This window comes from Nonomuraea ceibae (assembly GCF_019396325.1).
Classification (GTDB): domain Bacteria; phylum Actinomycetota; class Actinomycetes; order Streptosporangiales; family Streptosporangiaceae; genus Nonomuraea; species Nonomuraea ceibae.
Genome location: NZ_JAHKRO010000001.1, coordinates 274,252 through 329,471, shown reverse-complemented (window position 1 = coordinate 329,471; position 55,220 = coordinate 274,252). Strand labels below are relative to the sequence as shown.

The following is a 55,220-nucleotide window of genomic DNA, read 5'->3' as shown; positions in this document are numbered from 1 at the left end:
CGCCTCCTCGGCACCCTCCTCAGTTCCTGACTCGGAGTACGTATTGCGGGCGAGGCGCGTAGCGGCTTAATCGTCCCTTGAACGATAAGCTCCGCGGCCTCCCGTCATCGTGTGACTATGAGTTACCAAGAGCCCGCTCCGCCACGCTCCAACGGGCGGTGTTGGGGAGCAGTGAATAGGCCGCATGAAGCGCTGGATATAACAAACACCTGAACCGGACGACTTTTGCGATCTTCCATAATTCGAGAGATTTTGGGGCGCAGAAATAGCCAAATCGCTAGGCCGAAACACATGGCCGAAGCCCGCACGCTCTGGCAGCGCCGGATAAGGCTCTAAGGACGCGGGGGCACGTAAGCGACGGATTCATGGGGCGGGGCCTGCTCTGGCTCTGCCGGTGAGGGTGCGGGGGCCGAGGGCGGGGAGCGTGATCTGGAGTGAGGTCCAGACGTCCGCCACCTGGCCGGTGATCGTGCAGTTCGCCAGGTGGACGCCGTTCTGGGAGGCCACCGTCTCGGCGTGGGTGCAGGCGGATTCGGGGTCGATCAGGGCGAGTTTGGCCGCCGCCAGGGCGCTCAGGTCGGCGGCGGCGTTGACGCGGTGGCGGGCAACGCGGGCGGCGCCCACTATGGCGAAGGCGGTGGCCACGGCCATCAGGAGGGCCATGAGGGCCACACCCCAGAGCGTGGCTGAGCCTCGGTCGGCGCGTTGGGCGGGCATGTCGTCCTTCCTCCCTTCTGGGGCGATGGGGCGAGGGTCAGGGTTCTGTGGCGGCTGTGGCTGATGCCGTTACGGGGACCGCCGGGAGGGCGGGGCCCCACGGGGGGCGTACGTCCACCGAGATCTTCACGGAGGTCTGGTCTGCGTTGCGCGTTATGTCTACGAGGGCTGAGGGCCGGACAGCTGAGTGGACGAGGGCGCGTACCTGGTCGAGTGGCTCGCCTCGGGCGGCGGCCCTGGCTGCCGTACGGGCGGCGTCGACGCACTCCAGGTGGACGGTGACCGCGTGGATGGCCCACAGTGCGGCGGCTAGGACGATCATGAGGGCCGGCAGCATCGCGGCGGTCTCGGCGGTGACCGAGCCGCGCGATGCTGACCGGCTCCCACGGTTGGAGGCGGACCTGGTCATCCGTTGGTGTTGAGCGCCTGGTCTATGAGCTTGGAGAGCATTTCTTGCACTTCGGGGCTGCTGACCACCTTGAACAAGAGTGCGGCGAACGCGCAGGCGGCGATCGTGCCGACGGCGTACTCGGCCGTGGACATGCCCCGGTCTCGCAGAGGGCCGGTGCAGCGGGACCAGCGGCTGGCCCACCATCCGGAGTTGCTGTGGTCAGTGGTGGTGATGGGGGCGGTCTCTGGGGTCTCGTCGGGAGTGGGGACGCGCATTTTGCCTCCAGGTGCTCGGTGCCGGAGTGAGGTGGGACCGGCGTTGCCGGGTGCAAGCGTCGCTCAGGAGGGGCCTGCGATTGCGGGCCGAATGGCGTTCTGGGGATTGCCGGAGATTCGGTTGTCCCGGGCTGTGGATATCGCGCGCCCGGCGTGTAACTGGACCGACAGGGAGCTCCAGCGGGACGGTTAGGGCGATTTGAGTGGTCCGTAGTCCGTTGGCCAAGGCGTGGAGATACGCGGGAAGTTAAGCTCAAAAGGCGGCCCGGCCTTGGCGACGGAAGGAAGCGCCCGATGTCAGATGACTCGCATCTTTCGGTCAGGGCTTCTGATGCCGAGCGTGATTCGGTTATCGACCTGTTGAGCGAGCAGGCCGCGCAGGGTCGTTTGACGCTGGCGGAGCTGGAAGAACGCATCGAGCACGCCCACTCCGCCAGGACCATGGGCGAACTGCAGACGCTCACCCGCGATCTGCCGACCGGCACCGACCAGCCGCCGGCGCGCAGGAAGGCGACGCGGTGGCTCGTATCCGTGATGGGCAGCTTCGCCAAGGTGGGCCGATGGCGAGCGGGACGCCGCGTCACGGCGCTGTCCCTGATGGGCAGCGGCGACATCGACCTGCGCGGCGCGGAGATCGAAGGCGAAGAGGTCACGTTGACCGCCATCGCCGTCATGGGAGGCTTCGACATCTACGTGCCGGACAGCATCGACCTGGAGGTCACCGGGTTCTCGCTGATGGGCGGGCACGACCAGCGGGGCAGCCGCCAGCCGCCGCGCACGGGTGCGCCGCTCGTACGGGTGCGTGTCTACGCCCTCATGGGTGGTACGGACATCTGGCGGGTTCCGGCCGAGATGGAAGCGGCGTCGTTGAAGCGGTTGAGAAAGGCCGCCAAGGCGCTGGAGAAGTGATCCTTCCGTCCTGGCGTCGAAACCTCCGGCCAACAGGTCGGAATGTACGCCGACCGTGGCGGGGCCACCCGTTGCACGCCTGGCTCATGCCCGCTGCCACGGCTTCGGACCGCCCCATCGCCGGGTGGCGCAAGAGCGACGGACTGTGGGGATGCCGGTGGTTGTCGTGTGCTGGGTCATCAGGGGAGGACGATGCTGGTCGCGAGGCCGGCCACGACGGGGATGATGCCCAGCAGGACGAAGGCCGGTAGGAAGCAGAGGCCCAGGGGCGCCACTGCCTTGACGCCGACCCTGCGGGCCGCGGCCACCGAGGCGGCTCGGGATGATTCGCGGGCGTCGTCGGCGAGGCGGGTCAGTACGTCGGCCACCGGGGCGCCGCTCTGGGCGGCTCGGCTCATCGCCCTGGAGAGTTGCGCCGTGGCCGGATCGCGGGCGAGGAAGGCCCAGGTGGGTTCGGGGTCTGCGCCGAGGCGCAGCTGAACGCTCAGCCAGGTCAGGCGGTCTCCCAGTGGGCCGCCTATCGCGGTGGCGGCGATCTCCGTGGCGGCGCTGACCGGTTGACCCGCGAGCAGGCACGACGCCATGAGGTCGGCCGCGAACGGCAGGTCGATGGCTATGCGGTGGCGGTCTCGTTGGAGCTCTTGGGGTTCCTTTCGGTGGAGTACGGCGGCGGCCACCGGGGTGACGAGCGCTGCCGTCAGGATGCCTGGGATGCCGCCGACCAGCAGGGCTGTGAGCAGACCCAGGCAGGCTGCGGAGGTGAGGGTGCGGCCGGTCAGGGGGCGTTTGGGGAGGGTGGGGGTCAGCCAGGAAGGGGTTGGGGGCTCGTCCGGGGGTGGGTGGGCTTGGTGGGGGTTGGCGGGTTCGGGGAGGAGGGTGGCCAGGCGTTGAGCGGTGGTCGTTGGTGCGGTCCACAGCCAGGCGGCTGAGGCGGCGCAGCAGGCGGCGAGGAGCTCCAGCATCTACGTCCTCACTGTGTCGGGCTCAGGAGTCGGCTGCTCGGGTGGCCATGCGGTGGGTCCACCACAGGCCGCAGGCGTCCAGGGCGATGCCGGCTGCCAGGCAGAGCAGGCCGGGGATGCCGCCGAGGAGGAAATCGAGGGGGTGCATGCCCAGGGCAACGCCCATGAGGAGGCCCAGGGCGGGGAGGCCTGCCAGCATTCTGGCCGTGGCGCGGGGGCCGGCGAGTTGGGCCGCCACGTCCTGACGGTGGGCTTGGGCGGTGCGCAGGGTGGCGGCGACGCGTTCGACGAGGGCGGTCAGGCCGGCGCCCACGGTGATGCTGACGTCCCAGCAGGCGGCCAGGCGGCGCAGGCCCTCACCGCCCTGGGCGGGGGCTGCTGACAACAGGGCCGCCGATACGTCGCCGCCGTCTCTCGCGGCGGCGAGAACCGGGCGGAAGGGCTCGGGGTCGGGGAGGTCGACCGCGTTGATGGCTCGGGTCAGGGCCTCACCGGGGGTACGGCCGGCCGACAGCTCGGCGGAGAGGGCATGGCAGAGCTCTATGGAGGCGCGCCGCCAGGCGTCGGCGCGGCGGGCTTGGCTGGTGCGGCGCAGGAGTTGGCCGAGCGGTGGTCGCCCGGCGTTCGTCTGTGGGGCGGTGAGCCTGGTCAGGCGGAGGGTGGCGACGTCGGGGCCGGTCCACAGCCAGACGGCCGTGGCTATCAGGGACGCCGCCACCAGAGCGGCCGTCATCGCGATCTCCCGAGCGCGGCTTCGGCGGGTTCATAGGCGGGTTCATAGGCGGAGACGGATGCGCAGGCGGCGATGGGTTCGCTTGCGGCGATGCGCGGCGCGGTGTTGCAGCCGGGGGTGCTGTCCTCGGACGCGGGCGCACCGGCGGTGGACGGGGAGGGGGAGGTCGGCGCTTCGATCATGGGCGCGCTGCTTGCGGGGGTTGCCTTGGAGGGCGGCATGCCGGTCATCCCTGCGCCGGTCCTGGTGCCGGTTCCGGTTGAGAGGCCGGTCCTGGGGCCGGCGCCTGCTCCGCGGCCCGTCCTGGAGCCGGTGCCAGCCGTGTCGCCGGTTCTGGGGCCGGTGCCTGTTGGGAGGCCGTTTCTGGTTCTGGTTGGAGGGTGGGGGGTCATGTGGATGGTGGGGTGCTCAGGGCGGGGTAGCCGGGGCCTGGGTGAGGGCGGCCGTCGGGGGTGAAGGTCACTGCAGGGATGGCTTCGACCAGGCCGTTCGGGGACCTGGACAGCAGGCAGATTTCCGAGACGCGGCGTTTGCCGCCGCCTCGGCCGCGGGTGAGGTGGATGACGACGTCGAGGGCCGCGGCCAGTTGGCTGTGTACGGCTTCCCGGGTGAGGCCCGCCGCGCAGCCGAGCGCTTCGAGCCGGGGTGGGACGTCGGCCGCTCTGTTGGCGTGGAGGGTGCCGCAGCCGCCCTCGTGGCCGGTGTTGAGGGCGGCCAGCAGGTCGACGACTTCGGCACCCCGTACCTCTCCTACAACCAGGCGGTCGGGGCGCATGCGGAGGGCCTGGCGGACGAGGTCGCGCAGGCCGACACCGCCGGCGCCTTCGAGGTTGGCCGGTCTGGATTCGAGGCGCAGCACGTGCGGGTGAAGGGGGCGGAGCTCGGCCGAGTCTTCGACGAGGAGGAGGCGTTCGCCGGGGTCGGCCAGGGAGAGGAGGGCGGACAGGAGGGTGGTCTTGCCGGTGCCGGTGCCGCCGGTGACGAGGAAGGCGCGTCTGGTCGACACCAAGGTGGTGAGCAGGGGGACGGCCTCGGGGGTGATCGTGCCGGCCGACACCAGGTCGTCGAGGGTGAAGGTGCGGCGGGGCGGCAGCCGTAGGGAAATGCTGGTGCCGCCGGAGGCAATCGGCGGGAGGACGGCGTGCAGGCGTACGCCGCCGGTCAGGCGGGCGTCGACGTACGGTGAGGCGTCGTCCAGGCGGCGGCCCGCGGCGGCGGCGAGGCGCTGGGCGAGCCTGCGGACGGCGCCGTCGTCGGTGAACGTGACCGAGGTGAGGCGCAGGCCTTTGCCGTCGTCGACCCAGACCTCGCGGGGGCCGTTGACCAGGACGTCCGTCACGTCGGGCTCGGTCAGGAGGGGCTCCAGGGGGCCTGCGCCGATGAGGTCGGCGCACAGGGCGCGGGCGACGGCGAGGATTTCGGCGTCACCGTAGACGGACTTCTCGGCGCGTAGGGCGACGGCCACCTGGGCGGCGGTTGGTTCCACGCCGGCGCGGGCGAGGCGGACCCGGACGGCTTCGACGAGGTCGGGAGAGACGGCGCGGGGCAGGTCGCGGGCGTCTCCGGAGGAGGTGCGGGGCATGTCCCGGGAGACGGCGTGAGGCAGCTCCCGGGAGGCGGTGCGGGGTATGTCGCTGGTCACCGCGCGGGGCATTTCCCGGGAGGTGGTGCGGGGCACGTCGCTGGTCACCGCGCGGGGCAGATCGCGGGGTTTGTCGGGGGGCGTGGCCGGAGTCATGCGGCGTCCTCGTTCCTGGGGGTCGGGGGCAGGTCGTGGAGGAGGGCTGTGCAGAGGGTGCCCAGGGCGGTGCGGGGGCCGAGTTTGGGGAGTTCGCCGCGGTTGAGGGTGGTGGTCAGGCGGGGCTGGTCGGGCAGGCGGCCGGCCAGGGGGATGCCGAGGGAGGCGGTGGCCGTGGCGTCGTCGACCACGCCGGGGCGGATGACGGCGCGGATGTCGGCCGTGTGGCGACGGGTCTGGCCGAGCACCTGGGCGGCGGCCAGGATGCCGCGTACGTCGGCGGGGGTCAGCAGGAGGGTGCGATCGGATCTGCCGAGGGCTTCCACGGCGGACGGGTCGAGGTGGCGCGGGAGGTCGACGACCACGAGGTCGAAGCCGCGGCGTCCGGCTTCGAGGACCGAGCGCATGGCTTCGGCCGGGATGGGGCGGATCTCGCCCCGGTGGAACGAGAGCACGGCCAGGTCGCCGAAGGCGGGCAGCGCGGCGCGCAGGGCGCGGGGGCTGATGCGGCCCTGCCGGGCGACGAGGTCGGCCCAGCGGGCTCCCGGGGTCTCCTCCTGGCCGAGGACCGCGTCGAGGCCGCCGCCCAGCGGGTCGGCATCGACGAGCAGGGTGCGCAGGTGGTCGTGGGAGGCGCGCAGGGCCAGGCAGGCGGCCAGGACGCTGGTGCCCGCGCCGCCCCTGCCGCCGATCAGCGACACGACGGCGCCGGCGCGAGGCTCGGGCTCCATCGCGTCGGCGAACCGGTCGACCAGGTGGCGCTCGTCGGCGGGGAGGGCGACGACGGCCTGGGCTCCGGCGGCTACGCAGCGCCGCCAGGTGTCGGGGTCGTCCGGGTCGCGGGTGACGAGGAGGACCTGGTCGCGGGCCGGGGGTGAGGCGGCGGCCACGGCTTCGGCGAGGTCGGCGCCGATGACCACGAGCGGGGCCTGGCTCCAGAACGGGCGAGCGTGGGACGGGACGTGGGCGACGTCGAGCTGGGCGCCGGCTGCGGCGGCTATGCGGACCAGGTCGTCGAGCAGGTCGCGGTCTTCGGAGATGACCAGTGGGCGGGGCATCGGGCCTCCCTGTCGGTTCGGGGAGGACCCACCTTGCGCCCGGCGGGGGTGGCCGCGCGGAGGCGAACGCGGTTCTGGGGATAACGGGCGACGACGGTGCACAGCCTGGGGATAACCAGCAGCTGGGGGTAGCCGGGGGCTGGGGGTAGCCGGGGGCTGGGGATGGCTGGCTGGCCGAGGACGACCGGCGAGCCGGGCGCGACGGGCAAGCCGGGCGCTGCGGACGGGCCGAGCTGCCGGGCGGGGCCGAGCGGCCCGGACGGGCCGGGCGCGACAGGCGGGTCGAGCGAGCCGGGCGCGACGACGTGACGGGAGGCCGGGCGTGACAGCGCGGCGGGCGGACGGGGGGACCCTCGGCGGGCTGGGCGCCCAGCGGGCCGATGGCGACAGGCCGCACCGGTGCACAGGCTGGGGATGGCCACGGTCGCGGCGTGCACAGGTCGGGATGACAGCGCGCCGACCGGGCGGGGATGGGGAGGAAAAGAGGCGACCCCCGCCGGGGGGGGAGAGCGGGGGTCGCCGTACCGGTCCGGCTCCGGGGGGGTAGAGCCGGGCCCGTTTCAGAAGAAAGCTTTCATCACTTGACCAGAGCATGGCAAGGCATTGGAAACCAATCCCGTGCACAGCCGAGCAAGTTTCTGGTGATACCACCGTATGCTGCCCGATGGACTCGAGTTTCGTCGAGGAGCAATCTCGCATTTTCGCCAAGTTTTTTCGCCACGACATAACGATCACATAAAGGAGATCACTCAGAGTGATCGTCACGGCTTGGTAACCGGACGGTCGAGGCGGGATGACCGGCGCGGGGGCCCCGGGCGCCTCAGGTCCGGGTAAAGGTCTTGGACCGAGGGCTTCCCATCAGGGCGGATCCGACGTACAAAGGTGTCACGGACCACTTGTCCGGGTGCATCAGCCGGGCACCCACGCGCGACCAGCCGCGGGAGGCGTGTCGAGACGGGCTTGACCCGATCCGACGATTTCAGGTGCACGCTTGGTAACCCGGTGTGATGCACGGCAGACGGCGTCTCATGACTGGGACGCCGTCAGCTATGTCAGCCTCGCTGCATGGCCTCGCAGACGGCGGTCGTCTCGCGTACGCCCAGGGTGACCGCGGAGGCACACTGCTGTATCCACTGCGACACCCCCTCCTGCGTCCCGGTCAGGTAGGCGCGCAGGGCCTCGGCGTACGGCTGGTCCAGGTGTCCCACCTCGACGGCGACCAGGGATTTCGGGTCGAGCCCGTACTCCACGAGCGTGAGTCGTTCGGCGGCGCGGGCGACGACGCCGTCGGCCGAGCCGAACGGGCGCAGGACGGCGAGCTCGGCGTGCACGACGGCGGCGAGCACCAGCGCGGGGGCCTTGGTGGGGCCGGCGAGCAGGTCGAAGAGGCTGTCCATCCGGGCGACGGCAGCGGCGGCGCTCGGGGCGGGGCCGAGGCCGAGCGGGTCGGGGGCGTCGTCGCCGGCGCGCGGGCGGCCGAGGTCGTCGGAGGTGAGGCCGGCGGCGGCGACGGTGTGCAGCCGGGCCAGGACCTGCCGGGGCGCGGTGCGCCAGGTGGGGCCGAGGCGGCCGAGCTCTGCGGAGGCGCGCAGCGCGCCCTGGACGACGGGGTCGTGCACCTCGTCCTTGCGCAGGGCGTCGAGCGGCACGTCGACGCCTTCGAGTGCGGCGGAGGCGCGGGCGCCGCGCAGCGACGACTCGGCGGAGACCGCCGGGCTGGCCCGCCGCAGGACGCGGTGGCGGTAGAGCCGGTCGACGGCCTGGCGGGCGGCGTCGACGGCTTCGGGCACGCCGGGGAACCCCGCGATGACGGCCAATGGGTCACTCACGGAACCCGACACTACCCGTGGCCGCCGGGCGTCGTTCTAAGAGGGGGACCCATAAACCCTGGGCCGTGTCCCGTTCCATAATTTACGGATTTCGAGATGACAACGTTTCAGTTGCTATTGTCACGCGCGAAGATAAAAATCCATCCGACGGTACGGACCTGTCTAGACCTCTTGTGGTAGGTGGGCGTGAGCTGGTGAAGTGGGACACGACCTAACCAATCTGGCCATAGAAGGAGCACGAGGTGGCCCCGGAAACCCCTGGCAACGAGCCCCAGGCGCTGTCCAACCTGCTGCAGGAGAACCGCCGGTTCGCACCACCGGCCGACCTGGCAGCGGCCGCTAACGTGACCGCCGCCGCCTATGCCGAGGCGGCGGCCGACCGCCTCGGGTTCTGGGAGCGTGCTGCCGAGCGGCTGACCTGGGCCAAGCGGTGGGACACCACGCTGGAGTGGGAGCCCCCGTTCGCCAAATGGTTCGTCGGCGGTGAGCTCAACGTCGCGTACAACTGCGTCGACCGTCACGTCGAGGCGGGGCGCGGCGACAAGGTCGCCTACCACTGGGAGGGCGAGCCCGAGGGCGACTCCCGCACGCTGACCTACGCCGACCTGCAGCGGGAGGTCTCCAAGGCGGCCAACGCGCTGCAGGAGCTGGGCGTGGGCAAGGGCGACCGGGTGGCCGTCTACCTGCCGATGATCCCCGAGCTGCCGATCACGATGCTGGCGTGCGCGCGCATCGGCGCGATCCACTCGGTGGTGTTCGGCGGCTTCTCCTCGGCGGCGCTGAAGAGCCGTATCCACGACGCCGACGCCAAGCTGGTGGTCACCGCCGACGGCGGCTACCGCCGTGGCGCGCCGTCGGCGCTCAAGCCGACGGTGGACGAGGCCGTGGCCGAGTGCCCGCAGGTGGAGAACGTCCTGGTGGTGCGCCGCACCGGCGAGGAGGTCGCGTTCAACGAGCGCGACAAGTGGTGGCACGACGTCGTCGACCGTCAGAGCGACCAGCACACGCCGGTCCCGCATGATGCCGAGGACCCGCTGTACATCCTCTACACCAGCGGCACGACCGGCAAGCCGAAGGGCATCCTGCACACGACGGGCGGCTACCTGACGCAGACGGCGTGGACCCACGACGCCTGCTTCGACCTCAAGCCCGAGACCGACATCTACTGGTGCACGGCCGACATCGGCTGGGTGACCGGGCACTCCTACATCGTGTACGGCCCGCTCGCCAACGGCGCGACCAGCGTGATCTACGAGGGCACGCCCGACACCCCGCACCGCGGCCGGTTCTGGGAGATCGTCCAGAAGTACAAGGTCACGATCCTCTACACCGCGCCGACGGCGATCCGGACGTTCATGAAGTGGGGCGACGAGATCCCCGCCAAGTTCGACATGTCCAGCCTGCGCGTGCTGGGCTCGGTGGGCGAGCCGATCAACCCCGAGGCGTACGTGTGGTACCGCGAGCACATCGGCGGCGACCGCTGCCCGGTCGTCGACACGTGGTGGCAGACGGAGACGGGCGCGATCATGATCAGCCCGCTGCCGGGCGTCACCGCGGCCAAGCCCGGCGCGGCGATGCGCCCGCTGCCGGGCATCAGCGCCGACGTGGTGGACGACCAGGGCAACAGCGTGCCCGACGGCGGTGGCGGCTTCCTGGTCGTACGTGAGCCGTGGCCGGCCATGCTCCGCACGATCTGGGGCGACGACCAGCGCTACATCGACACCTACTGGAGCCGGTTCGACGGGATGTACTTCCCCGGCGACGGCGCCAAGAAGGACGAGGACGGCGACCTGTGGCTGCTGGGCCGCGTCGACGACGTCATGCTCGTCTCGGGCCACAACATCTCCACCACCGAGGTGGAGAGCGCGCTGGTCAGCCACCCGAAGGTGGCCGAGGCCGCGGTGGTGGGCGCGACCGACCCGGTGACCGGCCAGGCCATCGTGTCGTTCGTGATCCTGCGCGGCAGCGTCGAGGAGAACGACGACATCGCCGCCGAGCTGCGCAACCACGTGGCCAAGACGCTCGGCCCGATCGCCAAGCCGCGCCAGATCCTGGTGGTGCCCGAGCTGCCGAAGACCCGCTCGGGCAAGATCATGCGCCGGCTGCTGCGCGACGTGGCGGAGAACCGGAGCATCGGCGACGTCACGACGCTCGCCGACAGCACGGTGATGAACCTCATCTCGGAGAAGCTCCCGTCCGCAAAATCTGAGGACTAATCACCCGTACGGCCACATGTCCCGAAATTTCGGGACATGTGGCCGGGTAGGGTGGGTGTCTGGTGTGCCGGGAAGTCGGGTCGGCGTCATGGGGAGCCGTTCCCCCTGACCTGACCTTCGAGAGGGCTTTCACGTGCGCCGTGCCACCGATATGTGGCCTTTCACACCCACCATCCGCTACGCCCGCACCCTGACCGAGGCGCTCCGCACCGAGACGCTGGGCGGCATCGTCATGCTGGCCGCCACGGTCGCCGCACTGGTGTGGGCCAACGTCTCCCTCGACTCCTACACCGGCCTGGTCAAGACCGAGATCGCCGGGATGGAGATCTACAAGTGGGCCCAGCACGGCCTGCTGACGATCTTCTTCTTCGTCGCCGGGCTGGAGGTCAAGGAGGAGTTCGTCCACGGCGAGCTGGCCAGCCCGCGCAAGGCCGCGCTGCCCGTGCTCGCCGCCGTGGCCGGCATGGTCGTCCCCGCCGCGATCTACCTGCTGGTGAGCTGGGGTGCTCCCGGTGCAGGGCGGGGCTGGGCCATTCCCACAGCCACCGACATCGCCTTCGCGCTCGCCGTGCTCGCCGTCACGGCCAGCGCCATGCCCGCCGCGCTGCGTGCGTTCCTGCTCACCTGCGCCGTGGTGGACGACCTCGGCGCGATCACCATCATCGCGGCCTTCTACACCGACCACCTCGACCTGCCCATGCTGCTGGCCGGAGCGGCGCTGATCGGCGTGTACGGCGTCCTGCAACGGCGCGGCGTACGAACGCCCTGGATCCACCTGCCGCTGGCCGTGGCCGCCTGGTACGCCGTCGAGCAGAGCGGCGTGCACGCGACCGTCGCCGGGGTCGCGCTCGGCCTGCTGACCCGGGTGCACGCCCGCGACAGCGAGGAGCGCTCCCCCGCCGAGGCCGCCGACCACTACATCCGGCCGATCTCGGCGGGCCTGGCCGTGCCGGTGTTCGCGTTCGTGTCGGCAGGGGTGAAGCTCGACGCCGAGAGCCTCGGCGCTATGTTCTCCGATCGGGTAGTTCTGGGAGTGATTGCGGGGCTCGTGGTGGGCAAGTTCCTGGGGGTGTTCGGCGGTGCCTGGCTGGCAGTGCGGCTGGGGCTGGCGAGGCTGTCGCAGGAGCTGCGCTGGCGGGACATGGCGGCGGTGTCGTTGCTTGCCGGGATCGGGTTCACGGTGTCGCTGCTGATCGGCGATCTGGCCTATGGTGCCGATCAGGAACGGGCAACCGCCGTGACCACCGGGATCCTCGCGGCCAGCGTCATCGCCTCCGTCCTGGCAGCGGTGCTGCTGCACACCCGGGTGCGCGAGCGCCGCAGCGCACTGGATGATGATTGACACGGCCACCAGGCCTCGATAGGAGACGTTCATGCCGCAGACTCCCGAGGAAGAATCCCTGGGCTCGCTGGTCGCCCAGGCGAGCAACCACATCTCGACCCTGGTCCGATCCGAGATCGAGCTGGCCAAGGCCGAGTTCCGGTTCGACGCCAAGCGGGTGGGCATGGCGGGCGGGCTGTTCGCGGCCGCCGCGTTCATGGCACACCTGTGCCTGATCCTCGCCTCGTTCACGATCGCCTACGTGCTGGAGCAGTGGCTGCCCAAGTGGGCGGCGTTCCTCATCGTGACCGTGTTCTACCTGCTCGTGGCGGGGCTGCTGGTGTTCATCGGGGTGCGCCGGCTCAAGGGCCTGGCCGGCATGAAGCGGACCGCCAGATCGCTCAAGGGACTGAAGGAGATCGCCTCACCGGAGGAGCTGCCGGCGGGGAGCCGAGATGGCACCTGACGAGGCGGTCGTCCGGATCGAGGGGCCGTGGAAGCACCGGGCGGTCCACGCGGGCGGCACCAGGTTCCACGTCGTGGAGGCCGGTGACGGGCCGCTGGTGCTGCTTCTGCACGGGTTCCCGCAGTTCTGGTGGACGTGGCGGCACCAGCTGGCGTCGCTGCCCGCCGCGGGTTACCGCGCCGTCGCGGTCGACCTGCGCGGCTACGGCGGCAGCGACAAGCCGCCGCGCGGCTACGACCTGCCGACGCTGGCCGCCGACGCGACCGGGCTGATCCGGGCGCTGGGCGAGACCGGCGCGATCGTCGTCGGGCACGACTGGGGCGGGCTGCTGGCCTGGACGATGGCGGTGCTCGACCCGAAGTGCGTGCGCCGGCTCGTCACGGTGTCGGCGCCGCATCCGCTGCGGCTGCGCAACTCGCTGCTCACCGACCCGTTCGGCCAGCTCAGGTCGAGCCGGGTGCTCGGCTTCCAGCTTCCGCTGCTGCCCGAGCGCAGGCTGACCCGCAAGAAGGCGGCGCTGGTCGGCAGCCTCCTCGACGGCTGGTCGGGGCCGAACTGGCCCGACGCCGACGTCTCGCGGACCTACCGCGAGGCGTTCCGGATCCCGGCCGTGGCCCACTGCGCGCTGGAGTATCACCGCTGGTTCGGCCGCTCGCAGCTACGGCCCGACGGCCTGCGTTACGCGCGTGCCATGCGGACCGAGATCGAGGCCCCCACCCTGCAGTTGCACGGCGCGCTCGACCGGTGCATCCTGCCGCGGACGGCGCAGGGGTCGAGCCGTTACGTGGCGGCCCCGTACCGGTGGCGGCTGCTCGAAGGGGCGGGCCACTTCCCCCACGAGGAGATTCCCGACGTGTTCGACACGGAGTTGCTCGGCTGGCTGGCCGATCCGGAGCCCGACCGATGAGAGACCGCGACCCCGAGGGCCGGCCGCGCAACGCCAGGCCGCGCGACGAGTACGGCAGGCCGCTCCCCTACGGCTCGCCCGGCGTGGCCCGGGTGCCCGACGACTACGCGCCGAGCACGGAGCAGGCGCTGGCCGACGGCCGCCGGTTCCTGGCCGAGGGGCTGCCGTTCAACGCGCACGAGGTGTTCGAGGGGCGCTGGAAGTGCGCGCCTGAGGAGGAGCGCGAGCTGTGGCAGGGGCTGGCGCAGATCTGCGTGGGCCTGACCCATCTGCAGCGGGGCAACGGCCGGGGTGCGCTGACGCTGTTCGCCCGCGGCGCGGCGCGCGTGCAGGGCTTCGGCGAGCCGTACGACGCGGTGGGCCGGGCGGCGTCGGGCCTGGGCCACGACAGCGACCCGGCGGCGGCCGTCAGCCTGATCCTGGAGTCGTTGCCGGGCCGGTGAGCGCCGCGCGCCCGGCCAGCAGGGCGAGCGTGGCGTCGGCGGCCCGGTCGACGGCGATGCCGACGGCCTCGTCGCCGGTGCCGAACATGCCCAGCCGCAGCAGCCCGGCGTAGCCGTGGGCGACGGCGGCCACGGCGACGCCGAGCGTCTCGGCGGTGGGCCGGTCGCCGCCCGACAGGGCGAGCGCGGCGTCGTGGAACGCCTCCTTGACGGGCCGGGCGGCGTGCTCCAGCTCGGGGGCGGCGACGGCGGAGAAGGTCGGCCCGGCCAGCGCCTCGAACAGTGCGGGGTGCCCGGCGGCGAAGCGCACGTAGCCCCTGGCGACGCCGACGAGCCGCTGCTCCGGCGTGGTGCCGCGGCTCTCGGCGGTGACGGCGGCGACCAGCCGCTCGCCCGCGCGCACGCCCACGGCCAGCAGCAGCTCGTCGCGGTCGGCGAAGTGGCGGTAGGGGGCGCTGGGGGCGACCCCGAGCCGCCTGCTCGCCTCGGCCAGGGAGAAGCCCTGGACACCGTGCTCGGCGATGAGCTCGACCGCGGTGTCGATCAGCGCGGCGCGCAAATCGCCGTGGTGGTAGCGGTCGCGTTTGGTGGTCCGGGGCATCCCCTCAGGTTAGCGGCCGGGACAGTTCGTCCAGGAGGTCGCGTTCGGCCCGGTCCAGTTCGAAGGCCATCGCGCCGGCGGCCTCGGCGGCCTGGGCGGGCCTGGAGGCGCCCGGGATCGCGACCACGGTCTCGCCGTAGTGGGTGATCAGCCAGTTGAGCGCCACCTGGGCGGGTGAGACGCCGTGGGCGCGGCCGAGGTCCTTCATCGCGGCGATGAGCGGCGCGGTGCGCGCCAGGCCCTTGGCGGTGAGCCGGCTGTGGCCGAACACCCTGCGCATCGGCGGCAGGTCCCTGACCCGGGCGGGGTCGTCGTGGAAGCGGCCGGTGAGGATCCCGCCTTCCAGGGGCGAGTAGGCGATGAGCGTGACGCCGAGGCGGCGGGCCGTGTCGAGCACGCCGTCGCGCTCGACGTTGCGGTGCAGCAGGTTGATCCGCACCTGGTTTGCGGCCAGCGTGACGCCTTCCTGGGCGAGGACCCGGTGGGCGAGCTCCATCTGCCGGGCGGAGAAGTTGCTGACGCCGACGTGGCGGACCTTGCCGGCGCGTTGCAGCGCTGCCATGGCCCTGAGCTGGGCGGGGATGCTCGACAGGCTGCCGGTGGGCATGTGGATCTGGTACAGGTGGATCGGGTGGCCGCCGAGGTGGCGCAGGCGGCTGCCGATGCTGCGGCCGATGTGCCCGGCGGTGCGGCCGAGGGGCGGCCACTTGGTGGCGACGGTGACCTCGCCGGGGGCGATGCCGCACTCCTTGAGCGCGGTGGCCAGCATGCGCTCCGACTGGCCGCCGCCGTACATCTCGGCGGTGTCGAACCAGGTGACGCCGCCGTCGAGGGCGGCGCCGACGACGGCGGTGACGGTCTCCTGGCCGATGTCGCGGACGATGTACTTCGCCACGGACCGGCCGCCGGTGAACTGCATGCACCCCAGGCCGATGGGGCTGATCTCGATGCCGGTCGTGCCGAGCGTACGTGTCTTCATGCCGACCCCCATGTGATGGACATTCACAATGTGATGGACATTAACATGAGGGCATGCCGAACGAAAGCCCCGGCGGGGAGCAGGGGTCAGTCGCAGCTCTGGGTGTTGGCCGGCGAGGTGTCGGTGCGGCCCTGGTCGGCGTCGGGCTTGACCTCGGCGGCGGTCAGCGCGTAGCCGGTCTCCTCCTGGCTGATCGCGGCCGCGAAGATCACGCCGAAGACCCGGCCGTCGGCCGTGAGCAGCGGCCCGCCGGAGTTGCCCGGCAGCACCTTGCCGCGCACCGCGTAGACCGACCGGGTGACGTTGGAGGAGCGGTAGATGTCGGGCCCCTCGGCGTCGAGCTGGTTGCGGATGCGGGCCGCCTCGGCGGTGAAGCCCTTGCCCTTGGGATAGCCGGCGATGATGGCGTTGTCGCCCTTCTCGGCGGTGCCGTCGAAGGCGAGCTGCGGCAGGTTGAGCCCCGGCACGTACAGGACCGCGATGTCGCGGCTCGGGTTGTAGCGCACCACGGTCGCCTTGTGCCGCCGCGAGCGGTGGTCGATCACCTGGAGGTCGCGCGTGACGCCGGCGACCACGTGCGCGTTGGTCATGATCCGGTCGCGGGCGTAGACGAAGCCGGTGCCCTCGATGTGCTTGTTGCAGCTCTCGGCGTTGCCCTGCACCTTGACGATGGCCCGCTGGGCGCGCGCCAGCCGCTCGCCCTGCAGCACGCTCTGCGCGGGCGGCGGCACGTCCACGAACGAGCCCGCCCCGATGGCGTCGAAGACCGGCGGGAACTCCGAACGGTCGATGAGCTTCTTGAACGGCTGCTGCCAGTTGCGCGCCGACTGCGGGATGGCGTCGTCGATGGTGGTGAGCAGCAGTGACTGCCTGACCTGGTCGACCAGCGGCGTGAAGGAGGTGGAGACGACCAGCGACCCGATCAGCCAGGCGATGACCAGCACCGACAGCGCGCTGGCGAACGTGCCGCCGACCGCGTCGGCGACCCTGGCGGGCTCCCAGGTGACGTGGCTGCGCACCACGGCCCCGATGGTCGAGGAGGCGAACTGCCCGATCGTCGCGGCGAGGAAGACGATCACGATGGCGAGCAGCGCCTGCGGGGTGTCGCCGTCGACGATCGCCTTGGAGATCGGCGGCGCGATGAACACCCCGAGCAGCGCCCCGCCCACGAACCCGACGAAGCTGGTGACGCCTATGATGAAGCCCTGCCGGTAGCCCGAGACGCCGAAGGCGATCACGAGGCCAATCAATATGAGGTCAAGCAGATCGCCGCGCACCCTTCAAAGCTAACCAGGGATACGGTCAAGTGTGCACGTCTTCCGCCAGGACGGCGTCACCCTGCGGGTTACCTTGATCCCTATGCCGCCGGTCAGAGATCTCATCGACGCAGCTCTCGACGACCCCGACCCCGACGGGCAGGTGCGCTGGCAGGTGATCTCCGCCCTTCGGGAGCGGGGCGACCTGGAGTGCTTCATCGAGGCGCGGCGGCTGTGCGCGGCCGACTCCGTCACCGAGCGGCTGCTCGGCGTCGACATCCTCGGCATGCTCGCCGCGTACGTGGACCGCACGCTGCCCGTGCTGCGCTTCCTGGCGGCGGGCGAGGACGACGTCATGGTGCTCTACTCGGTGCTGATCGCGTTCGGCCACCTCGCGGACCCGCGCTCGCTGCCGTCGGTGATCGACCTGGCCGGGCACCACGACCCGCGCGTCAGGTACGGCGCGGCCTACGCGCTCCAGCACGTGCTGGGCGACCCGCCGGACCGGACCGGGCTCGACACGCTGCGCCGGCTGACCGCCGACAGCGATGCCGACGTGGCGGGCTGGGCCGCGCTCGGCTTCGCGCTAACCACGGGCCGTGAGGTTTAGCACCTCCGGCGGGATGTCCTCCACGCGCGTCGCGTCCCACGGCCGCTCCAGGCCGCCCACGCGCAGCACCGAGTCGAGCACCACCGCGGTGAACCCCCACACGAGCATCCCGCGCACCCGGAACGCCGGGCCGGCCATCTCCTGCGAGAGCCGCATCGTGAGCCGGTTGCCCGGGTCGACCAGCTCGGCGACGGGCACCCGCTCGACGGAGTCGACCTCGTCGGGCGAGGCGGCGTGCACCGCCGACGGGGTGTGCCACCAGCCGAGCACCGGGGTCACCCGGTTGTCGCTGTGGGACAGGTAGAGCTCGGGCATCGTGCACAGCACGCGCACGCCGCGCGGGTCGAGCCCGGTCTCCTCCTCGGCCTCGCGCAGGGCCGCGCCGACCGGGCCGCCGTCGCCAGGGTCGACGCCGCCGCCGGGGAAGGCCGGCTGGCCCGCGTGCCTGCGCCCGCGCATGCTGCGCTGGATGAGCAGCACGTCGGGGCCGAGCGGGCCCTCGCCGAACAGCATCAGCACCGCCGCTTCACGCCCGCCCTCGCCCGGCGGGCGCATCCGCTCGGGCACAGGGGTGCGTACGGCCTTGGCCGCGAGGTGGTCCAGCCATGCGGGGACGTGGGTCACGCAACCTCCAACACACCGAGCCTCCGGGGACTTCCCGGTCAGGAGAACGGGCCGGGCCGGACGAGCTTCTGGGCCTCCTCGGCGCTGGTGGGGCCGGTGCCGTAGGAGGGGCAGAGCGCGGCGAGCGGGCAGACGCCGCAGGCCGGCCGGCGGGCGATGCAGATGCGGCGGCCGTGCCAGATGATCCGGTGGGAGAAGACCGTCCACTCCCGCTTGGGGATCAGCTCGCCCACGACGTGCTCGATCTTGACCGGGTCGATCTCCTCGGTCCAGCCGAACCGCCTGACCAGCCGCTGGAAGTGGGTGTCGACGGTGAGCCCCGGCACCCCGAACGGCTCGCCGGTCTCGGGGTCGACGGCGTTGCCGAGCACCACGTTGGCGGTCTTGCGGCCGACGCCCGGCAGCGTGACGAGGTCATCGAGCTTCTTCGGCACCTTGCCGCCGAACCTGTCGCGCAGCCCGGCCGAGAGCCCGAGCAGCGAACGCGCCTTCGCCCGGTAGAAGCCGGTCGGCTTGATGATCGCCTCCAGGTCCTCCGGGTCGGCCGCCGCGAGGTCGTCGGCCGTCGGGTACTTGGCGAACAGCGCGGGCGTCGTCAGGTTGACCCGCACGTCGGTGGTCTGCGCCGACAGCACGGTGGCGACCAGGAGCTGGAAGGGGTTGTCGAAGTCGAGCTCGCAGTGGGCGTCGGGGTAGGTCTCGGCGAGGATCCGGTTCATCCGGCGGGCCCTGCGCACCAGGCCCAGTCGTGTCTCGGGCCTGCGCCTGCGGGCACCCGCCACATTCGTCGCCATGCCGGAAAGGGTATGTCTCCGCGACACCGCCGCGTGCCGGTACGCCCAGGACGGGCTCGGGAGAGCTGACGATGGTGATAGATCCCCTCTTTTGGAGATAAGCCCGCGTCTGTGCCTGAATGCAGCCGAAGGTCAGGCGCACGAAAGGGTACGAGTAACCTATGTGTGCCGCATGCAGTGGGGTGAGTCACAATGGCAGCAGAGGAGGACGCGTGAACACGGAAGAAGTGCTGGGCAAAGCCCCTCTGTTCGCCGCGCTCGACCGCGAGAGCGCAGCGGCGTTGCGGACGAGCATCACCGAGGTGCAGCTGTCCAAAGGGCAGACGCTCTTCCACGAGAACGAGACGGGTGACCGGCTCTATGTCGTCCTCGACGGCAAGATCAAGCTGTCCCGCACCTCCCCCGACGGGCGCGAGAACCTGCTGAGCGTGCTCGGCCCGAGCGAGATGTTCGGCGAGCTGTCGCTGTTCGACCCGCGCCCGCGCACCGCCACCGCGACCGCGCTGACCGACGTCCGGCTGGCCGGGCTCGGCCACGACGACCTGCGGCCCTGGCTGACCGGCCGCCCCGAGGTGGCGCTCCACCTGCTGCGCGCGCTCGCCCAGCGGCTGCGGCGCACCAACGACGTGCTGGCCGACCTGGTCTTCACCGACGTGCCCGGCCGGGTGGCCAAGCAGCTCCTCGACCTGGCCGAGCGGTTCGGCACCAAGACCGACGACGGCCTGCGCGTCCACCACGACCTCACGCAGGAGGAGCTGGCCCAGCTCGTCGGCGCCTCACGTGAGACGGTCAACAAGGCGCTGGCCGACTTCGCGCAGCGCGGCTGGCTGCGCATCGAGGCCAAGGCCGTGGTGATCCTCGACATGGACCGGCTCTACAACCGCTCCAGATAGTCGAGCTGGGCCCGCACCGACAGCTCGGCGGCGGGCCACAGCGACCGGTCGACGTTCGCGTACACGATCTTCACGATCTCCCTCGGCGTGCGCGCGCCCTGCTCCCGCGCCTGCCTGATCTGGTCCAGGCGTTCGCGCCGGTGCGCGATGTAGCCGTCGAGCGCGCCGATCGGGTCCGGCAGCACCGGCCCGTGGCCCGGCAGCAGCGCCCGCGCCTCCAGGCTCTCCGCCACCGCCCTGAGCCTGTCGAGGCTGCGCAGGTAGTCGGCCAGCCCGCCGTCGCCAGCGATGATCGTGGTGCCCCGGCCCAGCACGGTGTCGCCGGTCAGCATCGCCCGGTCGGCCGGCAGCCAGAAGCACAGCGAGTCGAACGAGTGCCCCGGCGTCCCGTACACGTGGATCTCCAGCCCGGCCACGGTCACCACGTCGCCGTCGGCCAGGCCCTCCTCGCCCAGCCTGTGGCGGGGGTCGAGGGCGCGTACGGGAGCCTCGACGAGCTCGGCGAAGCGCCGGGCGCCGCCGCTGTGGTCGAAATGGCCGTGGGTGAGCAGGATCTCCCGTACCCGGCGCCCGCCCAGGTGGTCGCGGACGCGCAACAGGTGACCCTCGTCGCCGGGGCCCGGGTCGACGACCACGACCTCGTCCTGGCCGCCGATGACCCACGTGTTGGTGCCGTCGAGCGTCATCGCCGACGGGTTGGGCGCGAGCAGGTTCTCGGCGTGGTCCGTACGGGACCCGTCGGGGCCGCCGATCGGGATGTGCAGGCCGCTCATCCGGTCACCAGCCGCCACTCACCGTCGACCTCCACGACCTTCGGCATGATCGTGACGATCTCCCGCTTCTCGGCCAGCACCGACTCCACGCCGTCGTGCCCGGCCAGCTCGGCGAGCGTCTGGCGGGTGGGCGGCATCAGGAAGATCTCTCCCCGGTCGGCCAGCGCGACCGCGTCGGCGGGGCGCTGCCAGACCACCTGGTCCGCCTCGCCGCCTACGTCGCGGGTGCGCTGGCCCTCCGGGAGCACGGCGACGAAGAAGCGGGTGTCGAAGCGCCGGGTCTCGACCTCCGGCGTGATCCAGTGCGCCCACGGCTTGAGCAGGTCGGAGCGCAGCACCAGGCCGCGCCGGTCGAGGAAGTCGGCGAAGGACAGGCTGCGGTCGATGAGCGCCAGCCGGTCGGCCTCCCACCCGTCACCGGTCGTGTCGGCGACCACCGAATCGGGCCCGGCGCCCGCGAGCAGCACGCCCGACTCCTCGAACGTCTCCCGCACGGCGGCGCACACCAGCCCTCTGGCCACCGCCTCGCCAGCTCCGAAGATCCGCCCCCACTCGGCGGGCGACGGCCCGGCCCAGGCCACGGCCTGGTCGGTGTCGCGCGGATCGACGGAGCCGCCGGGGAAGACGTACGCCCCGGCGGCGAAGGCCATCGTGGCCTTGCGGCGCAGCAGGTAGGCCTGGACGCCGTCGGGCCGGCCCGGGCGCAGGATCGCCACCGTGGCGGCGTCCCGCGCCGGGGCCGGGTCGACCTGCCCGGCGATGATGCCCCGTGCCCGCTCGGCGAGCTCGTCGGGGAGCCGAAGTCCAGCCACATGACCTCCTTCTAGAACATCACTCGGTCATGGTGACATATCGGACCTTCAGGACACCTCCGCGATCAGCTCCACTTCCACCGGAGCGTCGAGGGGCAGCGCGGCCACGCCGACGGCGCTGCGCGCGTGCTTGCCGGCCTCGCCGAAGATCTCGGCCAGCAGCTCGCTCGCGCCGTTGGCCACCTGCGGCTGCTGGGTGAAGTCGGGCGCGCTGGCCACGAAGACCACGGCCTTGACGATCCGCTTCACCCGCGACAGCTCGCCGACCTCGGCCTTGAGCGCGGCGACGGCGTTGAGCGCGCAGATGCGGGCCTGCTCGCGGCCCTCGTCGACGCCCAGGTCGGCGCCCAGCTTGCCGGTCTGGTGCAGCTTGCCCTCGACCATCGGGACCTGGCCCGAGGTGTAGACGAGCTGACCGGTGCGCACGGTCGGCACGTAGGCCGCCAGCGGGGCCACGACCTCGGGGAGCGTCAGGCCCAGCTCCTCGATCTTCTGCTCGGGACTCATGCCTTCTCCCTCTTGAAGTACGCGACCAGCTGCTCGGGCGTCGCGCCCTGCACGATCTGGACCAGCTCCCAGCCGTCGGCGCCGAAGTTGTCGAGGATCATCTTGGTGTTGTGTATCAGCACCGGGGCGGTGAGGTACTCCCATTTCTTCATGGGGCTCAGCGTAGTGTGAGCAATCTCAAACGGTGGTCGCGGGCTTTCGACAAGTGACCGTTCGGTAGCCTCGAAGTCGTGGACTCTCCGGACACGGACTGGGACGGCGTGCGACTGCACGTCGTCACCGGCAAGGGCGGCACGGGCAAGACGACGGTCGCCGCGGCCCTCGCCCTCGCCCTCGCCGCAGGCGGCCGCAAGGTGCTGCTCGTGGAGGTGGAGGGCCGCCAGGGCATCGCGCAGATCTTCGACCTGCCGCCGCTGCCGTACGAGGAGCGCCGGATCGCCGTGGCGCCCTCGGGCGGTGACGTGTTCGCGCTGGCCATCGACCCCGAAGACGCCATGCTCGAATACATGGAGATGTTCTACGGGATGCGCCGGGCGGGTCGCGCGCTGACCAAGATGGGTCTCGTCGACTTCGCCACCACCGTGGCCCCCGGCTTCCGGGACGTGCTGGTCACCGGCAAGACCACCGAGGCCGTGCGCCGGCGCGGGCGTGACGGCAAGCGGGTCTACGACGCCGTGGTGCTCGACGCGCCGCCCACGGGCCGCATCACGCGGTTCCTGAACGTCACCCAGGAGGTCGCCGGGCTGGCCAAGGTGGGCCCGATCAAGAGCCACTCCGACCTCGTCCACGGCGTCGTGAAAAGTCCGGAAACGGCTGTGCATTTCGTGACGCTGCTGGAAGAGATGCCCGTCCAGGAAACACTCGACGGAATCGCCGAACTCGCCGGCGCGGGACTGCCCACCGGTGGCATCTTCATCAACATGGTGCGCGAATCCCTCCTCCCGCAGGCCGCCCTTGACAGGGCTGTCAAGGGCGGATTCGACGCCGGAGAGCTCACGCTCGGCCTCAAGGCCGCCGGGCTCGCCGACGGGTCCGACGTCGGCGCCCTGGCCGAGGCGCTCGCCGAAGAGGTCGTCGAGCACGCCCGCCGCACCGACCTCGAACGCGCCGAACGCGAATCGCTGGCCGCCTCCACGCTGCCGCGCTACGAGCTGCCGCTGCTCACCGACGGGGTGGACCTGGCAGGGCTGTACGAGCTGGCCGAGAGCATCCGCAAGCAGGGAGCAGCGTGAAGAAGCCCGCCACCCTCGACATCGACGCCATCCTCGACGACCGGGGCACCCGGATCATCGTCTGCTGCGGCTCGGGCGGCGTCGGCAAGACCACCACGGCCGCCGCGCTGGGCCTGCGCGCCGCCGAACGTGGCAGGTGCGCCGTCGTGCTCACCGTCGACCCGGCCCGCCGCCTGGCCCAGTCGATGGGCCTCACCGAGCTCGACAACACCCCGCGCCTGGTCACCGAGAGCGAGGACGGCGGCCAGCTCTACGCGATGATGCTCGACATGAAGCGCACGTTCGACGAGATCATCGAGGCGCACGCCGATCCCGAACGGGCCCGCCAGATCCTGTCGAACCCCTTCTACCAGTCGCTGTCGTCCAGCTTCTCCGGCACCCAGGAGTACATGGCGATGGAGAAGCTGGGCCAGCTCCGCCGCTCCGACGAGTGGGACCTGATCATCGTCGACACGCCGCCGTCACGCTCGGCGCTCGACTTCCTCGACGCGCCGGAACGGCTCGGCCGCTTCCTCGACGGCAGGTTCATCAAGCTGCTCACCGCACCCGCCAAGGCCGGCGGGCGCAGCGCGTTCAAGCTGCTCAACGCCGGGTTCGGGATCGTCGCCGGAGCCATGACCAAGCTGCTGGGCGCGCAGGTGATCAAGGACCTGCAGACGTTCGTGTCGGCCCTGGACGCGGTGTTCGGCGGTTTCAGGCAGCGCGCCGACCAGACGTACAAGCTGCTCCAGGCACCCGGCACCGCCTTCATCGTGGTCGCCGCGCCGGAGCGCGACGCGATGCGCGAGGCTTCCTACTTCGTCGAGCGGCTGGCCGAGGAGCGGATGCCGCTCGCCGGCCTGGTCGTCAACCGGGTCCACGAGTCGCCGGCGGCGACGCTCTCGGGCGTGAGAAGCGCCGCCGCGGCCGAAGACCTGGAATCGCGGGGCGAGCACGAGCTGACCGCGGCCGTGTTGCGGCTACACACGGGCCGGATGCAGCTCGCCGCTCGCGGGCACCGGGAGCAGGACCACTTCGTCAGCGCCCATCCCACGGTGCCCATCGCCAAGGTGGCAGCCATGACCGAGGACGTGCACGACCTGGATGGCCTGCGACGCGTCGGAGAGCTCCTGGCGAACGGCTGAGAGCACGGCCGGGGTCGGCCGCGCTCTCGGGCCGGCTCAGCCGGCGATCAGCTCGTTGGTCCGCTCGTACTCTTCTTTGGCCGACTCGAGCAGCTCGCGCCACGAGTCGACGTCCGGTCGCCGCCGAAGCAGCGCTCGCCGCTCCCGCTCGGTCATACCGCCCCACACCCCGAACTCGATGCGGTTGTCGAGCGCATCGGCGAGGCATTCGGTACGGACAGGGCATCCTCGGCAGATGAGCTTCGCCCTGTTCTGGGCGGCTCCCTGGACGAACAGAGCGTCAGGATCCGCACCTTTACAGGCGGCACGGGAGGTCCAATCCGTGATCCACATTTTCGACCCCACTCCCCTTAGGTGGTCAGTCGTCAGTTGGGGCCGACGGGCGCGGGCGCCGAGCCTCCGTATTCAGTTGCCGCAGGGAGAACGTACGCAAGAAGACCTTCGGGCCGACAGACCCCAGAGGACCAAATTCTCGCTGGAGTCTTGACCGGGAATGACTAGTCACCCCCGTCAGTCAAGGCGAAATGCAGGCGTGTTACCGATAAGGTCACCCTTTCGACGTACCCTTGGTACTGTGCAAGCTCAGGGCAAAGATCGTTCCTCGCCGATCCTGAACGTCATCAAGCTGATCGCAGCTGGGTCGGCCGCAGGCGTGCTGGCGGCAGCCGTGGCGCTGCCCGCGGTCGGCGGCGCGGGCGTCTCCGCCAAGAGCGGCATGGAGATGCTCGACCTCAAGCCCGAGGACCTGGCCGAACCGCCGCTGTCCGAGCGCACAGTGCTGCTCGACGCCAACGGCGACCAGATCGCGCAGTTCTACTTCGAGAACCGCCAGTCGGTGACCCTCGACAAGGTCGCGCCCATCATGCAGAAGGCCCTGATCGCGATCGAGGACTTCCGCTTCTACCAGCACGGACCGATCGACATCGAGGGCACCACCCGGGCGCTGATCAAGAACCTTACCACCGGCGGCGTGACGCAGGGCGGTTCTTCGATCACACAGCAGTACGTGAAGCAGGTGCTGGTCAACTCGGCCGAGACGCCCGAGGAGCAGGCGGCGGCCATCGCCCCCACGATCTCCCGCAAACTGGCCGAACTGCGCTACGCGATGGCGATCGAGAAGAAGTACACCAAGGACCAGATCCTCGAGCGCTACCTGAACATCGCCTACTTCGGCGCCGGAGCCCACGGCATCCAGGCAGCCGCCAAGCGCTTCTTCGACAAGCCCGCCTCCAAGCTCACCCTGGCCCAGGCCGCCACCCTCGCCGGCGCCGTCCAGAACCCAGCCAGGACCGACCCCAACGTCGGCCCCAAGTCGCGCGCGCTGCTGCTGGAGCGGCGCAACGTGGTGCTCGACCGGATGGCCGAGATCGGCACCATCACCAAGGCCGAGGCCGCCGACGCCAAGGCCAAGAAGCTCGGCTGGAAGGACGTCCCGTTCCCCGGCGGGTGCGAGGAGAGCGAATACCCGTACTTCTGCCTCTACGTGCAGAACGAGATCCTGCTCAACGCCGACTTCGGCAAGACCGCCAAGGACCGGCTCAAGCTCCTCCAGCGCGGCGGCCTGACCATCAAGACCACGATCGACCCGAAGATGCAGAAGGCGTCCGAAAAGGCGATCAAGAAGTACGTGAGCCCCAAGGACAAGCCCGTCGCCGCCCAGGCGATGATCGTCCCGGGCACCGGCGAGATCAAGGCCATGGCCGCCTCCCGCAAGTACGGCAACAACAAGAAGAAGAACGAGATCAGCTACAACCTCGTCGCCGACATGGCACACGGCGGCGGCCCCGGCTTCCAGCAGGGCTCAACCGCCAAGGCCTACACGCTGGCCACGGCGCTCGAAGAGGGGCTGAAGTTCAACGACGGCTTCCCCTCCCCCGCCGGCTACACCGCCTCCGGCTACAGCGCGTTCAAGAACTGCAAGGGCAAGAACGTCGGCGACCCCAGCCACGAGGTGCGCAACTCCAGCGAGGGCGGCGGCGGCTTCAAGACCCTGCAGACCGGCACCTGGGGCTCGGTCAACACGTTCTTCATGCGGCTGGAGCAGGAAGTCGGCCTCTGCAAGGTGGTCAAGCTGTCCAAGCGCCTCGGGCTCAAGCGGGCCGACGGCGACGACCTGCGCGAGTTCGAGACCTTCACGCTCGGCATCAACGAGGTCGACCCGGTCACCGTGGCCAACTCCTACGCCGTCTTCGGCGCGCGCGGCAAGTACTGCCAGCCGCTCGCCGTCACCGAGGTCAAGGACCGCTACGGCGAGGTCATGCGGTTCAAGCCCAAGTGCTCGCAGGTCATGGACGAGGAGGTGGCCGACGCCGTCAGCGCCGTGCTGGAAGGCGTCTTCACCAAGGGCACCATGACCGGCGTCGGCGGCATCGGCCGTGACGCCGCCGGCAAGACCGGCACCACCGACGGCTACACCGCCGCCTGGTTCGCCGGCTACACCCCGAACCTCGCCTCCGCCGTCAGCCTCGGCGACCCGCGCGGCGCCTTCGCCCACGACCTCGTCGGCGTCACCATCGGCGGGCAGTACTACGGGTACGTCTACGGCGCGTCGATCTCCGGGCCGATCTGGAAGGACTCGATGATGGCCGCGCTCAAGGGCGTCGAGGCGGCCAAGTTCCATCCCGTCGACCAGTCACGCTTCGGCGGCTGCACCGACGAGTGCGCGCCCAAGCCCAAGAAGAAGAAGGACAAGGGCGACGACGGCGACGAAGGCGGTCCCGACGTCGGCGACCCGTCCGACCTGGCCGACTGGTTCGACGACCGGCGCGGCGACGGCAACGGCGACGACCGGGGCCAGAACGGCGACTGGGGCGACAACCCGCTCCTGCCCGCCCGCAACTAGCCCGCGGGCCTCCGGCCCCGCCAGAGGCCCGCCACAGCCCTCAGGACGCCAGCCGCGCCCGCACGGCCGCGGCCACCCGGCCGCCCTCGGCCCGCCCGGCCACCTTCGGGTTGACGACCTTCATGACCTGGCCCATGGCCTGCGGCCCCGACGCGCCGGTCTCGGCCACCGCCTCGTCGACCAGCCTGGCCAGCTCCTCGTCGGAGAGCTGCGCCGGCAGATACTCCTCCAGCACCGCCTGCTCGTCCAGCTCCGCCTGCGCCTGCTCGGCGCGCCCGGCGTTGCCGAAAGCCTCCGCCGCCTCCCGCCGCTTCTTCGCCTCACGGGTCAGCACCTTGACGATCTCCGCGTCGGAGAGCTCCCTGGCCTCCTTGCCGGCGACCTCCTCCACGTTCACCGCGGCCAGTGCCATCCGAATGGTCCGGAGCCGAACCTCGTCCCGGGCCTTGAGTGAGGCCGTCAGATCGGCCTTCAGCTTGTCCTTCAATGCGCTCATGCGGTCCATCTTGCCGCGTGCGCGAACGCCCCGTGCCGGATGTCGGGCATCATGAAGAGGTGAGGAAAGCAGTCGCGGTGCCCCTGTCAGTGCTCGGCCTCGGCCTGGCCGGGCTCGGATACGCCTCGGTCGTGGAGCGCAACTCGTTCCGGCTGCGGCGCTTCGACGTGCCGGTGCTCGCCCCCGGCCAGCGGCCGGTGCGCATCCTGCACCTGTCCGACCTCCACCTGACGCCCCGCCGCACCATGCTGATCAACTGGGTGCGCTCCCTCGGCTCGCTGGAGCCCGACCTCGTCGTCAACACCGGCGACTCCATCGCCCACCCCGACGCCGTCCCGTCGCTCCTGCACGCCCTCGAGCCGCTGCTCGCCCGGCCCGGCCTGTTCGTGTACGGCTCCAACGACCTCTACGCCCCCCAGCCGAAGAACCCGGCCCGCTACCTGTGGCGCACCTCCCGCAACGAACGCCGCCAGCACATCCCCAACCTCCCCTGGGAAGAGCTCGGCGCCGGCATGGCCGCCGAAGGCTGGCTCGACATGAACAACACCACCGCCCGCCTCAAGGTCGGCGACCTCGACGTCGCCGTGGCCGGCATCCACGACTCCCACATCTCCCGCGACCGCTACGACCTCGTCGCCGGCCCCGCCCCCGCGGACGCCGACCTGCGCCTCGGCGTCATGCACTCCCCCGAGCCGCGCAACATGACCGCCTTCGCCGCCGACGGCTACCAGCTCCTGCTCGCCGGCCACACCCACGGCGGCCAGCTCTGCGTCCCCTTCTACGGCGCCCTCGTCACCAACTGCGGCATCGACCGCGCCCGCGTCAAGGGCCTCAGCCGCCACGACTCCGCCTGGCTCCACGTCTCCGCCGGCCTCGGGACCAGCCCGTACGCCCCCGTCCGCTTCGCGTGTTTCCCGGAGGCGTCGCTGCTCACGCTGGTTCCCCGACGGTGACGGTCACAAGCACGCCCGAAGTCGGCTAGACTTTCCCAGGCACGAGCAAGACGGCGTGCACCGGGGTGTAGCGCAGCTTGGCAGCGCGCTTCGTTCGGGACGAAGAGGTCGTGGGTTCAAATCCCGCCACCCCGACAGTAGTAGCCGCAGGTAGAAGGCCGCTTCCGAAGATCGGAAGCGGCCTCTCTTGTCTTCTGAGCGACTACGCCCTCCTCTACCGCTGAGAGGCCCCAAGGAGTTCCGCATCCCGCCCTCTGGCTCGCGAGCCATGACCTTCACGGGCGTGCCCAACTCCTCACGGATGTTGGTACGCCTGCACATACAGGTCCTCCGCTCGGTCAGTATCAGTGAGAGCGGGCTCCCCGGCAGCATGCCCTTTATAGGCGGCCTCGGAGAAGGACCACGTTCCGCTCACCTCGGGCTGGGAATGCCTCCGCACAGGTAGGTGGACTCTTCCAGCAGTTGCGGTGTCAGCGTGATCCCGGTGAGACTCTCGGCCAAGAGGAACGCCGGCCCTTCGTGGGGGTAGGTGTGTGATGGAAAGACGGAGTCGATCCGCTGCATGGTCTCCGCGAGTTCGTCCGGCATCTCCTCTGAGTAGCGCTCCGGGTATGGAAACTCAAGCTGAATCTTTCCGTCTTTGATCCAGTGGGAGTAGCCGTCCTGGTTCATGTACTCGAACCGGATTTTTCCGTCTTCGATCCAGTAGAAGTAGTCCATGCACTTGATGTCGAGGTAGTACTGGGAGACGAGGCGGGTCCTCGCCGACAGCGGCAGGATGATCTCCTCGGTGACGCCGAGCGAGCCGAGGGGCTCGACGAGGAGTACCCAGTCTTCGATGGCGACGGCACCGAAGAACATGTTCTTCCCGTCGTAACGGGAGTAGGCGACCCCGGCCAGTTCCTCGAGCGTCATAGGCGTGAACTCCCCTAACCAGCCACCGAGCCGGGTCGCCACTTCCTCGAGCGCCAAGCCGCGGACATAGGTGAAGCAGTAGCCGTCCCCCATGGCAGAGCTCACATCGGAGAACCGGGTGTTGTCGTCAGGAGTAGCGATCATGTCGTCATGCTCGCAGCACCTACCGACACAATGAGCATCGTCAACTCTGGAGGAGCAGCGCTTTCATTGCACGATGGTGGTGGCGTGGTGCGGGCAGCGCCTATCGACTTGGTCGATCTCTGGCGGGAAAGACATGTCACACGGGCGCGGGAGGACTCCACCGAATGTGACGGCGTACAGGGTGCGGACCTGGCGCCGATCTTCCCGCGTAGGGCGCGGCAGGAGCACAAGAGTGCGCACCACCTCAACGACCTGCACGGATGAATCATCGACGTCCAGAGGATGGCATCGTCGGCAGGCGCAGTCTGGCTGGTCGGGGCCCCGCTCGATGCCGCACCGACATCACTCGTCTTCCGGCGGCCGGTGACCGTTCTGTCGGGGTAGATCGTGGTCGGATGCGGTGCTGAGCGAGACCGGGCGCCACAGGTCGAGCTCCTGAGCCACGTGCTCGAGTTTGGCTTCGACGTGAGCAACGGCGTCGGCACCGAGCTGCAGCCGCAACGGAGGATCGTCGACGGTCAGGAGGTCGAGGATCGCGACAGCCGCCTTGCGTGGATCTCCAGGCAAGAGTGAGCCGCGATCAAAGACCGGCGGGAGGGTGGCGAAACGGCCGAGTTCGACGACGGTCACGCAGACGCCGAACTCCTCCAGTTCAGCGCGGAGGGTCTCGCACAGCGCCTCGACGGCCGCCATGGAGGCGCCATACAGACCCGAACCGGCCGGGGCCGAGAAGCCGGCAGCCGAGCCTACGACGATGATCCGGCCGGCCTGCTGCGCGCTCAGTACCGGCAGCACGGCGCGGGCCATGGCGAGCATACCGACGACGTTGATGTCGAACAGGGCCCGAGCCTGCGCGTCGGTCGTCTCCCGCAGGGGGGCGCGGACGGTCCTGGCCACATCGTGGACGAGCACGTCGATCCGGCCGAAGCGGCGCATCGACTGCTCGACCGCCGCCGTCGGCGCCTGCGGCCGCATCAGATCCAGCTCCAGGGGGAGCACTTCACCACCCATCCCGGCGAAGGCTTCCGTAACCGCCGCCAGGTCACGGTCAGTGGCAACCACCCGGTGTCCTCGCCGCAGCGCTTCGCGGGCTACGCGGTGCCCGATGCCTCGTACCGCGCCCGTGATGAACCAGACAGCCATGCATATCCACCCGATGTCGGCCTCCCCCAGCAGGAGGCGGTGAAGACACCGTGCCGGTAAAAGCAACAGGGCACATCGCACGAATGTACGAGGACCGTCAGGTGCGCCGCGTCCAGCCAGTGGCCTGTCACCGATCGCTGGACGGGTCATTGATCTCGGGCGGTGAACCCACGGCCCACGCCAAGTGCGGGGGAGAGCCCTCTTGACCTGGACGATGGCGGTCCTGTCTCGATCCCGCTGTCACGGATCCGGGGGGCGCCCGGTCTACGTGGGCGAGGCAACCCGAAAAGCCCGCCTTCCCGAAGGCCTGCGCGGACAACGCGCACGGAGCCTGCAAGGTCCGAACGAAAATCACGATGAAGCGGTGACTTCCCCATGAACGACAACATCCTTGAGCCTGCGGCGCAGGAACTCGCCGAAGCGACCTCCAAGCCTCACCCGGCGCCCCCGGGGCCGGCTGGCGCGCCGACGGCGACCATCCGGCACCCTTCGCGCCTGCCACCCCGCGCGCTTCCCACCTCATTCGTCGGTGAGGCGAACCTGTCTACGCAAGCCTTTGGTGGAGGGATGAGCTGCCCCACCGATGAAAGTGATTTCCTGCACGAGCTCAAGGTCGTGGTCGCGATCGAACTGCACACGGCCGACCTGTGTCACTCGCAGCACCCCCGCGATCTGCCGGTCACCGAGTGGCTGGTCGATCCCACCGAGACCGAGCGCGAGCAGGTGGGGCTGCGCGGCATTCTGGCCGCGATCACGGAGCTGGAGAACGGCTCCCTGTTCCCGCTCGCCACCGAAGACGGGCGCATGTGACCGCCACGAACCTGTCGATCCGCCACAGAAAGCTGCAACTGTGACCGACCCACGAACACCCCTTGAACGTGAAGCGCGAAGCCGACGGACTGGACGTCGACCGGACCAGGACCCGGGGGCGGCGATGACCGACGACGACGCTGCGGCGTTCATAGCGGCCAGGACCGCGCCTCATCAGCCCTCGATCCAGCCGCGCTCCGTGGATGGGGCGGTCGACGACGTGTCCACCGACGCAACCGCGTACGTGCACCGGCATCAGAACACGCTGGTCATCGCCTCGGGATTCCTTCCGCGACTCGACGCGTCCGGCAAGCGCCGGCCGGTCGGTTCGGCGGAGCCTGCGTCTGGAACAGGATCTTCCATGCCCCCTGAGGCCGGCGTTTCCGGATCTACACCGCTCCCGGCACACCAGCGACAGGCGCCGGCACGACGGGTTCATGGTGAGCGTACGGTCTCCTCTCTGCGGCCCGACCTTTCGGCCGTAACCGAGAGAGCTGCCACCACGTCGCTGACGCTGAGGCATCGGCACCTTCCCGGGACGAGCGTGATCGCGGTTGGCGGTGAGATCGATCTCGCCAACAGCGGCCAACTGGCCTGCTACGTCAAGAGGGTCCGCCGGCCCGGCGACCACGTGGTCTTCGACCTGACCGAGGTGTCCTTCCTGGACTGCTCAGGCCTGCGGGTGCTGATATCCAGCCACCGCCAGGCCACCGCCGACAACGCGGGCGTACGGCTGGCCGGGGTTCGTGGCGTCCCCGCCCGGCTGCTCCAACTCGTCCGGCTACAAGCGCTTCTGCCGGTTCACAGCACGGTCGAGCAGGCCCTCGCCACCATCCTGACCACCTGAAACACCCCGGCCATGCCGACCCATCGTTCGAGGTAGATCATGGCTGTTCATCAGTTCCATCAGCGCCGAGAGGCCCGATCCCCTCTGCCAGACCTGTCCCGTACGAGCGTCCTTCCTCGACTGGACCCTGCGCACCCCCCGCCAACGGCTGGCTACGGGGCTGACAGCCCCATCCCCGCCGAGACCGGCTCGGGCAGAACACCTCAACTGAGGCCCGCCGTTCAACAGAGGCCCCCGACGGGCCCGGATCGACACCCCTTGTACAGTCTGCGGCGGACTGTCGAGCCACGCACGCGACGCTACCCGGAGGCCGTCGAGGAGATACCGTGCCTGGCGCTTCTGACCTTCCCGACCCCGACCCGGCCGGGTGGCAGGAGCGCAATCACTACCCCGCGGACCGGGGCTCCCCTGGCAGCCAAGCAATCGGACCATACCGGGCGTACATGCTGAAGGCGGGAACCGACCCCGGTTCCCGCCCTCTCCTTGTTCAACGTGCGGTGGTGAACAGGAACGCGCAGTCCTCTACAGCCTCCATGCGGTGGCGGCGTTCCGGCATGACCAGCAGGTCGCCGGGCAGCCCGTCCCATGAGTCAGGCCCGGCGACAAGCCGCACCCGCCCGCGCAGCACGTGCACCGTGACCTCGCCGGGATGCTCGCTCTCGTGAATGTGCTCGCCCTGCCGCAACGCCATGACGGTCTGCCGCAGCGAACGATCGTGTCCACCGTGGACAGTGGTGGCACTGCGACCCCTGTTCGCCTCGCGAGCGTGCGTGAGCAGCTGGTGGACGAGTGCGGTCAGCGACACCTTGGTCATGACTGCGGTGCGCGACGGTCTCGCCGAGCTTCCAACTCCTCGGAGCTGACCGGCGTCAGCATCGGCTGCCCAGGCGCGCAGAACATCGTCACCACGAACGCCGACTCCTCATCAGCCAGGTGGTTGCCGTCCTGGTAATGAATCACGTCCCCACCTGGCTCCCAGAACGCCTCACCGGCCCGGACAACCCGCACAGGTTCGCCTTCGAGCTCGAAATTGATGGCTCCCTTGATCACGTACCCATAGGCGGGCCCGGAGTGCCGGTGAGGCGGCGCGCCGGGGCTGTTCGGCGGCAGTGTGACCAGGATCGTCATCGCCTCGGCGCCCTCCGGCGCGGGCGGCGCTCCCGCTACGGTGGCGACCACGTCGATCTTCGGTGGCGGCCCGCTCGTGTCGGGGCTCTCAAGGTGGTGAGCGTGAGCGATGCTCATCAGGCGTCCCTTCGCGAAACCGTGGCCGGCTCGTTCCGGCCGATCAGTAGCTCAGACCAGACAGCGGCCCCGATATGTGACACCGTCGTGAACAGCGCTCCTGCTGGGGCGCCTCAGCGCCCAGCTCGCTTGACGTCGATGCCCGGCCCCAGGTCGGCGGATGGCGCGGACTGTCGTCGCGTCACAGCGCCAGCGCCGCCATGAAGGTCATGTCGGCCGCCATTCCGGCCGAGCACACGTCCTGGTCGAGCCTCTTTCGCTCCGCTCCCCGCACCGGCAGGACGCGGATGAGCCGAGCGCAGGTCCAGGTCAGGCCGATGACCAGGGCCACCGTGGCCGTCGACCCTCCTCCATGCGCGTGCCCGGACGAAGCGCCGGTGAGAGCAGGCCCGCCGGACGCCGTCAGCACCATGAGGATCGGCATGAACACGAAGTCCTGGATGTGATGACCGGTCTCCGCGCGGCGTATGGGGGAGCCGCAGAGCCAGCCGGCGGTCAGCAGCGCGAGCACCGCGGCGCAGAGGAACCAGCCACCAAGATGCCCGGCCGCCATGCCGAGCGCCATCACGATGTACGGCCACCTTCTCGCGGAACGTACGGAGGGCAGCAGGATCGGGGCGAGTGCCACGGCGCATCCGGCCAGAACGCCCACCGTGTGGAGGAGGGCATGCATTACACCGTCTCCGCTTCCGCCCGCCGGAGACGCGTGGAGGACGCGCTCCTCGCCGTTGTTGCGATCACGCCCTTTGACCGGACGACCCGGCGAGTTGTGACAGAAAGGCGGAGGAGGTTAGTTTTCGCCTGTCTGCTCAAGTTTCTTGACCACATCAGCCGCCTGCGCGTCGTCGCCGTCCTCCTCGAACAGCCGTGCCGCCTCCGCCAATGCCTGGCGGGCCTCCTCGACCCGGCCCAACTCCCGCAGCGCGATGCCCAGGCCGCGATGGGTGTAGGCCAGGGCAGGGGGAATGGAGTGGCTGTTAAGCACGGGCACCGCCTGATGGAAGGCGTCGACCGCCTCCGTCCAGCGTTCGAGCGCGACGTAGGTGAGGCCGAGATGGCTCAAGGCGGCTCCGAGACTGTAGGCGACGATGGCCGGGGAACCGCCGTACGAGGGGTCACGCAACGCGGCCACCAGCGCCAGACTGCGCCGCAGGGCCTCCTGCGTCTGGCCCGCTCGCCGCAGGTTGAGAATGTGGGTCATCCTGGCCTGGGGGTAGCCCTCCAGGTCCGCCGCCCGCAGGAGGAGGTCGGCCGCTCGCCGGCTGTAGTCCACCTCGCGCTCGAGTTTCGCCGGATCGCCGTAGTCAGGCCAGCCGGCGTAGAACAGCGCCCACCCCTGCTGGCGCAGGTCACCGACCTCGCCGGCCAGCTCGAACGCCCGCAACGCCGTCCTCTCCGACTCCTCCATCCGGCCTTCGCACACGGACAGGGCCCAGGACAGATAGTTGAGATGCACCGCCTCCTGCAGCCGGTCCCCCATCGCCCGTGCCGCACCGGAGGACAGCTCGAACACCTCGCGCCAGTGCCCCCATCTCCTCACCTGGTCCGAGAACCAGTGCATGGACTCGGCCACCTCGACCACCGTCCCGTGCGCGTGACGCCGGGCCGCCGAGCGCAGTGCCTCCAGCCAGGCCACGCCCTCCGCCTGCAGCCACTCGCCCGCCGCCTCCCGGCTGTCGAGCGTGACGGCGGAACGCCATTCGGGCGGCGGCGCCCCGTACCCGGGCTCGAACCAGCGCCCGGCGACCACCGCGACCTCCAGCAGCCAGGTCTCCATCCTCCACCGCGCCGCTTCCCGCGCCTCGACCGGATCCTCCTGCTCCAATTGGGCACGGGCGTACAAGCGGACCAGGTCGTGGTAGACGTAGCGGCCGGCGTACGGCGAGGTGAGCAGCCCCAGCTCAACCAGCTCTTCCAGCGCGTCCTCGGCCTCGAACGGGTCCGCCTGCAGCACGATCGCGGCCAACGGTATGCCGAAGTCCGATCCGGCCGCCAGCGCCAGACGCCGGAACGCGATCCTCGCCAGCCCGGACACTTGCTGATATGACAACGTGAACGCAGCGGTGACCGCCAGATCACCTACCGCCAGGGCCTCCAGCCGGCGTCCCTCGTCCTCCAGACGTCCGGCAAGCTGGCCGATCGTCCACCCCGGCCGGCTCTGCAACCGGTTCCCGGCGATCCGTACCGCCAGCGGCAGATTCCCGCACAGCCGGGCCAACTCGGCTGCGCTGTCCGGGTCCGCCTCGATCCGCTGCTTCCCCACGATGGATTCCAGCAGCCCGGCCGCCTCCTCGTTGGAAAGCTCGCTCAACGGGACCTGCCGCACTCCCGCCAGCCCGGTCAGCGAGCGCCGGCTGGTGATGATCGTCATCCCCGGTCCGGACGCCGGCAGCAACGGCTGCACCTGCACCTCATCGGCGGCGTTGTCCAGCACGATCAGACATCGGCGATCGATCAGCAGCTCCCTGTACAGCCTGGCCCGCTCCTCGTCATCACCCGGAATCCGCTGCTCGGCCACACCCAACGCCTTCAACAGCCGCGACAGCACTGCGCCGGGGGCCTGCGGAGCGCTGTCCATGCCCCGCAGGTCCACGTAGAAGCGGCCGTCCGAGAACAGCTCGGCCAGGTGCCGGGCGGCGTGCACGGCCAAGGCCGTCTTCCCGATTCCTGCGGTGCCGGAGATGGTGGCCACCACCGCGGCTTCCCGGGTCCCGGCCTGCTCGGCCAGGTGCCGCAGCAGCTCCAGCTCCCGCGCCCGGCCGGTGAAATCCCCCGCTTCACGCGGCAGCTCGCACGCGCTGGCCACCGGGCCGCTCGGTCGCGGCCGGCCCGCCCGCGCGGCCTCGATCAGCTCCACCCGCCGGGCGTCATCCAGCTGCAACGCTTCGGCCAACGCTCCCACCGTGCGCTTCTGCGGGCCGCGGCTGACACCGCGCTCCATGTCGCCGATGGCCCGCACGCTCACACCGGACGCGTGCGACAGTTCCTCGATCGTCAACTGCGCGGCTTGCCGCAGGCTCCGCAGAAGCAGGCCGAACGAGCTGCTCATCCATCCTCCTTGAAACGGCCCGAACCCCGGGCCATCGAACGGCATGATCCAAACAACTCAGCGCCGAGTGAGCCGCCGGCTGCGCCCGTGTCCTGCCGAGGGAGCCACGGACACCTTTGTCGCCCGTCCGCCATCGAGGTGGAGTCCGTCGGCACATGCGCATCCGGCCACGGACGAAGGATCGGACTCCACTTCGCCGTGCCGGCCGGACAGGCCGTGGCGGCGGGCTCGGCGGACCTGCATCGGCGCGGCTACCAGGTCTGATCGCCGGCTCGGACCAGCATCCCGTTGACGGCGACCCGCCGCGCCCGCGTGACGATATAGCTGATCGCATCCGCGACGTCATCCGGGCGCAACCCTTCGACGCCGTCGATCGGGCGCCGAGCCGCACCCCGGGCGGAGTCCCCGAGACGGTTCTCCTGTCCGTCGTCCACCGCGCCCGGCTCCACCACGCTGACCCGGACCCGTTCGCCGAGCAGCTCCTGGCGAAGCGATTCGGTGAACGCGTTCAGGCCCGACTTGGTCAGGCCATAGACACTGCTTCCCGGACGGGCGACCCGCTCGGCCGCCGAGCCGACGTTCACCAGATCCGCCACCTGCCGGGGGGACGTCGTCGCCGCGTAGATCAGGTGCGGAAGAGCGGCGTGCGTGACGTGGGCCAGACCCGCCACGTTGAGCGAGATCATCTGATCCCACTCCTCGATGGTGGCGTGCAGCGCTGAGCCGAGCAGCCTGATCTCGGCGTTGTTGACCAGAATGTCCAGGCGCCCGAACCGATCCAGCGCGTCCTGCACCATGTCGTCGGCGCGGTCAGCTTCGGTGATATCGGCCTCCAGCGCGACCGCCTCTCCTCCCTGCCGTGCGATGTCGCTCGCGACCCGCACCACACGGTCGCGCCGGTGGGCGACCAGGGTGACGGCCGCACCGTCACCTGCGAGGCGGCGCGCGGTCGCGGCGCCGATTCCGCTGCCGGCGCCCGTGACGAGCGCGACGGCTCCGGCCAACGGCCGATCGTGCATGACTGCCTCATTCCCTCGTCGAGGGCGACACGGAAGCCGCCGTTCCGCCCCGCTCCTCCCGTGCTCGGACGACACGCCGATGCTCGCGTGGCCGGGTTGCGTGTCGCACCACGGAAAGTCACTGGTCTGACGAGACCAGGGTGTCGTGGACGCGTAGCATGCGCGTGCGCACCCGGGCGGCGGGGCGGGCTACGGCGCCGGGAGGTTCCTGCCCAGCGGCTTCACCGTGTGCCGGCTTCGTACGCGCCGCTGGACAGCGCGTCGCCGACCTGCCTTCGGGAGGTGATCTCGAGTTTGGCGAAGACCTTGCGGAGGTGCCATTCGACCGTACGCGGGCTCAGGAAGAGACGGGCCGCGACCTCCGGGTTGGACAGGCCGTCCCGCACCAGCAGGGCGATCTGCCTCTCCTGCGCGGTCAGCTCCGCGCTCTCCGGATCCTCGGTCCCCCGCTTGCGGCGGATGTTCTCCCCTGTGGCTTGAAGCTCGCGACGGGCACGCTCGGCGAAGGCGTGCATGCCGATCGACACGAACATCTCGTACGCGGTCCGCAGGTGAACGCGCGCCTCGGCCCCCTGACGGTTCCGGCGCAACCACTCGCCGTACAGGAGGTGGGCGCGTGCGAATTCAGGACGCAGAGTCGTGCGGCCCAGCCGCTCGATCGCCTCCCGATAAAGATCGTCCGCGGTGTCGTCGTCGGTCAGCAGCGCCCGGCAGCGCGCCAGGATTCCCTGGGCCCAGTCGGTGTCGCACGGTTCCGCCGCGTCCGCCAGCCCTTCGAGCGCCCCGCGGGCGGCCGTGGAATCCCCGACGCGCGCCGCCGCCTCGACGAGCTCGGGCAGCGCCCACTGGGAGACGATCACGTTGGCGCTCTGGGTGGTGGCCTGGGCCGCCGGCAGCGCCAGCCCGTGGCGGGCCAGGCCGTTGTAGAGGACCGCGGCCGCCCACTGGGCCGACGCGACACCGTTCAACTGGCCGCCGGCGCCGGCCTCCTCGATCGTGGCCTCGATCAGCGGCGCGGCCTCGGTCTCCTTGCCCCGCATCGCCACCAGCAGGAGCTGGGTGTGCTGCGTCATCGGCACGCCCGTCGCTTCTGCGACGGCTTCGGATTCGGCGACGAGCGCCGCCGCGGCGGCGAAGTCGCCTCTCAGCGAGCGCGGTACCCCCAACGAGTGGAGATAGAGGGGAAGCTCGGACAGGGCCCCGGCCGCGCGCACCGCCTCGAGCGCCCTGGTGGGGACGTCGGGCATGATCCGGTCCTCCCACAGGAGAGCGCTCACGCCGCAGGCCGCCCAGCCCCATTTCAGCAGGTCCTGCACGGGGTGGTCGGCGATCGCCGTCTTCGCTCGTTGCAACGTGGGCAGCGCGGCCCTCCGGCCGTCGGTGATGAGCAGTGCGTAACCCTCGAGGACGAGGTCGAGGGCGCGCGGGCGACCTCCGGGAGAGGGCAGTTCCCTCATCGCCTGCGAGATGGCCAGGAGGCTGTCCCGGTTGGCGGCGCCGAACGACGCCGAAGCCCAGGCGATGAAGTACGTCTCCCGCGCCAGGTCCATGGCGATGGGCTCCAGCCGCCGCGCGGCCTCCAGCAACATCACCGGCGCCTCGTTGTCGAAGCCGGCCGCGAACGTGATGTGACCGCGTGTCAGCAGGGCTCGCACGCGCTGGAACTCGCTCTGCGCATCCTGGTCGGCGCGGTCGGCGAACTCGCGGGCGGTAGCGATGTCCCCGGCCGAAAGGCTGGCTGCCGCGGCCATCAGGGCCCGTTCGGCGCGCCGCGAGGTGTCGACGGTCAGTGCCATGGAGCGCTGCAGAAAGGCGGCCGCGGCGGCCGGCCCACCGCGTGCCTGTGCCCGGCCGGCGGAGCGTTCGAGCTCGCCGGCGACGTTCTCGTCGGGCTCGGTCGTCGCGGCGGCGAGGTGCCAGGCGCGGCGGTCGGGGTCTGCGTGGGCGTCCGTGACCTCTGCCAGCGCGAGGTGCACCGCCTGACGGTCCACCAGCTTCGCCGACCTGTACACGGCCGATCGCACGAGAGGATGACGGAAGGTCACCCGTACGTCGAACGACAGCAGCCCGTCCGTCCCGCTCGCCAGGGCCGTCGCCGGTTCGACGCCAAGCCGTTCGGCGGCACGCCACACCAGCGACGGATCGCCGACAGGCTCGGCGGCGGCGACCACGAGAAGCAGCCGGGTCTGTTCGGGCAGACCTGCGATCCGGTCGAGGAAGCTCTGCTCGATCCGGCTGGGCAGCGTGTCGACGTCCACGAGGCCGAATCCGCCCGCCGCCTGGGTCATGGTCAGCTCGCGCGGCAGCTCCAGGAGGGCAAGTGGATTGCCCCGGGTCTCGGCCACGAACCGATCACGGATGTGCCGATCGAGCCGGCCGGGCGCCACCGAGTTCAGCAGAGCGTGTGCGTCGGCGGTTTTCAGCCCGGTGACCTCCATCTCCGGGAGTCCGAGCAGGTCCTGAGGCCGCCGGCGCGAGCCGAAGACGAGGGCGACCGACTCCGCCAGCAGCCGCCGGCTGACGAAGCCGAGGACCTGCGCCGAGGCCCGGTCCATCCATTGGGCGTCGTCCACCACGCAGAGCAGCGGAGCGCTCTGGGAGATCTCCGACAGCAGACTCAGTACGGCCAGGCCGACCAGGAAGCGTTCGGGCGGGCTCCCCCGGCGCATGCCGAACACCGTTTCCAGCGCATGGCGCTGTGGTGTGGGAAGGCTGTCCAGCCGGTCCAGCAGCGGGGCGCACAGCTGGTGGAGAGTGGCGAAGGCCAGCTCCATCTCGGACTCGACACCGGCCGCGTGCAGCACCCGCATGCCGATCGCCGCGTGCTCCACGTACGCCAGCAGCGCCGACTTTCCCACCCCTGGCACGCCGTGCACCATGAGCACGCGGCTCTCACCTGCACGGACGGCCGTGATCAGCTCATCGAGGACGGCACATTCCGTCCCCCGCCCGAGCAGCCCCGCGCTCCACCTGCGTTGACCCACGATGCCCCTGCCTTTTGCCCTGATCGCACGGATCTGCATACACCCGGGACCCGTGCCGGGCCAAGTTTCTCGATGTCGGGCGCTGATCTTCGCGTGGGCCGTCCAGGCAGAAGATGATCAGGCGAGGGGACGCAGGCGGACGGGGAGCTCCTGGTGGCCGTTGCTGATGAGGGTGGGCATCGGCCGTAACGTGGCAGCCGGTGCCGCGAGTGACATGGCGGGGAAACGCTCGAAGAGCTGGCGCAGGGCTTCGGCTACTTCGAGGCGGGCCAGGGGCGCGCCGAGGCAGAAGTGCACGCCGTGGCCGAACGCCAGATGGTCCTTCACCTTACGGGTGACGTCGAAGGTGTCGGCGTCCGGCCCGTGCCAGTCCGGGTCGCGGTTGGCGGCCCCGTAGGCGGCGAGGATGGGGTCGCCGGCGGCGATGATCTGCCCGTCGGGCAGTTCGAGGTCGGTGACGGCGAAGCGCAGCGGCAGGTATTTGATGGCGGGCTCGGCGCGAAGGGTCTCCTCCACCACGTCCTCCCAGGCGGCCTGGCCGGTGCGGACGAGATCGAGCTGCTCCGGGGACGTCAACATCGCGAAGACGGCCTGGTCGATGACGTTGACGGTCGTTTCGTACCCGGCGTTGATCATCAGAATCATCGTGTCGCGGAGTTCGACGTCGGTGAATCCGTCGCCACCCGACTCCTCATCACGTGCCGCGATGAGCAGGGAGGTCATGTCGTCGCCGGGGTCGCCGCGCTTGATGGCGATCAGCTGGTCGGTGACCTCGAAGAGGCGTGCGGCGTTGGCCTGGGCCTGCTCGGGGGTGAGGGTGCTGTCGAAGACGTTGTCGACGATCTGGCGGAAGTCGTCCCGCTGCTCCTCCGGTACGCCCATCAGATGGCCGATCACGGCGATGGGCAGCGGGTAGGCCAGTCGCTCGCGCAGGTCCACCACGTGGCCTGGGGGCACCGTGGCCAGGTCGTCGATCAGCTCGGTCACCAGGGATCGGATGGTCGGCTTCAGTTCGGCGACACGGCGTGCGCTGAGGGCGGGGGCGACCATCCGCCGTAGCCTGCGGTGGTCGGCTCCGTACGCGGTGAGCATGCTCTGCACCTCGATCCACAGGGCGAGCGGCCACGTCCTGATCGTCCGCGCGAAGGCCGGGTAGTGAGCACGGCCGTTCTTGGAGACATCGGGGCTCATCAGCAGGCTCTTGAGAAGGGCGGGATCGCTGACCGCCCAGGCTCGCAGGCCGAGGACGTCCACAGGAGTGGCTGGGCCCAGGACGCGCAGGGCCCGATATTCGGCGTGCCGGTCAGCACCGGCGGGGTCGATGACGAACGGGAGCGGCTGGGACATTCTTCTTCTCCTTCAAGCGATAGGCGACGTCTTACGGTGTTGCCGACACAGGGTTGACCGGATAACCCGGGCGATACGTGACAAGCCAGCGAGCACCCGGCCGAGTCGAAGGGATGCGATCTGACACAACTCGCGCGGCTGTCCCTTTCGCAGGCGCTGACCACGAACGAGTCCTGCCATCCAGGGACATTGCTGTCATCCGTAGCAGGCGGATAAGCTGCTCGCCTACGCGTGATGTCTCGCTGGCTGCCTCGACCCTCGTCCCGACAACGGTGAGCAGAGATCCCGGTCACGGCCGCGTGTCCGGCAGATCGGGGGTACGGGCGATGCCGAGTCGTCACGCCGAGATCACCCAGGGCGGGAGCCTGGCGCCGGTCTACCGGGTCGAGCCTGGAGGCGTCGATGCCGAGCCGCCGGCGGGGCGGCGCTGATGGTCGGCAGGCGTCCCAGGACACAGCTGCGCGGCCGGCAGATCGAGTGCGAGGCGCTGAGCCAGGTCATGACCACCGTACGGGGCGGCCGTAGCTCGGTGCTGGTCCTGCGTGGTGAGGCAGGCATCGGCAAGACGGCGCTGCTGGAGTACGCGCGTGACAGCGCGTCCGGCTGCCGGGTGGTCAGAGCGGCGGGTGTCGAGTCCGAGATGGAGCTGGCCTTCGGCGGGCTGCACCAGGTGTGTGTCCCGCTTCTGGATCAGCTCGGCCGCCTGCCGGAGCCGCAGCGTGACGCGCTCGAGACGGCGTTCGGCCTGAGCACGGGCTCTCCACCGGACCGCTTCCTCGTCGGGCTCGCCGTGCTCGGCCTGCTCGCCGCCGCGGCCGAGAAGGAACCGCTGGTGTGCCTCGTCGACGACGTCCAATGGCTGGATCAGATCTCCGCGCAGACCCTCGCCTTCGTCGCGCGGCGGCTGCTCGCCGAGCCGATCGGGCTGGTGCTCGCGGTGCGCCCGCCTGGCCTCGACGCCGAGTTGGCGAGGCTCCCACGGCTCGACGTGGCGCGGTTGAGCGACAGCGACGCCCGCGCCCTGCTGGACTCCGTGATCCCCGGCCGGCTGGATGATCGGGTGCGGGATCGGATCCTCGCTGAGACGCAGGGCAATCCGTTGGCGCTGGTGGAGCTGCCTCGGGGGCTGACGCCGGCGGAGCTGGCCGGCGGGTTCGCCCGTCCGGACGCGCGGCCGCTGACCAGCCAGATCGAGGAAAGCTTCCTGCGGCGAGTACGGTCGCTGCCGCCCCATACACAGCGGCTGCTGGTCATCGCCGCAGCCGAGCCGGTGGGCGACCTGGGCTTGCTGAACCGGGCGGCCGAGCTGCTGGGCATCGACGCGACCGCCGCGTCACCGGCAGAAGCGGCGGGGCTGATCACCATCGGGACCCGGGTGCGGTTCCGTCATCCACTCGTGCGTTCGGCGGCCTATCGGGTGGCGATCCCGGGCGAACGACAGCGGGCGCATCGGGCACTGGCCGACGCGACCGATCCGCGGGCTGATCCCGATCGGCGGGCCTGGCATCTGGCCAACGCGTCGGCCGGCCCCGATGAGACGGTGGCCGCCGAGCTGGAGCGTTCCGCCGAGCGAGCGCGGGTACGCGGCGGGGTCGCGGCGTCGGCCGCGTTCCTGGAGCGGGCGGCCGAGCTGACCCCCGACGCCGCGCGCCGCGGCGCCAGGGCTCTGGCGGCGGCCCAGGCGAAGTATCAGGCCGGCGGATACGACGCGGCGCTCGAACTGCTCGACGCGGCCGAGCTCAGCCCCCTCGACGAACGCCTGCTCGCCCGATCCAGCCTGCTTCGCGGCCAGATCGTCTTCACCTCCAGGAGCGCCAGCGCCGCCCTGCCCCTGCTGCTCGACGCGGCCAGGCGCCTGGAGCCACTGGACGCCGGGGCGGCCCGCGAAACCTACCGTGACGCGCTGTACGCGGCTCTCACCGCCGGCCGGCTGGCGGACGGCGCGCAGATGGCGGACGTGGCCAGGGCCACCCTCGCCGCGCCGCCCGGGCCGCCGCCTGAGCGCAACGACCTGCTGCTGAACGGCCTGGCGGTGGCGACCATCGACGGGTACCCGGCGGGCATGCCGATGCTGCGTCAGGCCATGGCCGCCTTCCGCACCGCGGAACTCTCCACGCAAGAGGGCCTGGGCTGGCTCCCGCTCGCCGCCCGCATGGCGCACAACATCTGGGACTTCGACAGCTATCTGACGCTCTCGGCGAAGCTGGTCGAGATCGTCAGGGAGTCGGGGGCGCTGTCGGCGCTGCCGTCGGCTCTCCTGCTCCACCTGTCGGCCCGCGTGCTGGCCGGCGAACTCACCGCCGCCGACGCGCTGGTCGCCGAGGCGACCACGATCGGCGAGGTGTTGGGCAGCAGCTTCTTCGCCCAGTACGGAGCCCTGGTGGTCGCGCCGTGGCGGGGCGGAGAGGCCGAGACTCGTGAGGCGATCCAGGCGATCACACGGGACGTGGCACTGGCGGGCGAAGGAAAGGTGGCCACCGCCACCCAGTGGGCCACTTCGGTGCTCTGCAACGGCCTCGGCCGCTACGAGGAGGCCTTCGTCGCCGCCTCGCGCGGCGCCGAGCATCCCAAGGAACTCGGCCTGTCCACCTGGTCCATGATCGAATTGGTCGAAGCCGCCGCCCGGAGCGGGCAGCAGGCCCGCGCGGCCGAAGTCGCCGGCCGGCTCGATGAGATGGCGCGGGCCAGCGGCACCGACTGGGCCCTGGGCACCTCGGCGAGCATGCGCGCCCTGGCGGGCGTCGGATCGGAAACCGACGATCTCTACGGTGAGGCGATCGTGCGGCTCGACCGCGCCGGCGTCCGGATCGCGCTCGCCCGCACCCGGCTGCTCTACGGCGAGTGGCTGCGCCGGGAGAATCGCCGTGTCGACGCCCGCGAGCAGTTGAGCCTCGCCCACAAGATGCTCGACCAGATGGGTGCCACGGCGTTCGCCGAACGCGCCCGCCGTGAGCTGCAGGCCACCGGCGAGACGATCCGCAGGCACCCGGACAGGGCGACGACGTCCGAGGTCGCGCTCACCGCCCAGGAAACGCAGATCGCGCGGCTGGCCGGTCAGGGGCTGACGAACGCCGAGATCAGCGCCCAGTTGTTCATCAGCCCGCACACCGTCGAGTGGCACCTGCGCAAGGTCTTCGCCAAGCTCGGCATCGCCTCCCGCAAGCAACTGCGGGGGACTCCGCCTGAAGGGACGACGGCGACGGCCTGACCGGCCTTCCGGCGCGGGGCGGCTGCTTCGGCCACTTCCCCTGGTCGTCCTGGGCGGTGTCGACCGGTTCGTGAGAGCATGATCCGGCCGGCGACGGAGGTCGCCGGTCGGATCGGCGCCGTCAGCCGTTCACGTGGCCGACGGCGTCGAGGATGACAGCGCAGACGGCGTCGGGCTGGGACACCGCAAGCGCGTGCGAGGCGCCGGGCACCAGCCTGGTCCCCCGCGAGCCGGCCCGGTCCGCCATGAACCGGACCGTCTCGGCCGGGATGTTGAGATCGCGCTCGCCGTACACGAACCAGGACGGCAGGGAGCGCCATGCGGGTCGGCCGGTCAGCCCGTCGGTCAGAGCCCGCTCGGTCACCGGCCGCTGGGTCGCCCCCATGAGCGCGGCTTCGTCGGCATCGAGGTCGGCGCAGAACTGCCCGTGGAACTTCTCCTCCGCGATGCGCAACTCGTTGCCTCCGGAGGAGACCGGATATGCCTCCAGCGCGCTGCCCAGGGTGCTGCCCTCGAACTTGGCCGAAAGCAGCAACGCGCTCTCGCCGGAGTCGGGGGCGAAGGCGGCGACGTAGACCAGCGCGCGCACGGCGGGGTTGTCCGCCGCTGCCTGGCTAATCACCATGCCGCCGTAGGAGTGGCCGACCAGGACGACCGGGCTGCCGAGGCCGGCGATCACGTCACGCAGGTACGCGGCGTCGCCCTCGACGCTGCGCAGCGGGTTCGCCACGGCCACGGCCCGCCGGCCACGGCCGTTCAGGAGCTTGATCACGCCGTTCCAGCTGGCGGACTCGGCGAACGCGCCGTGGACCAGGACGACGACCGGTTCTTCCTTGCTGGTCACGACTCCGCCTTTCCGTGGTTCAGGACGGTCTTGAGGACGTCGGCGGCCTGGGCGACGGCAGCGCCGGCCGCGGCGGTCGGCCGCACGGGGTTGAGCATCATGAAGTCGTGCAGGGTGCCGTTGTAGCGGACGCTGGTGGTGGACACTCCTGCCTCGGTCAGCTTGCGTGCGTAGGCCTCGCCTTCGTCGCGCAGCACGTCGTTCTCGTCCACGATCAGGAACGCGGGCGGCAGCCCCTTGAGCTCCTCGGCGTTGGCACGCAGCGGTGAGACGGTGATCTCGGCGCGCTGGGCGGGGTCGGTGGTGTAGGCGTCCCAGAACCAGGCCATGGCCTTGGCCGTCAGGTACGGCCCGTCGGCGAACTCCCGGTAGCTGCCGGTGTCCTGGCCCGCGTCGGTCACCGGGTAGTACAGCGACTGGTGCACGAACCGCACGTCACCGCGCCGCTTGGCCAGGATGGTCAGCGCCGCCGCCATGTTCCCGCCGACCGAATCGCCGGCCACCGCGAGCCGGGAGGCGTCCAGGCCCTCCGCCGCGCCGTCCCTGATGATCCACTGCGCGGTCGCGTACGCCTGCTCGATCGCCACCGGGTATCGCGCCTCCGGTGAACGGTCGTACTCCACGAAGACCACCGCCGCGCCCGCCCCCACGGCCAGTTCTCGCACGAGCCGGTCATGGGTGCCCGCGTTGCCCAGCACCCATCCGCCGCCGTGCACGTACAGCACGACGGGCAGCACTCCGGACGACCCGGCGGGCTTGACGATCTTGACCCGCACGTCCCCCGCCTCGGCCGGCACGACGATCCACTTCTCGTCCACGTCCGGCTTGTCGATCGGGGCCGCCTGCAGGTCGTCCAGCACCTTGCGGGCACCCTCGACCCCCAGTTCGTACAGGAACGGCGGCTTCGAGGTCGCCTCCGCCAGATCCCGTGCGGCCGGTTCCAGAATGTGTTCACTCATGACGTCTCTCCTTGTTCGCGGTCGGTCTCCCGGAAGCCGATCTCCCGGTGAGTGCTGTCACACAGCGGTTTGTTGGCGGAGCGGCCGCAGCGACACAGCGTCACCCGGTTGCGGACCTCCAGCGGCCGGCCGTCCGAGCGCACGACCGGCAGTCCTCCGGTGACCCACAGCGCGCTGGCCAGGCCGTCCTCCTCTTCCAGGACCGCGATGGCCCGCGGGAGGTCGGCCTCGACCGTCTCGCCGCCGCGTTCGAGGGCATAGCTGTAGGAGCCGGAGGCGCAGTGGTCGATGCGGCCCATGACGGCGGCGCGCACGTCACTGTCGCCGGTGTCGGCGAGCATCGAGGCGATCGGCCGGGTACGGCCGAGACAGAAGCCGGTGTGGATGCACAGTTCCCCCACCCGCTGCGCCGAGATCCCCACCCCGTCGTGGACGTGCTGCAGCTCCCGGTACGGCCGCATGGGGGCGTTCTCGGTGCCGTCGAACCCGATCACGGCGTGGGTCCCGTCGCAGAACGGCTTGGCACCCGAATGACCGCAGCGGCACAGCGCGTAGGTCTCCTCGGTTTCCAGAGGCTCGCCGGTCTGCCAGGTCACCGCGTCGTTCTCCGAGGAGACGATTTTGCGTTTGCGCCGGAGCGGTACGCCGCCGTACACGACATACGGGCCGTCGCGCAGGACGACGATCCGCTGCCGACCACCGGGAACGGGCGCCGTGTACTCGAAGGTGGGGCCGTCCGCGCCCGGCATCCTCATCAGGGCCTGGGCTTGGGCCTTGAGGCTGTACATGGTGCCGGTGGCGACCTTGAGCAACTTCGGGCTGCCGTTGAAGGCCTGCTCCAGCTGGTGCAGCATGGCGCAGTAGGTGGTGTTGAACTCGTCCTGGGCGGCGCGGGCCTCGGTGCCGGGGGCGGCGGGCCGCGGGTTGGGCCTCATCGGCAGGATGCCTGCCGGGTCCACCTGGATCGGCTCGCCGGTGGGGCCCGTCCTCGGGGTGTCACCCCGCTGGTAGCGCCGGCCGAGTTTGAGCTCCTGGAAGCGGTAGTAGTGCGCCACCTCGTCCCGGTCGGGGTGGAAGACGTCCGGGTCGCCGTCCCACACCTCACTCGCCGAGGCGCCCTCGCCCTGCTCGACGATCTCCCCCAGCGCGGCCAGCGCCGACTCCAGGCCGTCGACCACGGCCAGACGCCCGGCCGTGTGCCTGAAGTGGGCGGCGCCGACCTGGCGGGCCGGGTCGCCGCAGAAGACGTCGCGCTCCCCGAGCCGGTCGCACAGGTCCCGCAGCCCCTGTTCGATCGCGCCGTAGAACTGCCCGATCGTCTCATAGCCGTCGGCCTCCACCGGCGCGCCTGGCGGCGCGGGCTGTTCGACGCGCATGAACATGTCGAGTGCCTCGTCGCCGAACGGGAGGAGCGCCAGCCTCAGCGAGGGGTCGCCGTGAGGGAGGGGCCGGGGATGCGGCGGGAGCATCCGCGGCGTGTCGAGGCGGGGGCTTCCGCCGACGGCGTTGAGCAGGTTCGCCGCCAGCGCCAGGTGCAGCATCTCTTCGGCGAAGACGCTGCCCACGACCCGAACCGCTTCGGGGTTCTTCTCCGGATCCAGGGAGTACAGCGCGCACAGGTAGGGCGGCAGCGTCGCGTGCTCCAGCTCGATCGCCCACTGGAGATGCTCACGGAGGCTTTCGAGCGTGCGGATCCGCGCCTCAGTCGGCATGGTCGCCCGGCCGGACGTCGTGTTCCAGCGCTTCGACGGCGTCATGGAGACCCCGCAGGCCGATCTGCTCGCGCTGGGCCTCCAGCGGGTCGAACAGCCAGTCGGTGACCGGCGTGGCGGCGGCTTCCTCCGGACGGCTCTCCTCAATCATGACCACTTCGGCCTCGATCACGACCTTGAGCTCATGCAGGAAGTTCGGCTCACTGCTCATGATGGCTCCCGCGTTCGTTGGGTGGATGGACCTCGCCGGACGGCGTCGGCCGACGCCGTCCGGCGAGGGAGGCTACTTCGTGCTTCCGTCAAGCCAGGCGCGGTAGCTGATCTGGCCGAACGTGGCGCCGCCGGCGGGCACCAGGGTGCGCTCGCCGGGCACGCTGCCGAAGTAGCGGGCCTGGGGGTCGGAAACGACCGGGCGGGCGTCGCCCCAGGCGGAGAGGGCTTTGCGGAAGAACTCGTCCATCCAGTACTGCTCAGGCCCGGCGATCTCGGTCCTGCCGTTCAGCGGGCTGCCGACCGCCGTACGGCCGACGGCCTGGGCGACCTCCTCGCCGGCGACGGGCTGGAAGCGCACGGGCGCGATGTGCACCTCGCCGTCGACGGTGGAGGTGTCGGCGATGCTGCGGATGAACTCGTAGAACTGCGTGGCGTGGACGAGGGAATAGGGGATGCCTGACTTCTCGATCAACTGCTCTTGAGCGATCTTCGCGGCGAAATAGGCGTTCTCCGGCAGCCGTTCGGTTCCGACCACCGAGAGCGCGACATGGTGCTCCACGCCCGCCGCGGCTTCGGCGGCCAGCAGGTTGCGGGTCGAGGTCTCGAAGAAGTCGAGTACGGCGGCGCGTTCGAAGGAGGGGGAGTTGGACACGTCCACCACCACGTCCGCGCCCGCCAGCGCCTGGGGCAGCCCTTCGCCGGTCAGCGTGTTGACGCCGGTGTTCGGGGCCGCAGCCACCGCTTCGTGGCCGTGCTCGCCCAGCTTGGTGACGACCTTCGACCCGATCAGGCCGGTTCCGCCGATGACGACCACCTTCATGGTGTTGCCCTCTCTGTCCGCCGGGCGCTGTCCGTCCCGGTCGCAGCTAAGACCGGCCAGCCCCCCGCAGTCGTGACAAACACCGCGAAAAATCCTGATCGCCGACGGAACGTCGGCCCGGAGCGCAGGGGGCGGGCGTCCACCACGGCGCTCAACGGGTCTGGTCGGTGGGGCGGATGAGGATCTCGTTGACCGCGACGTGCGCAGGCTGGGTGACCGCGTACACGACGGCCTCGGCGATGTCGCCCGGCCGCAGCGTGCGCATGGAGGAGGCCATCTCCTGGGCGGCCGCCCGCATCGCGGGGTCGGAGATGTGCCCGGACAACTCGGTGGCCACGAATCCGGGTTCGACGACCACGACGCGCACGCCCTGGGCGGTGACCTCCTGCCGCAGCGACTCGGCGAAGGCGGTGATGCCGAACTTCGTCGCGGAGTAGACGCCGTTGCCCGCGGACGCGATCCGGCCCGAGGTCGAGGAGACCTGGACGACCGTCCCCTTGCTCTCCAGCAGGTACGGCAGCGCCGCGTGGACCGTGTACATCGACCCCAGCAGGTTGGTGTCGACCATGCGCGTCCATTCCGAGACGTCGGCGCCCAGGAGAGGGCCGGCGAGCATCAGCCCGGCGTTGTTCACCAGGATGTCCAGGGCGCCGAAGCGCCCGACGGTCGCCGCCACCGCGGCTCGTACCGAGTTCTGGTCGGTCACGTCCAGGTCGAGGGTCAGCATCTCGCCGGGCGCCTTGCGGGCCAGGGACTCCAGCCGGTCGACGCGCCGGGCTCCGGCCGCTACGAGTGCCCCCTCCGTGGAGAGGGCGAGCGCGGTGGCTTCCCCGATGCCCGACGACGCTCCGGTGATGAGGGCGACCTTCCCGTCCAGCAGGTTCATGTTCTTCCTTTCGGCAGCAAACGGACCGTGCGGTCACCTTTACTCTAACGCCGAAACGGACCATGCGGTCACTTTGGCTAGACTGGCCGCATGACTGGGACGACGCCACGCAGCGACGCGGTGCGCAACCGCCGGCTACTGCTGGAGGCCGGGGCCAGGACGTTCGCCGAGCGTGGGGTCGGGGTGTCCATCGCGGAGATCGCGCAGTGCGCCGGACTGGGAAAGGGCACCGTCTTCCGGCACTTCTCCTCCAAGGAGGAACTGCTTGCGGCGATCATGCTCGGCATGCTGGACGAGCTGGTGGACACCGCCAGCACGTTGCTCACAGCTGACGATGCCGGCGGCGCGCTGCGCGCATTCATGACCGAGAGCGTGCAGATCTTCGTCAGGGACCGCGCCTTCTGTGAGGTCGTCGGGCGGCCGTCCATACAGCTCCCGCAGGTACGTGAGGCGATCGACCGCCTCTGCGAAGCCGCGGAAACGCTCACCGCCCGCGCCCGGGAGCAGGGCGCCGTGCGCCCGGACCTCACCGGCGTCGACGTCATACTCCTGCTCAGCGGCATCAAGCACACCGCGGAGCCGCTGCTCGCCGCCGAGCCGCAGGCCTGGCGCCGGTATCTCGAACTGGCCTTCGACGGCATCAGCAGCCGGGCGGGGCAGGCGCTGCCGTACCCTCCGCCCGGCCACCTGCCTCTGGACGGCCCCCGCCCCGGGTGATCGTCACATCTTCGGAGTAACCCGGTCCGGTCCTTCGAGGTCGGCGTCGTAGGCGTCCTTGCCCGGTGGAACGTCCGGAGTCACACCGGTCATTCAATGACCACAGGTCGCAGGCGTACAGACACCGCGAAGGCCACGGCGATGACCACCATGCCGATGCCGGCCCACAGATTGGCGTTCACGTCACCGGTCTTGGCCCGATCCGACGCCGAGTCCACGACGAGACCCATGATGATCAGCACGATGCCGTAGAACCCGATCAAACCCGCGATGAACACGCGCACGTCGAAGGCCCCGGCCCTGCGCGGTCCAGCATGTTCGCCGCCGGTGGCGGCCCGTTCGTCTGTCATGTGCCGGTTCCTTTCAGGACGGTCATCTGAAGATCACGTTGAGCGCGGTGACGAGCACGAGGGAGATACCCGCGAGCTTCACCGGCGCGCGGTACCAGGGCAACCGGCTCGCCGCCGGATCGGTGCGCTGTTGCCTGGGCGTCTCCGACAGGACGAGCCCTCCGAGTTCGCTCGCCGGCTTGGGCGGGGTCATCAGGCTGACCAGGACGCTGACGGTGATGTCGACGACGAAGGCCGCGCCCGCGGCCACGAACGCCGCCCCCTGACCGGGCAGGGAGAAGACGCCCACCTCGTTGAGCAACCAAACGGTCACCGCGCCCAGCGTCCCGGACACCAGCCCCACCCAGCCGGCGGTCGCGGTCATCCGCTTCCAGAAGATGCCCAGGATGAAGGTGGCGAACAGCGGAGCGTTGAAGAAGCCGAACAGCGTCTGGAGATAGGTCATCAGGTTGCCGTAGCCGGCGGCGATGAAGGCGGTGCCGATGGCCAGGCCCGTCGCACCGACCGTGGCCCACCGGCCGACTTTCAGGTAGTAACCGTCGGAGCGGCCCTTCTTCACGTACTGCTGCCACAGGTCGTAGCTGAAGACGGTGTTGAAGGCGGAGATGTTGGCCGCCATGCCGGCCATGAACGCGGCGAGCAGACCCGTCAGGGCGATGCCGAGCAGCCCTGTGGGGAGCACGTCGCGGATGAGCAGCAGGATCGAGTCGTTGTAGGTGATCCCGGCGGCCTGGTCGCCCGCCTTGAGCCGCATCACCTCGGGCACCAGGACTCCGGCGATCATCCCGGGGATCACGACGATGAACGGGATGAACATCTTCGGGAACGAGGCGATGATCGGCGTACTGCGTGCCGCGGACATCGATTTGGTGGCCATCGCGCGCTGGACCTCGACGAAGTTGGTCGTCCAGTAGCCGAAGGAGAGCACGAAGCCGAGGCCGAAGACGATGCCGACGACGGACAGGACCGAGTTGCCGAACCCGGCCAGTTCGTTGCCCGGCCACGAGTTGAGCTGTTCCGCACCGCCGCCGACGGATGTCCGCACCTTGTCGATCAGCCCGTCCACGCCTCCGACGCGGTGCAGCCCGATGAGGGTGAGCGGCAGCAGCGCGGCAACGATGACGAAGAACTGCAGGACCTCGTTGTAGATGGCCGCGGACAGGCCGCCGAGGGTGATGTAGCTGAGGACGATCGCGGCGGCGAGGAGCAGGGCTACCCACAGCGGCCAGCCGAGCAGGCCGTTCACGACGGTGGCCAGGAGGAACAGGTTGATCCCCGCGATGAGGATCTGGGCCAGGGCGAAGCTGATCGCGTTCACCAGGTGCGCGCCGGGCCCGAAGCGGCGGCGCATGAACTCGGGGACGCTGCGCACCTTGGACCCGTAGTAGAAGGGCATCATGACGACGCCCAGGAAGAGCATGGCCGGGATGGCGCCGATCCAGTAGTAGTGCATGGTCGGCATGCCGTATTCAGCCCCGTTGGCCGACATGCCGATGATTTCGACAGCGCCGAGGTTGGCTGAGATGAACGCCAGCCCGGTGATCCAGGCGGGCAGCGACCGCCCGGACAGGAGGAAGTCGAGACTGCTGGAGACCCTCCGGCGGGCCGCCACTCCGATCAGCAGGACCACGGCGAAGTAGACGAAGATCAGCAGGTAGTCGACGATCCCGGCGCCGATCCTCAGCGGGTCGTCCACCGGGACTCCTCCGGCAGATGCGCGACGCACACGGCGTCGAGGACGTGCCTGCTCATCGTGTGCCCCTGTCGTCTGTGTACTCGAAAGTGGGTCCGGCCCCGCCGGGCATCTCCATCAGTGCCTGCGCCTGCCTCTTGAGCGTGAACATGGTGCTGGTGGCGTCCGCGAGCTGCTTCGGGCTCCCGTTGAATGCCTGCTCCAGCAGTTGCAGGAGATCGCGATAGGTGCGGTTGAACTCCTCCTGCGCGGTTCGGGTCGCACTTCCCGGCGCGGCGGGTCGCGGGTTGCGGCTCATCGGGCGCACCCCCGCCAGGTCCACGGAGATCTTCTCCCCGGTGGGCCCTGACTCCGAGGTGTCGCCTCGCCGGTAGCGGCGACCGAGTTTCAGCTCCTGGAAGCGGTAGTAGTGGGCGACCTCATCGCGCTCCGGGTGGAAGACGTCGTGCTCGCCGTCCCAGATCGAGCCGCCGGCCGCACCTTCGCCCTGCTCGACGATCTCCTTCAGCGCGCCCAGGGCGGACTCGAGATCCTCGACCGCGAACAGTGATCCGCCGGTGTGCCGGAAGTGGGCGCCACTGATCTGGCGGGCCGGATCGCCGCTGAAGACGGCCTCCTCGCCGAGCCGATCGCACAGGTACCTGAGTCCCTGCTCGATCGCCGCGTAGAACTGCCCGATCGTCGCGTAGCGGTCGCCCTCCGGCGGCGCGCCCGGCGGAGCGGGTCGTTCGAGACGCAGGAACATCTCCAGCGCTTCGGCCCCGAACGCGACCAGCGACACCTCGAAGGAAGGGTCACCGTGCGGCAGCCTTCGCGGGTACGGCGTGAGCATCTCCGGCGTGTCCAGCAGCGGTCGTCCGCCGACGGCGTTGAGCAGGTTCGCGGCCAGCGCCAGGTGCAGCATCTCCTCGACGAAGACGCTGCCCACCACCTGGGCCGCCTCAGGGTTGCGCTCGGGATCCAGCGAGTAGAGCGCGGTCAGGTACGGCGGCAGCGTCGCGTGCTCCAGCTCGATCGCCCACTGAAGGTGCTCGCGCAGGCTGTCGAGCGTGCCGATCCGCGGCGTCGCTTCCTGCGGATTCTCGTGCGCCATCGGCGTCATGCCCCGGTGCTCCTGCGGCGGGCGCGGCGGCTCGCGCGCGGCCTCGGTTCGTTGCCCGTCACCACGAACCCCTTTCTGACTGCCGGGCGACCCGTTTGCCACCCGATCGCCAGCTAGGACAAAACAGCCTTCAGGGGTTGTGACAACCCCCGGAAAGTTCCCTCGCACCGTCCGCTGACGGTCAGACACTCACGCCTTCGTGCGATGTGTACGGCGCTGCGGCGAGAGGACATTCGACGACATGAACATCACGTACCTCGATGCCCCTTGCCTCCATGTGCGCGGAACGCAGCCGCCCGTCCCCGCCGGTCACGTCGACGGCTGCGAGGATTGCCAGAAGTCAGGCGGCCGCTGGGTGGAACTGCGCGAGTGCCTGACCTGCGGCTACGTCGGCTGCTGTGACACCTCTCCTGGCCGGCACGCCGCCGCGCACTGGGCCGAGACCACTCACCCTGCGACCGCCTCGCTGGAGCCGGGCGACCGGTGGGGCTGGTGCTACGCCGACCGGCGCTATCTCAGGTCGGTACGGCGGAGCCGCCGGATCATCGCGTGACGGAGTCGTGTTCGAGGACCAGCCGGGTGAGTTCGACCCGTGAGCTGATCCCGAGTTTGGCGAAGGCGTGCCACAGGTGGGTGCTGACGGTGTGCGGCGACAGGTAGAGCTGGTCGGCGACCTGCTTGTTGGTGGCGCCGCCCGCGACCAGCCTGACGATCTGCAGTTCGGAGGCGGTGAGGCTGTCCCAGCCCGCGGT

At 70.4% G+C, this 55,220-nt stretch carries 57 protein-coding genes and 1 tRNA gene (2 of these 58 only partly in view); 19 read left to right on the top strand and 39 right to left on the bottom strand.

The genetic code is table 11. The features are described 5' to 3' along the window. The coding region annotated (locus tag KME80_RS01755) for a Zn-binding domain-containing protein (RefSeq protein ID WP_246643632.1) crosses the window boundary (this coding region is incomplete at its 5' end): on the top strand, positions 1–30 show 30 of its 1,710 nt. Its footprint begins 1,680 nt before the window's first position. A 333-nt stretch (positions 31–363) separates the two neighbouring features. On the opposite strand, the gene KME80_RS01750 is transcribed toward KME80_RS01755, so the two are convergent. From KME80_RS01750 to KME80_RS52550, 3 genes are all read right to left on the bottom strand, one after another. Next, entirely contained in the window at positions 364–717 is a 354-nt protein-coding gene (locus KME80_RS01750) for an Rv3654c family TadE-like protein (protein ID WP_219499429.1), read from the bottom strand. 37 nt (positions 718–754) lie between these two features. Then, entirely contained in the window at positions 755–1,039 is a 285-nt protein-coding gene (locus KME80_RS01745) for a TadE family type IV pilus minor pilin (protein ID WP_246643742.1), read from the bottom strand. An 83-nt stretch (positions 1,040–1,122) separates the two neighbouring features. After that, complete coding sequence (locus tag KME80_RS52550) at positions 1,123–1,383, bottom strand: DUF4244 domain-containing protein (protein ID WP_308125574.1); 261 nt, start codon at positions 1,381–1,383, stop codon at positions 1,123–1,125. Between the two features lie 294 nt (positions 1,384–1,677). Here KME80_RS52550 and KME80_RS01735 point away from each other — a divergent pair, with 294 nt between their 5' ends. Then, a complete protein-coding gene (locus KME80_RS01735; RefSeq protein ID WP_219499425.1) occupies positions 1,678–2,292 on the top strand; it encodes a DUF1707 SHOCT-like domain-containing protein in 615 nt (204 codons plus the stop codon). A gap of 179 nt (positions 2,293–2,471) precedes the next feature. Here the strand turns inward: KME80_RS01735 and KME80_RS01730 are convergent, their stop codons facing one another. The 6 genes from KME80_RS01730 to KME80_RS01705 form a co-directional block, all read right to left on the bottom strand. Further along, entirely contained in the window at positions 2,472–3,254 is a 783-nt protein-coding gene (locus tag KME80_RS01730) for a type II secretion system F family protein (protein WP_219499423.1), read from the bottom strand. A 22-nt stretch (positions 3,255–3,276) separates the two neighbouring features. Beyond that, positions 3,277–3,987 (bottom strand): type II secretion system F family protein, encoded by a 711-nt coding sequence (locus KME80_RS01725; RefSeq protein ID WP_219499421.1) that lies wholly within the window; start codon positions 3,985–3,987, stop codon positions 3,277–3,279. After that, positions 3,984–4,169, bottom strand: a complete 186-nt coding sequence (locus KME80_RS01720) for a hypothetical protein (RefSeq protein ID WP_219499419.1) — start codon at positions 4,167–4,169, stop codon at positions 3,984–3,986. The genes KME80_RS01725 and KME80_RS01720 overlap by 4 nt, the downstream gene beginning before the upstream one ends. A 206-nt stretch (positions 4,170–4,375) precedes the next feature. Next, complete coding sequence (locus KME80_RS01715; protein WP_219499472.1) at positions 4,376–5,569, bottom strand: TadA family conjugal transfer-associated ATPase; 1,194 nt, start codon at positions 5,567–5,569, stop codon at positions 4,376–4,378. A gap of 152 nt (positions 5,570–5,721) precedes the next feature. Continuing rightward, on the bottom strand, positions 5,722–6,783 hold the full coding sequence (ssd, locus tag KME80_RS01710; protein ID WP_219499417.1) for a septum site-determining protein Ssd: 1,062 nt from the start codon (positions 6,781–6,783) through the stop codon (positions 5,722–5,724). 1,052 nt (positions 6,784–7,835) lie between these two features. Beyond that, a complete protein-coding gene (locus tag KME80_RS01705) occupies positions 7,836–8,612 on the bottom strand; it encodes a Fic family protein (protein ID WP_219499415.1) in 777 nt (258 codons plus the stop codon). Positions 8,613–8,854: 242 nt separating this feature from the next. Between KME80_RS01705 and acs the strand changes: the two genes are divergently transcribed. The 5 genes from acs to KME80_RS01680 all read left to right on the top strand — a co-directional run bounded on the left by acs (position 8,855) and on the right by KME80_RS01680 (position 13,965). After that, positions 8,855–10,828, top strand: a complete 1,974-nt coding sequence (gene acs / locus KME80_RS01700; RefSeq protein WP_219499412.1) for an acetate--CoA ligase — start codon at positions 8,855–8,857, stop codon at positions 10,826–10,828. Between the two features lie 151 nt (positions 10,829–10,979). Next, complete coding sequence (gene nhaA, locus KME80_RS01695) at positions 10,980–12,170, top strand: Na+/H+ antiporter NhaA (protein ID WP_246643630.1); 1,191 nt, start codon at positions 10,980–10,982, stop codon at positions 12,168–12,170. Positions 12,171–12,201: 31 nt separating this feature from the next. Next, entirely contained in the window at positions 12,202–12,615 is a 414-nt protein-coding gene (locus tag KME80_RS01690) for a phage holin family protein (protein WP_219499409.1), read from the top strand. Further along, positions 12,605–13,522: an alpha/beta fold hydrolase gene (locus KME80_RS01685; RefSeq protein WP_219499407.1), complete on the top strand. Its 918-nt coding sequence runs from the start codon at positions 12,605–12,607 to the stop codon at positions 13,520–13,522. Before KME80_RS01690 ends, KME80_RS01685 begins: the two co-directional genes overlap by 11 nt. Then, on the top strand, positions 13,519–13,965 hold the full coding sequence (locus KME80_RS01680) for a DUF309 domain-containing protein (RefSeq protein ID WP_219499406.1): 447 nt from the start codon (positions 13,519–13,521) through the stop codon (positions 13,963–13,965). Before KME80_RS01685 ends, KME80_RS01680 begins: the two co-directional genes overlap by 4 nt. On the opposite strand, the gene KME80_RS01675 is transcribed toward KME80_RS01680, so the two are convergent. The 3 genes from KME80_RS01675 to KME80_RS01665 form a co-directional block, all read right to left on the bottom strand. Beyond that, on the bottom strand, positions 13,931–14,566 hold the full coding sequence (locus KME80_RS01675; RefSeq protein WP_219499404.1) for a TetR/AcrR family transcriptional regulator: 636 nt from the start codon (positions 14,564–14,566) through the stop codon (positions 13,931–13,933). The genes KME80_RS01680 and KME80_RS01675 overlap by 35 nt on opposite strands. Before the next feature lie 4 nt (positions 14,567–14,570). Next, positions 14,571–15,545 carry an aldo/keto reductase gene (locus tag KME80_RS01670; protein ID WP_219499402.1) on the bottom strand — a complete coding sequence of 325 codons (975 nt, stop codon included), beginning with the start codon at positions 15,543–15,545 and terminating at the stop codon, positions 14,571–14,573. Positions 15,546–15,631: 86 nt separating this feature from the next. Continuing rightward, positions 15,632–16,822: a MarP family serine protease gene (locus KME80_RS01665; RefSeq protein WP_219499400.1), complete on the bottom strand. Its 1,191-nt coding sequence runs from the start codon at positions 16,820–16,822 to the stop codon at positions 15,632–15,634. A gap of 82 nt (positions 16,823–16,904) precedes the next feature. Between KME80_RS01665 and KME80_RS01660 the strand changes: the two genes are divergently transcribed. Continuing rightward, positions 16,905–17,411, top strand: coding sequence for a HEAT repeat domain-containing protein (locus KME80_RS01660; RefSeq protein WP_219499397.1), 507 nt, complete (start codon positions 16,905–16,907; stop codon positions 17,409–17,411). On the opposite strand, the gene KME80_RS01655 is transcribed toward KME80_RS01660, so the two are convergent. Continuing rightward, a complete protein-coding gene (locus tag KME80_RS01655) occupies positions 17,388–18,035 on the bottom strand; it encodes an NUDIX hydrolase (protein ID WP_308125573.1) in 648 nt (215 codons plus the stop codon). The two genes, KME80_RS01660 and KME80_RS01655, sit on opposite strands and share 24 nt — an antisense overlap. A 38-nt stretch (positions 18,036–18,073) precedes the next feature. After that, positions 18,074–18,829: an endonuclease III gene (gene nth / locus KME80_RS01650; protein WP_219499394.1), complete on the bottom strand. Its 756-nt coding sequence runs from the start codon at positions 18,827–18,829 to the stop codon at positions 18,074–18,076. Between the two features lie 212 nt (positions 18,830–19,041). Between nth and KME80_RS01645 the strand changes: the two genes are divergently transcribed. Continuing rightward, positions 19,042–19,722: a Crp/Fnr family transcriptional regulator gene (locus KME80_RS01645; RefSeq protein WP_308125572.1), complete on the top strand. Its 681-nt coding sequence runs from the start codon at positions 19,042–19,044 to the stop codon at positions 19,720–19,722. On the opposite strand, the gene KME80_RS01640 is transcribed toward KME80_RS01645, so the two are convergent. From KME80_RS01640 to sp36, 4 genes are read right to left on the bottom strand one after another with little or no spacing between them, the layout of a single operon-like run. Then, complete coding sequence (locus tag KME80_RS01640; RefSeq protein ID WP_219499389.1) at positions 19,704–20,495, bottom strand: MBL fold metallo-hydrolase; 792 nt, start codon at positions 20,493–20,495, stop codon at positions 19,704–19,706. The two genes, KME80_RS01645 and KME80_RS01640, sit on opposite strands and share 19 nt — an antisense overlap. Next, positions 20,492–21,307 (bottom strand): NUDIX hydrolase, encoded by an 816-nt coding sequence (locus KME80_RS01635; RefSeq protein ID WP_219499386.1) that lies wholly within the window; start codon positions 21,305–21,307, stop codon positions 20,492–20,494. The genes KME80_RS01640 and KME80_RS01635 overlap by 4 nt, the downstream gene beginning before the upstream one ends. A 48-nt stretch (positions 21,308–21,355) precedes the next feature. Next, on the bottom strand, positions 21,356–21,814 hold the full coding sequence (locus tag KME80_RS01630; RefSeq protein ID WP_219499383.1) for a RidA family protein: 459 nt from the start codon (positions 21,812–21,814) through the stop codon (positions 21,356–21,358). Continuing rightward, positions 21,811–21,966, bottom strand: a complete 156-nt coding sequence (gene sp36 / locus KME80_RS01625; protein ID WP_156325316.1) for a Sp36 family protein — start codon at positions 21,964–21,966, stop codon at positions 21,811–21,813. The genes KME80_RS01630 and sp36 overlap by 4 nt, the downstream gene beginning before the upstream one ends. A 78-nt stretch (positions 21,967–22,044) precedes the next feature. Between sp36 and bagA the strand changes: the two genes are divergently transcribed. Together bagA and bagB are read left to right on the top strand one after the other, a co-directional pair. Next, the gene (bagA, locus tag KME80_RS01620; protein ID WP_219499371.1) at positions 22,045–23,046 is read left to right on the top strand and encodes an ATPase BagA; all 1,002 of its coding nucleotides are present in this window, start codon (positions 22,045–22,047) and stop codon (positions 23,044–23,046) included. Continuing rightward, positions 23,043–24,170, top strand: coding sequence for an ATPase BagB (gene bagB, locus KME80_RS01615; RefSeq protein WP_219499367.1), 1,128 nt, complete (start codon positions 23,043–23,045; stop codon positions 24,168–24,170). The genes bagA and bagB overlap by 4 nt, the downstream gene beginning before the upstream one ends. 36 nt (positions 24,171–24,206) lie before the next feature. On the opposite strand, the gene KME80_RS01610 is transcribed toward bagB, so the two are convergent. Next, entirely contained in the window at positions 24,207–24,503 is a 297-nt protein-coding gene (locus KME80_RS01610) for a WhiB family transcriptional regulator (RefSeq protein ID WP_020542548.1), read from the bottom strand. Between the two features lie 241 nt (positions 24,504–24,744). Here KME80_RS01610 and KME80_RS01605 point away from each other — a divergent pair, with 241 nt between their 5' ends. Beyond that, the gene (locus KME80_RS01605; protein ID WP_308125571.1) at positions 24,745–27,012 is read left to right on the top strand and encodes a transglycosylase domain-containing protein; all 2,268 of its coding nucleotides are present in this window, start codon (positions 24,745–24,747) and stop codon (positions 27,010–27,012) included. A 40-nt stretch (positions 27,013–27,052) separates the two neighbouring features. Here the strand turns inward: KME80_RS01605 and KME80_RS01600 are convergent, their stop codons facing one another. Continuing rightward, positions 27,053–27,508, bottom strand: a complete 456-nt coding sequence (locus KME80_RS01600) for a GatB/YqeY domain-containing protein (RefSeq protein ID WP_219499362.1) — start codon at positions 27,506–27,508, stop codon at positions 27,053–27,055. Positions 27,509–27,567: 59 nt separating this feature from the next. On the opposite strand from KME80_RS01600, the gene KME80_RS01595 reads away from it, so the two are divergent. Together KME80_RS01595 and KME80_RS01590 are read left to right on the top strand one after the other, a co-directional pair. Then, positions 27,568–28,461 (top strand): metallophosphoesterase, encoded by an 894-nt coding sequence (locus KME80_RS01595; protein ID WP_219499360.1) that lies wholly within the window; start codon positions 27,568–27,570, stop codon positions 28,459–28,461. 61 nt (positions 28,462–28,522) lie between these two features. After that, positions 28,523–28,596 (top strand) — tRNA-Pro (locus tag KME80_RS01590). A gap of 276 nt (positions 28,597–28,872) precedes the next feature. On the opposite strand, the gene KME80_RS01585 is transcribed toward KME80_RS01590, so the two are convergent. After that, positions 28,873–29,520: a DUF6461 domain-containing protein gene (locus KME80_RS01585; RefSeq protein WP_219499358.1), complete on the bottom strand. Its 648-nt coding sequence runs from the start codon at positions 29,518–29,520 to the stop codon at positions 28,873–28,875. A gap of 342 nt (positions 29,521–29,862) precedes the next feature. Then, positions 29,863–30,663, bottom strand: a complete 801-nt coding sequence (locus KME80_RS01580; protein ID WP_219499356.1) for an SDR family NAD(P)-dependent oxidoreductase — start codon at positions 30,661–30,663, stop codon at positions 29,863–29,865. Between the two features lie 375 nt (positions 30,664–31,038). Between KME80_RS01580 and KME80_RS01575 the strand changes: the two genes are divergently transcribed. Together KME80_RS01575 and KME80_RS01570 are read left to right on the top strand one after the other, a co-directional pair. Next, positions 31,039–31,473 carry a hypothetical protein gene (locus KME80_RS01575; RefSeq protein ID WP_219499354.1) on the top strand — a complete coding sequence of 145 codons (435 nt, stop codon included), beginning with the start codon at positions 31,039–31,041 and terminating at the stop codon, positions 31,471–31,473. A 124-nt stretch (positions 31,474–31,597) separates the two neighbouring features. Beyond that, positions 31,598–32,320 carry an STAS domain-containing protein gene (locus KME80_RS01570; RefSeq protein ID WP_219499352.1) on the top strand — a complete coding sequence of 241 codons (723 nt, stop codon included), beginning with the start codon at positions 31,598–31,600 and terminating at the stop codon, positions 32,318–32,320. A 487-nt stretch (positions 32,321–32,807) separates the two neighbouring features. Here the strand turns inward: KME80_RS01570 and KME80_RS49895 are convergent, their stop codons facing one another. From KME80_RS49895 to KME80_RS01535, 7 genes are all read right to left on the bottom strand, one after another. Beyond that, positions 32,808–33,011, bottom strand: a complete 204-nt coding sequence (locus tag KME80_RS49895; RefSeq protein ID WP_246643628.1) for a cupin domain-containing protein — start codon at positions 33,009–33,011, stop codon at positions 32,808–32,810. Between the two features lie 119 nt (positions 33,012–33,130). Beyond that, complete coding sequence (locus KME80_RS01560) at positions 33,131–33,565, bottom strand: cupin domain-containing protein (RefSeq protein ID WP_219499348.1); 435 nt, start codon at positions 33,563–33,565, stop codon at positions 33,131–33,133. A 181-nt stretch (positions 33,566–33,746) separates the two neighbouring features. Beyond that, positions 33,747–34,238 (bottom strand): hypothetical protein, encoded by a 492-nt coding sequence (locus tag KME80_RS01555; protein WP_219499346.1) that lies wholly within the window; start codon positions 34,236–34,238, stop codon positions 33,747–33,749. A gap of 117 nt (positions 34,239–34,355) precedes the next feature. Next, positions 34,356–36,614: an XRE family transcriptional regulator gene (locus KME80_RS51595; RefSeq protein WP_219499337.1), complete on the bottom strand. Its 2,259-nt coding sequence runs from the start codon at positions 36,612–36,614 to the stop codon at positions 34,356–34,358. Between the two features lie 251 nt (positions 36,615–36,865). Next, positions 36,866–37,633: an SDR family NAD(P)-dependent oxidoreductase gene (locus tag KME80_RS01545; protein ID WP_219499334.1), complete on the bottom strand. Its 768-nt coding sequence runs from the start codon at positions 37,631–37,633 to the stop codon at positions 36,866–36,868. 221 nt (positions 37,634–37,854) lie between these two features. Next, complete coding sequence (locus tag KME80_RS01540) at positions 37,855–40,656, bottom strand: ATP-binding protein (protein ID WP_219499330.1); 2,802 nt, start codon at positions 40,654–40,656, stop codon at positions 37,855–37,857. 78 nt (positions 40,657–40,734) lie between these two features. Beyond that, positions 40,735–41,964 carry a cytochrome P450 family protein gene (locus KME80_RS01535; protein ID WP_219499327.1) on the bottom strand — a complete coding sequence of 410 codons (1,230 nt, stop codon included), beginning with the start codon at positions 41,962–41,964 and terminating at the stop codon, positions 40,735–40,737. Between the two features lie 430 nt (positions 41,965–42,394). Here KME80_RS01535 and KME80_RS01530 point away from each other — a divergent pair, with 430 nt between their 5' ends. Continuing rightward, complete coding sequence (locus KME80_RS01530) at positions 42,395–45,172, top strand: helix-turn-helix transcriptional regulator (RefSeq protein ID WP_219499324.1); 2,778 nt, start codon at positions 42,395–42,397, stop codon at positions 45,170–45,172. Between the two features lie 121 nt (positions 45,173–45,293). Here KME80_RS01530 and KME80_RS01525 read toward each other — a convergent pair whose 3' ends face one another. The 6 genes from KME80_RS01525 to KME80_RS01500 all read right to left on the bottom strand — a co-directional run bounded on the left by KME80_RS01525 (position 45,294) and on the right by KME80_RS01500 (position 50,606). Continuing rightward, the gene (locus KME80_RS01525; protein WP_219499308.1) at positions 45,294–46,016 is read right to left on the bottom strand and encodes an alpha/beta fold hydrolase; all 723 of its coding nucleotides are present in this window, start codon (positions 46,014–46,016) and stop codon (positions 45,294–45,296) included. After that, entirely contained in the window at positions 46,013–46,975 is a 963-nt protein-coding gene (locus tag KME80_RS01520; protein WP_219499305.1) for an alpha/beta hydrolase, read from the bottom strand. The genes KME80_RS01525 and KME80_RS01520 overlap by 4 nt, the downstream gene beginning before the upstream one ends. Next, on the bottom strand, positions 46,972–48,732 hold the full coding sequence (locus KME80_RS01515) for a ferritin-like domain-containing protein (protein WP_219499303.1): 1,761 nt from the start codon (positions 48,730–48,732) through the stop codon (positions 46,972–46,974). The genes KME80_RS01520 and KME80_RS01515 overlap by 4 nt, the downstream gene beginning before the upstream one ends. Next, complete coding sequence (locus tag KME80_RS01510) at positions 48,677–48,898, bottom strand: hypothetical protein (RefSeq protein WP_219499300.1); 222 nt, start codon at positions 48,896–48,898, stop codon at positions 48,677–48,679. Before KME80_RS01510 ends, KME80_RS01515 begins: the two co-directional genes overlap by 56 nt. 72 nt (positions 48,899–48,970) lie before the next feature. Next, entirely contained in the window at positions 48,971–49,720 is a 750-nt protein-coding gene (locus KME80_RS01505) for an SDR family oxidoreductase (RefSeq protein ID WP_219499296.1), read from the bottom strand. Between the two features lie 151 nt (positions 49,721–49,871). After that, the gene (locus KME80_RS01500) at positions 49,872–50,606 is read right to left on the bottom strand and encodes an SDR family NAD(P)-dependent oxidoreductase (protein ID WP_219499294.1); all 735 of its coding nucleotides are present in this window, start codon (positions 50,604–50,606) and stop codon (positions 49,872–49,874) included. 90 nt (positions 50,607–50,696) lie between these two features. Here KME80_RS01500 and KME80_RS01495 point away from each other — a divergent pair, with 90 nt between their 5' ends. After that, entirely contained in the window at positions 50,697–51,323 is a 627-nt protein-coding gene (locus tag KME80_RS01495; RefSeq protein ID WP_219499291.1) for a TetR/AcrR family transcriptional regulator, read from the top strand. A gap of 89 nt (positions 51,324–51,412) precedes the next feature. Here the strand turns inward: KME80_RS01495 and KME80_RS01490 are convergent, their stop codons facing one another. From KME80_RS01490 to KME80_RS01480, 3 genes are read right to left on the bottom strand one after another with little or no spacing between them, the layout of a single operon-like run. Beyond that, the gene (locus KME80_RS01490; RefSeq protein ID WP_219499289.1) at positions 51,413–51,673 is read right to left on the bottom strand and encodes a hypothetical protein; all 261 of its coding nucleotides are present in this window, start codon (positions 51,671–51,673) and stop codon (positions 51,413–51,415) included. 22 nt (positions 51,674–51,695) lie between these two features. Continuing rightward, on the bottom strand, positions 51,696–53,369 hold the full coding sequence (locus tag KME80_RS01485) for a sodium:solute symporter family protein (protein ID WP_219499287.1): 1,674 nt from the start codon (positions 53,367–53,369) through the stop codon (positions 51,696–51,698). A gap of 52 nt (positions 53,370–53,421) precedes the next feature. Further along, entirely contained in the window at positions 53,422–54,468 is a 1,047-nt protein-coding gene (locus KME80_RS01480) for a ferritin-like domain-containing protein (RefSeq protein WP_219499284.1), read from the bottom strand. Between the two features lie 241 nt (positions 54,469–54,709). On the opposite strand from KME80_RS01480, the gene KME80_RS01475 reads away from it, so the two are divergent. Further along, positions 54,710–55,021 (top strand): UBP-type zinc finger domain-containing protein, encoded by a 312-nt coding sequence (locus tag KME80_RS01475; protein WP_219499282.1) that lies wholly within the window; start codon positions 54,710–54,712, stop codon positions 55,019–55,021. Here KME80_RS01475 and KME80_RS01470 read toward each other — a convergent pair. After that, on the bottom strand, positions 55,011–55,220 hold the final stretch of the coding sequence (locus tag KME80_RS01470; RefSeq protein WP_219499280.1) for a helix-turn-helix transcriptional regulator. 2,592 nt of this gene lie beyond the right edge of the window; only the last 210 of its 2,802 coding nucleotides appear in the window; its start codon lies off the right edge, out of view; it ends in the stop codon at positions 55,011–55,013. The genes KME80_RS01475 and KME80_RS01470 overlap by 11 nt on opposite strands.

Bases quoted from the DNA above. Each gene is read 5' to 3' on its own strand.
- KME80_RS01600 (WP_219499362.1), bottom strand. From the start codon at position 27,508: ATGAGCGCATTGAAGGACAAGCTGAAGGCCGATCTGACGGCCTCACTC.
- KME80_RS51595 (WP_219499337.1), bottom strand. From the start codon at position 36,614: ATGAGCAGCTCGTTCGGCCTGCTTCTGCGGAGCCTGCGGCAAGCCGCG.
- KME80_RS01510 (WP_219499300.1), bottom strand. From the start codon at position 48,898: ATGAGCAGTGAGCCGAACTTCCTGCATGAGCTCAAGGTCGTGATCGAG.
- KME80_RS01725 (WP_219499421.1), bottom strand. From the start codon at position 3,987: ATGACGGCCGCTCTGGTGGCGGCGTCCCTGATAGCCACGGCCGTCTGG.
- KME80_RS01670 (WP_219499402.1), bottom strand. From the start codon at position 15,545: ATGAAGACACGTACGCTCGGCACGACCGGCATCGAGATCAGCCCCATC.
- KME80_RS01730 (WP_219499423.1), bottom strand. From the start codon at position 3,254: ATGCTGGAGCTCCTCGCCGCCTGCTGCGCCGCCTCAGCCGCCTGGCTG.
- KME80_RS01640 (WP_219499389.1), bottom strand. From the start codon at position 20,495: ATGAGCGGCCTGCACATCCCGATCGGCGGCCCCGACGGGTCCCGTACG.
- KME80_RS01570 (WP_219499352.1), top strand. From the start codon at position 31,598: ATGACCGACGACGACGCTGCGGCGTTCATAGCGGCCAGGACCGCGCCT.
- KME80_RS01575 (WP_219499354.1), top strand. From the start codon at position 31,039: ATGAACGACAACATCCTTGAGCCTGCGGCGCAGGAACTCGCCGAAGCG.
- KME80_RS01680 (WP_219499406.1), top strand. From the start codon at position 13,519: ATGAGAGACCGCGACCCCGAGGGCCGGCCGCGCAACGCCAGGCCGCGC.
- KME80_RS49895 (WP_246643628.1), bottom strand. From the start codon at position 33,011: ATGGCGTTGCGGCAGGGCGAGCACATTCACGAGAGCGAGCATCCCGGC.
- sp36 (WP_156325316.1), bottom strand. From the start codon at position 21,966: ATGAAGAAATGGGAGTACCTCACCGCCCCGGTGCTGATACACAACACC.
- KME80_RS01585 (WP_219499358.1), bottom strand. From the start codon at position 29,520: ATGATCGCTACTCCTGACGACAACACCCGGTTCTCCGATGTGAGCTCT.
- KME80_RS01735 (WP_219499425.1), top strand. From the start codon at position 1,678: ATGTCAGATGACTCGCATCTTTCGGTCAGGGCTTCTGATGCCGAGCGT.
- KME80_RS01690 (WP_219499409.1), top strand. From the start codon at position 12,202: ATGCCGCAGACTCCCGAGGAAGAATCCCTGGGCTCGCTGGTCGCCCAG.
- nth (WP_219499394.1), bottom strand. From the start codon at position 18,829: ATGGCGACGAATGTGGCGGGTGCCCGCAGGCGCAGGCCCGAGACACGA.
- KME80_RS01495 (WP_219499291.1), top strand. From the start codon at position 50,697: ATGACTGGGACGACGCCACGCAGCGACGCGGTGCGCAACCGCCGGCTA.
- KME80_RS01560 (WP_219499348.1), bottom strand. From the start codon at position 33,565: ATGAGCATCGCTCACGCTCACCACCTTGAGAGCCCCGACACGAGCGGG.
- KME80_RS01515 (WP_219499303.1), bottom strand. From the start codon at position 48,732: ATGACGCCGTCGAAGCGCTGGAACACGACGTCCGGCCGGGCGACCATG.
- KME80_RS01520 (WP_219499305.1), bottom strand. From the start codon at position 46,975: ATGAGTGAACACATTCTGGAACCGGCCGCACGGGATCTGGCGGAGGCG.
- KME80_RS01505 (WP_219499296.1), bottom strand. From the start codon at position 49,720: ATGAAGGTGGTCGTCATCGGCGGAACCGGCCTGATCGGGTCGAAGGTC.
- KME80_RS01475 (WP_219499282.1), top strand. From the start codon at position 54,710: ATGAACATCACGTACCTCGATGCCCCTTGCCTCCATGTGCGCGGAACG.
- KME80_RS01675 (WP_219499404.1), bottom strand. From the start codon at position 14,566: ATGCCCCGGACCACCAAACGCGACCGCTACCACCACGGCGATTTGCGC.
- KME80_RS01555 (WP_219499346.1), bottom strand. From the start codon at position 34,238: ATGCATGCCCTCCTCCACACGGTGGGCGTTCTGGCCGGATGCGCCGTG.
- KME80_RS01545 (WP_219499334.1), bottom strand. From the start codon at position 37,633: ATGCACGATCGGCCGTTGGCCGGAGCCGTCGCGCTCGTCACGGGCGCC.
- KME80_RS01660 (WP_219499397.1), top strand. From the start codon at position 16,905: ATGCCGCCGGTCAGAGATCTCATCGACGCAGCTCTCGACGACCCCGAC.
- KME80_RS01685 (WP_219499407.1), top strand. From the start codon at position 12,605: ATGGCACCTGACGAGGCGGTCGTCCGGATCGAGGGGCCGTGGAAGCAC.
- KME80_RS01530 (WP_219499324.1), top strand. From the start codon at position 42,395: ATGGTCGGCAGGCGTCCCAGGACACAGCTGCGCGGCCGGCAGATCGAG.
- KME80_RS01750 (WP_219499429.1), bottom strand. From the start codon at position 717: ATGCCCGCCCAACGCGCCGACCGAGGCTCAGCCACGCTCTGGGGTGTG.
- KME80_RS52550 (WP_308125574.1), bottom strand. From the start codon at position 1,383: ATGCGCGTCCCCACTCCCGACGAGACCCCAGAGACCGCCCCCATCACC.
- KME80_RS01745 (WP_246643742.1), bottom strand. From the start codon at position 1,039: ATGATCGTCCTAGCCGCCGCACTGTGGGCCATCCACGCGGTCACCGTC.
- KME80_RS01500 (WP_219499294.1), bottom strand. From the start codon at position 50,606: ATGAACCTGCTGGACGGGAAGGTCGCCCTCATCACCGGAGCGTCGTCG.
- nhaA (WP_246643630.1), top strand. From the start codon at position 10,980: ATGTGGCCTTTCACACCCACCATCCGCTACGCCCGCACCCTGACCGAG.
- KME80_RS01630 (WP_219499383.1), bottom strand. From the start codon at position 21,814: ATGAGTCCCGAGCAGAAGATCGAGGAGCTGGGCCTGACGCTCCCCGAG.
- KME80_RS01535 (WP_219499327.1), bottom strand. From the start codon at position 41,964: ATGTCCCAGCCGCTCCCGTTCGTCATCGACCCCGCCGGTGCTGACCGG.
- KME80_RS01720 (WP_219499419.1), bottom strand. From the start codon at position 4,169: ATGATCGAAGCGCCGACCTCCCCCTCCCCGTCCACCGCCGGTGCGCCC.
- KME80_RS01610 (WP_020542548.1), bottom strand. From the start codon at position 24,503: ATGTGGATCACGGATTGGACCTCCCGTGCCGCCTGTAAAGGTGCGGAT.
- KME80_RS01580 (WP_219499356.1), bottom strand. From the start codon at position 30,663: ATGGCTGTCTGGTTCATCACGGGCGCGGTACGAGGCATCGGGCACCGC.
- ssd (WP_219499417.1), bottom strand. From the start codon at position 6,783: ATGCCCCGCCCACTGGTCATCTCCGAAGACCGCGACCTGCTCGACGAC.
- KME80_RS01480 (WP_219499284.1), bottom strand. From the start codon at position 54,468: ATGACGCCGATGGCGCACGAGAATCCGCAGGAAGCGACGCCGCGGATC.
- KME80_RS01715 (WP_219499472.1), bottom strand. From the start codon at position 5,569: ATGCCCCGCACCTCCTCCGGAGACGCCCGCGACCTGCCCCGCGCCGTC.
- KME80_RS01540 (WP_219499330.1), bottom strand. From the start codon at position 40,656: ATGCAGATCCGTGCGATCAGGGCAAAAGGCAGGGGCATCGTGGGTCAA.
- KME80_RS01490 (WP_219499289.1), bottom strand. From the start codon at position 51,673: ATGACAGACGAACGGGCCGCCACCGGCGGCGAACATGCTGGACCGCGC.